Annotated in this window: 57 protein-coding genes (2 of these 57 cut by a window edge); 37 read left to right on the top strand and 20 right to left on the bottom strand. The window is 32.2% G+C overall.

Annotated features, from left to right (window positions below; all coding sequences use genetic code 11):
• The 15 genes from asnB to AC1EUU_RS05450 form a co-directional block, all read left to right on the top strand.
• Window positions 1-1,760, top strand: partial view of an asparagine synthase (glutamine-hydrolyzing) gene (gene asnB, locus AC1EUU_RS05520; RefSeq protein ID WP_480200383.1) — the 3' portion only. It extends 253 nt beyond the left edge of the window; 1,760 of the gene's 2,013 nt are visible here — the last part of the coding sequence; its start codon lies beyond the left edge, outside the window; the stop codon is at window positions 1,758-1,760.
• Window positions 1,761-1,831: 71 nt separating this feature from the next.
• Window positions 1,832-2,947, top strand: a complete 1,116-nt coding sequence (locus tag AC1EUU_RS05515) for a glycosyltransferase (RefSeq protein WP_480200382.1) — start codon at window positions 1,832-1,834, stop codon at window positions 2,945-2,947.
• 8 nt (window positions 2,948-2,955) lie between these two features.
• Window positions 2,956-4,194: a hypothetical protein gene (locus AC1EUU_RS05510; RefSeq protein WP_480200381.1), complete on the top strand. Its 1,239-nt coding sequence runs from the start codon at window positions 2,956-2,958 to the stop codon at window positions 4,192-4,194.
• Complete coding sequence (locus AC1EUU_RS05505; RefSeq protein ID WP_480200380.1) at window positions 4,191-5,315, top strand: polysaccharide (de)acetylase; 1,125 nt, start codon at window positions 4,191-4,193, stop codon at window positions 5,313-5,315. The genes AC1EUU_RS05510 and AC1EUU_RS05505 overlap by 4 nt, the downstream gene beginning before the upstream one ends.
• On the top strand, window positions 5,312-6,340 hold the full coding sequence (locus tag AC1EUU_RS05500; RefSeq protein ID WP_480200379.1) for an ATP-grasp domain-containing protein: 1,029 nt from the start codon (window positions 5,312-5,314) through the stop codon (window positions 6,338-6,340). Before AC1EUU_RS05505 ends, AC1EUU_RS05500 begins: the two co-directional genes overlap by 4 nt.
• Window positions 6,333-7,409, top strand: a complete 1,077-nt coding sequence (locus tag AC1EUU_RS05495; protein ID WP_480200378.1) for a glycosyltransferase family 4 protein — start codon at window positions 6,333-6,335, stop codon at window positions 7,407-7,409. The genes AC1EUU_RS05500 and AC1EUU_RS05495 overlap by 8 nt, the downstream gene beginning before the upstream one ends.
• A complete protein-coding gene (locus AC1EUU_RS05490) occupies window positions 7,406-8,542 on the top strand; it encodes a glycosyltransferase (protein ID WP_480200377.1) in 1,137 nt (378 codons plus the stop codon). The genes AC1EUU_RS05495 and AC1EUU_RS05490 overlap by 4 nt, the downstream gene beginning before the upstream one ends.
• Window positions 8,523-9,689 carry a glycosyltransferase family 4 protein gene (locus AC1EUU_RS05485; protein WP_480200376.1) on the top strand — a complete coding sequence of 389 codons (1,167 nt, stop codon included), beginning with the start codon at window positions 8,523-8,525 and terminating at the stop codon, window positions 9,687-9,689. Before AC1EUU_RS05490 ends, AC1EUU_RS05485 begins: the two co-directional genes overlap by 20 nt.
• Window positions 9,686-10,825 (top strand): polysaccharide (de)acetylase, encoded by a 1,140-nt coding sequence (locus AC1EUU_RS05480; RefSeq protein WP_480200375.1) that lies wholly within the window; start codon window positions 9,686-9,688, stop codon window positions 10,823-10,825. Before AC1EUU_RS05485 ends, AC1EUU_RS05480 begins: the two co-directional genes overlap by 4 nt.
• Window positions 10,818-11,423 carry a sugar transferase gene (locus AC1EUU_RS05475; protein WP_480200374.1) on the top strand — a complete coding sequence of 202 codons (606 nt, stop codon included), beginning with the start codon at window positions 10,818-10,820 and terminating at the stop codon, window positions 11,421-11,423. The genes AC1EUU_RS05480 and AC1EUU_RS05475 overlap by 8 nt, the downstream gene beginning before the upstream one ends.
• A 71-nt stretch (window positions 11,424-11,494) precedes the next feature.
• Window positions 11,495-12,436 carry a sugar-transfer associated ATP-grasp domain-containing protein gene (locus AC1EUU_RS05470; RefSeq protein ID WP_480200373.1) on the top strand — a complete coding sequence of 314 codons (942 nt, stop codon included), beginning with the start codon at window positions 11,495-11,497 and terminating at the stop codon, window positions 12,434-12,436.
• Between the two features lie 6 nt (window positions 12,437-12,442).
• Window positions 12,443-13,501 carry an ATP-grasp domain-containing protein gene (locus AC1EUU_RS05465; RefSeq protein WP_480200372.1) on the top strand — a complete coding sequence of 353 codons (1,059 nt, stop codon included), beginning with the start codon at window positions 12,443-12,445 and terminating at the stop codon, window positions 13,499-13,501.
• A gap of 3 nt (window positions 13,502-13,504) precedes the next feature.
• Window positions 13,505-14,584, top strand: a complete 1,080-nt coding sequence (gene wecB, locus AC1EUU_RS05460) for a non-hydrolyzing UDP-N-acetylglucosamine 2-epimerase (protein ID WP_480200371.1) — start codon at window positions 13,505-13,507, stop codon at window positions 14,582-14,584.
• Window positions 14,585-14,599: 15 nt separating this feature from the next.
• Window positions 14,600-15,715, top strand: a complete 1,116-nt coding sequence (locus tag AC1EUU_RS05455; RefSeq protein ID WP_480200370.1) for a DegT/DnrJ/EryC1/StrS family aminotransferase — start codon at window positions 14,600-14,602, stop codon at window positions 15,713-15,715.
• Between the two features lie 71 nt (window positions 15,716-15,786).
• On the top strand, window positions 15,787-17,676 hold the full coding sequence (locus AC1EUU_RS05450) for a polysaccharide biosynthesis protein (RefSeq protein WP_480200369.1): 1,890 nt from the start codon (window positions 15,787-15,789) through the stop codon (window positions 17,674-17,676).
• Here the strand turns inward: AC1EUU_RS05450 and AC1EUU_RS05445 are convergent.
• From AC1EUU_RS05445 to AC1EUU_RS05425, 5 genes are all read right to left on the bottom strand, one after another.
• Window positions 17,673-18,845, bottom strand: a complete 1,173-nt coding sequence (locus tag AC1EUU_RS05445) for a lipoprotein N-acyltransferase Lnb domain-containing protein (RefSeq protein ID WP_480200368.1) — start codon at window positions 18,843-18,845, stop codon at window positions 17,673-17,675. The two genes, AC1EUU_RS05450 and AC1EUU_RS05445, sit on opposite strands and share 4 nt — an antisense overlap.
• Window positions 18,846-19,964 carry a putative type IX sorting system protein PorV2 gene (locus tag AC1EUU_RS05440; protein WP_480200367.1) on the bottom strand — a complete coding sequence of 373 codons (1,119 nt, stop codon included), beginning with the start codon at window positions 19,962-19,964 and terminating at the stop codon, window positions 18,846-18,848.
• Window positions 19,965-20,053: 89 nt separating this feature from the next.
• Window positions 20,054-21,016 (bottom strand): YheT family hydrolase, encoded by a 963-nt coding sequence (locus AC1EUU_RS05435; RefSeq protein WP_480200366.1) that lies wholly within the window; start codon window positions 21,014-21,016, stop codon window positions 20,054-20,056.
• Window positions 21,016-21,756 (bottom strand): 5'-methylthioadenosine/adenosylhomocysteine nucleosidase, encoded by a 741-nt coding sequence (locus tag AC1EUU_RS05430; protein ID WP_480200365.1) that lies wholly within the window; start codon window positions 21,754-21,756, stop codon window positions 21,016-21,018. The genes AC1EUU_RS05435 and AC1EUU_RS05430 overlap by 1 nt, the downstream gene beginning before the upstream one ends.
• Window positions 21,757-21,846: 90 nt before the next feature.
• Entirely contained in the window at window positions 21,847-22,506 is a 660-nt protein-coding gene (locus tag AC1EUU_RS05425; RefSeq protein WP_480200364.1) for an ABC transporter ATP-binding protein, read from the bottom strand.
• Window positions 22,507-22,633: 127 nt separating this feature from the next.
• On the opposite strand from AC1EUU_RS05425, the gene sucC reads away from it, so the two are divergent.
• Together sucC and AC1EUU_RS05415 are read left to right on the top strand one after the other, a co-directional pair.
• Entirely contained in the window at window positions 22,634-23,827 is a 1,194-nt protein-coding gene (sucC, locus tag AC1EUU_RS05420; protein WP_480200363.1) for an ADP-forming succinate--CoA ligase subunit beta, read from the top strand.
• Between the two features lie 101 nt (window positions 23,828-23,928).
• The gene (locus tag AC1EUU_RS05415) at window positions 23,929-24,642 is read left to right on the top strand and encodes a DUF3667 domain-containing protein (RefSeq protein WP_480200362.1); all 714 of its coding nucleotides are present in this window, start codon (window positions 23,929-23,931) and stop codon (window positions 24,640-24,642) included.
• A gap of 42 nt (window positions 24,643-24,684) precedes the next feature.
• Here the strand turns inward: AC1EUU_RS05415 and AC1EUU_RS05410 are convergent, their stop codons facing one another.
• The 3 genes from AC1EUU_RS05410 to AC1EUU_RS05400 all read right to left on the bottom strand — a co-directional run bounded on the left by AC1EUU_RS05410 (window position 24,685) and on the right by AC1EUU_RS05400 (window position 29,497).
• Window positions 24,685-27,183: a M14 family zinc carboxypeptidase gene (locus AC1EUU_RS05410; protein ID WP_480200361.1), complete on the bottom strand. Its 2,499-nt coding sequence runs from the start codon at window positions 27,181-27,183 to the stop codon at window positions 24,685-24,687.
• Between the two features lie 92 nt (window positions 27,184-27,275).
• A complete protein-coding gene (locus AC1EUU_RS05405; protein WP_480200360.1) occupies window positions 27,276-27,638 on the bottom strand; it encodes a PUR family DNA/RNA-binding protein in 363 nt (120 codons plus the stop codon).
• Between the two features lie 92 nt (window positions 27,639-27,730).
• A complete protein-coding gene (locus tag AC1EUU_RS05400) occupies window positions 27,731-29,497 on the bottom strand; it encodes an ABC transporter ATP-binding protein (protein WP_480200359.1) in 1,767 nt (588 codons plus the stop codon).
• A 154-nt stretch (window positions 29,498-29,651) separates the two neighbouring features.
• On the opposite strand from AC1EUU_RS05400, the gene AC1EUU_RS05395 reads away from it, so the two are divergent.
• The 9 genes from AC1EUU_RS05395 (at window position 29,652) to AC1EUU_RS05355 (ending at window position 37,227) form a co-directional block, all read left to right on the top strand.
• Complete coding sequence (locus AC1EUU_RS05395; protein ID WP_480200358.1) at window positions 29,652-30,746, top strand: Glu/Leu/Phe/Val family dehydrogenase; 1,095 nt, start codon at window positions 29,652-29,654, stop codon at window positions 30,744-30,746.
• Window positions 30,747-30,783: 37 nt separating this feature from the next.
• Complete coding sequence (gene nusB, locus AC1EUU_RS05390; protein WP_480200357.1) at window positions 30,784-31,722, top strand: transcription antitermination factor NusB; 939 nt, start codon at window positions 30,784-30,786, stop codon at window positions 31,720-31,722.
• A gap of 48 nt (window positions 31,723-31,770) precedes the next feature.
• Window positions 31,771-32,238 (top strand): DUF1573 domain-containing protein, encoded by a 468-nt coding sequence (locus AC1EUU_RS05385; protein ID WP_480200356.1) that lies wholly within the window; start codon window positions 31,771-31,773, stop codon window positions 32,236-32,238.
• Between the two features lie 2 nt (window positions 32,239-32,240).
• Window positions 32,241-32,564 (top strand): preprotein translocase subunit YajC, encoded by a 324-nt coding sequence (gene yajC, locus AC1EUU_RS05380; RefSeq protein WP_480200355.1) that lies wholly within the window; start codon window positions 32,241-32,243, stop codon window positions 32,562-32,564.
• A gap of 92 nt (window positions 32,565-32,656) precedes the next feature.
• Window positions 32,657-33,610 carry a CdaR family protein gene (locus tag AC1EUU_RS05375; RefSeq protein ID WP_480200354.1) on the top strand — a complete coding sequence of 318 codons (954 nt, stop codon included), beginning with the start codon at window positions 32,657-32,659 and terminating at the stop codon, window positions 33,608-33,610.
• Complete coding sequence (gene coaE, locus AC1EUU_RS05370; RefSeq protein WP_480200353.1) at window positions 33,607-34,188, top strand: dephospho-CoA kinase; 582 nt, start codon at window positions 33,607-33,609, stop codon at window positions 34,186-34,188. The genes AC1EUU_RS05375 and coaE overlap by 4 nt, the downstream gene beginning before the upstream one ends.
• A 110-nt stretch (window positions 34,189-34,298) precedes the next feature.
• A complete protein-coding gene (locus tag AC1EUU_RS05365; protein ID WP_480200352.1) occupies window positions 34,299-35,864 on the top strand; it encodes a sensor histidine kinase in 1,566 nt (521 codons plus the stop codon).
• A gap of 18 nt (window positions 35,865-35,882) precedes the next feature.
• Window positions 35,883-36,578 (top strand): response regulator transcription factor, encoded by a 696-nt coding sequence (locus AC1EUU_RS05360; RefSeq protein WP_480200351.1) that lies wholly within the window; start codon window positions 35,883-35,885, stop codon window positions 36,576-36,578.
• Between the two features lie 28 nt (window positions 36,579-36,606).
• Window positions 36,607-37,227: an L-threonylcarbamoyladenylate synthase gene (locus AC1EUU_RS05355; RefSeq protein ID WP_480200350.1), complete on the top strand. Its 621-nt coding sequence runs from the start codon at window positions 36,607-36,609 to the stop codon at window positions 37,225-37,227.
• Here AC1EUU_RS05355 and AC1EUU_RS05350 read toward each other — a convergent pair.
• Together AC1EUU_RS05350 and AC1EUU_RS05345 are read right to left on the bottom strand one after the other, a co-directional pair.
• Window positions 37,222-37,845 carry a hypothetical protein gene (locus AC1EUU_RS05350; RefSeq protein ID WP_480200349.1) on the bottom strand — a complete coding sequence of 208 codons (624 nt, stop codon included), beginning with the start codon at window positions 37,843-37,845 and terminating at the stop codon, window positions 37,222-37,224. The two genes, AC1EUU_RS05355 and AC1EUU_RS05350, sit on opposite strands and share 6 nt — an antisense overlap.
• Before the next feature lie 5 nt (window positions 37,846-37,850).
• A complete protein-coding gene (locus AC1EUU_RS05345) occupies window positions 37,851-38,345 on the bottom strand; it encodes an RNA polymerase sigma factor (RefSeq protein ID WP_480200348.1) in 495 nt (164 codons plus the stop codon).
• Between the two features lie 121 nt (window positions 38,346-38,466).
• On the opposite strand from AC1EUU_RS05345, the gene AC1EUU_RS05340 reads away from it, so the two are divergent.
• From AC1EUU_RS05340 to AC1EUU_RS05315, 6 genes are read left to right on the top strand one after another with little or no spacing between them, the layout of a single operon-like run.
• The gene (locus tag AC1EUU_RS05340; protein ID WP_480200347.1) at window positions 38,467-39,366 is read left to right on the top strand and encodes a MerR family transcriptional regulator; all 900 of its coding nucleotides are present in this window, start codon (window positions 38,467-38,469) and stop codon (window positions 39,364-39,366) included.
• A 54-nt stretch (window positions 39,367-39,420) separates the two neighbouring features.
• Window positions 39,421-40,905: a phytoene desaturase family protein gene (locus tag AC1EUU_RS05335; RefSeq protein WP_480200346.1), complete on the top strand. Its 1,485-nt coding sequence runs from the start codon at window positions 39,421-39,423 to the stop codon at window positions 40,903-40,905.
• Entirely contained in the window at window positions 40,889-41,731 is an 843-nt protein-coding gene (locus AC1EUU_RS05330) for a phytoene/squalene synthase family protein (protein WP_480200345.1), read from the top strand. The genes AC1EUU_RS05335 and AC1EUU_RS05330 overlap by 17 nt, the downstream gene beginning before the upstream one ends.
• A 10-nt stretch (window positions 41,732-41,741) precedes the next feature.
• Window positions 41,742-42,182, top strand: a complete 441-nt coding sequence (locus tag AC1EUU_RS05325; protein ID WP_480200344.1) for a sterol desaturase family protein — start codon at window positions 41,742-41,744, stop codon at window positions 42,180-42,182.
• A complete protein-coding gene (locus tag AC1EUU_RS05320) occupies window positions 42,183-42,878 on the top strand; it encodes a lycopene cyclase domain-containing protein (protein ID WP_480200343.1) in 696 nt (231 codons plus the stop codon).
• Window positions 42,865-43,329: an SRPBCC family protein gene (locus tag AC1EUU_RS05315; protein ID WP_480200342.1), complete on the top strand. Its 465-nt coding sequence runs from the start codon at window positions 42,865-42,867 to the stop codon at window positions 43,327-43,329. Before AC1EUU_RS05320 ends, AC1EUU_RS05315 begins: the two co-directional genes overlap by 14 nt.
• A gap of 39 nt (window positions 43,330-43,368) precedes the next feature.
• Here the strand turns inward: AC1EUU_RS05315 and AC1EUU_RS05310 are convergent, their stop codons facing one another.
• Entirely contained in the window at window positions 43,369-43,713 is a 345-nt protein-coding gene (locus AC1EUU_RS05310) for a hypothetical protein (RefSeq protein ID WP_480200341.1), read from the bottom strand.
• A gap of 98 nt (window positions 43,714-43,811) precedes the next feature.
• Entirely contained in the window at window positions 43,812-44,483 is a 672-nt protein-coding gene (locus AC1EUU_RS05305) for a NeuD/PglB/VioB family sugar acetyltransferase (RefSeq protein ID WP_480200340.1), read from the bottom strand.
• Window positions 44,484-44,646: 163 nt separating this feature from the next.
• Here AC1EUU_RS05305 and AC1EUU_RS05300 point away from each other — a divergent pair, with 163 nt between their 5' ends.
• Window positions 44,647-46,164, top strand: coding sequence for a M20/M25/M40 family metallo-hydrolase (locus AC1EUU_RS05300; RefSeq protein ID WP_480200339.1), 1,518 nt, complete (start codon window positions 44,647-44,649; stop codon window positions 46,162-46,164).
• 20 nt (window positions 46,165-46,184) lie between these two features.
• Here AC1EUU_RS05300 and AC1EUU_RS05295 read toward each other — a convergent pair whose 3' ends face one another.
• Complete coding sequence (locus AC1EUU_RS05295; RefSeq protein WP_480200338.1) at window positions 46,185-46,868, bottom strand: acetyltransferase; 684 nt, start codon at window positions 46,866-46,868, stop codon at window positions 46,185-46,187.
• A 227-nt stretch (window positions 46,869-47,095) separates the two neighbouring features.
• Complete coding sequence (locus AC1EUU_RS05290) at window positions 47,096-48,286, bottom strand: NAD-dependent epimerase/dehydratase family protein (RefSeq protein WP_480200337.1); 1,191 nt, start codon at window positions 48,284-48,286, stop codon at window positions 47,096-47,098.
• Between the two features lie 209 nt (window positions 48,287-48,495).
• Between AC1EUU_RS05290 and AC1EUU_RS05285 the strand changes: the two genes are divergently transcribed.
• A complete protein-coding gene (locus AC1EUU_RS05285) occupies window positions 48,496-50,649 on the top strand; it encodes a TonB-dependent receptor (RefSeq protein ID WP_480200336.1) in 2,154 nt (717 codons plus the stop codon).
• A gap of 5 nt (window positions 50,650-50,654) precedes the next feature.
• Here the strand turns inward: AC1EUU_RS05285 and AC1EUU_RS05280 are convergent, their stop codons facing one another.
• From AC1EUU_RS05280 to AC1EUU_RS05255, 6 genes are all read right to left on the bottom strand, one after another.
• Window positions 50,655-51,254 (bottom strand): MarR family winged helix-turn-helix transcriptional regulator, encoded by a 600-nt coding sequence (locus AC1EUU_RS05280; RefSeq protein ID WP_480200335.1) that lies wholly within the window; start codon window positions 51,252-51,254, stop codon window positions 50,655-50,657.
• Window positions 51,255-51,308: 54 nt separating this feature from the next.
• Window positions 51,309-51,572: a DUF2024 family protein gene (locus AC1EUU_RS05275; protein WP_480200334.1), complete on the bottom strand. Its 264-nt coding sequence runs from the start codon at window positions 51,570-51,572 to the stop codon at window positions 51,309-51,311.
• Window positions 51,573-51,619: 47 nt separating this feature from the next.
• Window positions 51,620-51,853, bottom strand: coding sequence for a thioredoxin family protein (locus tag AC1EUU_RS05270; RefSeq protein WP_480200333.1), 234 nt, complete (start codon window positions 51,851-51,853; stop codon window positions 51,620-51,622).
• Between the two features lie 340 nt (window positions 51,854-52,193).
• Complete coding sequence (locus tag AC1EUU_RS05265; RefSeq protein WP_480200332.1) at window positions 52,194-52,739, bottom strand: hypothetical protein; 546 nt, start codon at window positions 52,737-52,739, stop codon at window positions 52,194-52,196.
• 150 nt (window positions 52,740-52,889) lie between these two features.
• The gene (locus tag AC1EUU_RS05260) at window positions 52,890-54,467 is read right to left on the bottom strand and encodes a hypothetical protein (protein WP_480200331.1); all 1,578 of its coding nucleotides are present in this window, start codon (window positions 54,465-54,467) and stop codon (window positions 52,890-52,892) included.
• Window positions 54,468-54,579: 112 nt separating this feature from the next.
• Window positions 54,580-54,861 (bottom strand): DUF2188 domain-containing protein, encoded by a 282-nt coding sequence (locus tag AC1EUU_RS05255; protein WP_480200330.1) that lies wholly within the window; start codon window positions 54,859-54,861, stop codon window positions 54,580-54,582.
• Between the two features lie 138 nt (window positions 54,862-54,999).
• Between AC1EUU_RS05255 and AC1EUU_RS05250 the strand changes: the two genes are divergently transcribed.
• The 3 genes from AC1EUU_RS05250 to AC1EUU_RS05240 all read left to right on the top strand — a co-directional run.
• The gene (locus AC1EUU_RS05250) at window positions 55,000-56,178 is read left to right on the top strand and encodes a vWA domain-containing protein (protein ID WP_480200329.1); all 1,179 of its coding nucleotides are present in this window, start codon (window positions 55,000-55,002) and stop codon (window positions 56,176-56,178) included.
• A gap of 168 nt (window positions 56,179-56,346) precedes the next feature.
• Window positions 56,347-56,532, top strand: coding sequence for a hypothetical protein (locus AC1EUU_RS05245; RefSeq protein ID WP_480200328.1), 186 nt, complete (start codon window positions 56,347-56,349; stop codon window positions 56,530-56,532).
• 157 nt (window positions 56,533-56,689) lie between these two features.
• Window positions 56,690-57,671: the 5' portion of a DUF2141 domain-containing protein gene (locus tag AC1EUU_RS05240; protein WP_480200327.1), read on the top strand. 11 nt of this gene lie beyond the right edge of the window; only the first 982 of its 993 coding nucleotides appear in the window; it begins with the start codon at window positions 56,690-56,692; its stop codon lies off the right edge, out of view.

Genomic DNA, 57,671 nt, shown 5'->3' with positions numbered 1-57,671 from the left:
GGTTATCTATCCTAGACCTTTCTCCCGCTGGACATATGCCGATGTGTGACAAGACGGAAGAATTGTGGATTACATATAACGGAGAAGTTTATAATTATATTGAAATTCGTGAAGAGCTAAAAAAATTAGGCCATAATTTTTTTACTACTACCGATACCGAAGTTATCCTTGCTGCTTATAAAGAATGGGGAGTACGATGCCTAAATCGTTTTATGGGCATGTTTGCTTTTGCAATTTTAGACGGAAAAAAGAATGAACTATTTTTGGCGCGCGACCGCTTTGGGATAAAGCCACTATATTATTGGACTTCAAAGTCTGGAGATTTTTATTTTGGTAGTGAAATAAAACAATTTACCGTTGCCAAAGATTGGAATCCAACACTTAACCATCAAAGAGCATTTGATTATATCTATAATTCAAAGACCGATCATACTAATGAAACCATGTTTAAGAATGTGTATCAGTTGAGTCCTGGGCATGCAATATTAATGAGTATAAATATTGGACCAACAGAGGAGACGAACAAAATAAATTCTTTTAAATGGTATAACCCTAAAATTGAAAAATTTAAGGGCACTTTTAATGAGGCTAAACGTATTTTTAAAACTAAGTTTTTTGAATCCGTTGAAATGCATTTAAGGGCAGATGTAAAAGTTGGGTGTACTTTAAGTGGTGGACTTGATTCTTCCTCTATTACTTGTGTTGTAAACGAATTGCTTGATCAACAAGGGATGACCAAAATTCAAAATACTTTTTCTGCAATTGATGGTGACTCAAAATATTCTGAAAAGAAATGGATTGATGAAGTACTTAAGCAAAGAAAAATAAAATCACATTTCATAACCCCGAGCCCTGAAGAAGTACTTTTTGATATTGATAATATTATTTTCCAGATGGATGAACCGATAGGTTCATTGAGCCCTTACTTAGCTTTTTTGGTTGATAGAAATGCAAGAGAAAATGGAATAACCGTTCTATTAAACGGACAGGGAGCGGATGAATATTTAGGAGGATATGGAGCTTTTAGAAAACTACAAAAACAGAAGGCTTTAGATTCGCTTAATATTTATAACGTTAAAAAAGAATTTACTTGTTCAACTAAGAAGGCCGCAAGTTTGGTAATAAGATCTTCATTAAGAATACTATATTCTTCTCTATTTCCTAAAAAATATAGAAAGTCATTCAATAATCCCTTAGATTCCAAAAGATGGTTTTTTTGCCTTGATTACAAAGTCTTATTGGTTAATACTAACAATGGAATTTTAAAAAAGATTCCATCTAAAATAAAGAGTTATAAAACTATTTCTAAAAGTCAGTTGACCAAGTCTCCATTGCCAATGTTTTTAAGATGGGAAGATAGAAATTCAATGGCTCATTCTTTAGAGGCTAGGGTTCCTTTTCTTGATCACCGTGTAGTTGAATTTTGCCATGGTTTGCCAGTTGAGTATATTGATATTCCAAATAAAACAAAGCGGATATTGTTAGAAGCAATGCTTGATATAATACCGGAGAAAATTTATGAACGTAAAGATAAAATGGGGTATGTTGCTCCAGAAGAAAGATGGGTTAAAGAAGAATATACAGAGAGGTTTAGAGAATTATTGAAACAGAGTATTAATTATTCAAAAGGAATTATAAAAAATGATGCTTTGGTATATTATGATGAAATTGTTTCTGGAAAAGAAAAGTTTAATTATTCTTACTGGAGATTAATTATGTTTGGACATTGGATGAAAGTATTTGAAGTTAGTATTGATTAATTATAATAAAATATTATTATCATATTTAACTAGGTATCTTTGTCACTAACACATAAATGATTCATGTAAATATGAATGAAAAGAAAAAAATACTTATTGTTTCACGCTCTTTTTACCCTCAAAACTCCCCAAGATCTTTTCGAACTACCGAGTTAGCTAAAGAATTGGTAAGACAAGGACATTTAGTTACGGTGTTGACGCCAAAAATAAGAGATCATGATGAATTTGAATCTGAATATGGGGTTATAATAAAAAACTTGGGAAATCCAGAATGGAAATCAATTGAGTTGAAAGGTTCAGGTATTAACTTGTATTTGAGAAGAATTATTAAACGATTTTCAAGTTTGTTATTTGAGTATCCCAACATCGAACTTTTAAGTTTGGTTAAAAATAAACTTAGGCAGGAACACAAATACGATGCTCTAATATCTATTGCAGTGCCTTACCCAATCCATTGGGGTGTTGCAAGAGTGTGGTCTAAAAATTGTAATAATAATCTGGCAAAAAAATGGATTGCCGATTGTGGAGACCCTTATATGGGACAGGAAAATGATACTTTTAATAAACCTTTTTATTTCAAGTATATTGAGAAATGGTTTATGCGTAAAGCTGATTACATTACGGTACCGACCAATGGCTCGATTAATGGATACTACCCTGAATTTCACTCTAAAATAAAAGTTATCCCGCAAGGATTTCGTTTTGAAGATGTGCAAATAAGAGACATAAAAAAGGATAAAAGGCCCTTTCCAATCTTTGGTTATGCTGGTATGTTTATTCCAGGTAGAAGAGATCCTAGTGAATTCTTAGATTATTTGTGTTCTATAGAAAGAAAGTTTGAATTTCATATATACACTAAGACTACTAGTTTAGTAGAGCCATTTATCAAAAAATCTAAGGGAAGAATTCGAATTAAACCTTTTCTCCCAAGAAACCAACTACTTTATGAATTAAGTAAAATGAGTTTTATGGTTAATTTTGAGAATGTAGGAGATAAACAAACTCCAAGTAAGTTAATAGATTATGTAATCATTGAAAAACCAATTTTGTCCATTAGAACAGGTGATTTAAGCAGGGATATTATTAATGAATTCTTAGACGCTAATTATAAAAATGCTAAAATAATTGAAAATCCAGAACAATATAGAATTGAAAATGTTTGCAAAAAATTTATAAATCTAATTTAATCTTATCTATGTCAGATGTTTTTATAAGATGGATTATGTTTTTTATAAATCCATTTATAGCAATGATTTTATCGTTTCAAGAATACACAAAGCCATATGCTAAAAATATGTTTTGGGCATTTTGTATTTTTTATGGTTTAACTTTTACCATCGGGAGGGAATCTCAAGGAAGTGATATTAATAGGTATGTTTATGAACTAAGCCAATTGCATAGCCAACCTAACTTAACAATTAACGGTGCCATTGATTATTTTAAGAATTCTGGCGAGATTGATGTTTTGAGAATTCTTATATCTTATACAGTTTCACGTTTTACCGAGAGTCAAGCTATATTGACTATGGTATATGCCTTGATTTTTGGTTATTTCTTTTCTAGAAATATCTGGTATGTTTTTAGTTTATTAAAGAATAGGCTTAATCTACTGACCAAAATGCTTATGCTAACATTGATTTTGGTAATGCCTATTTGGCAAATTGGAGGTTTTAGAATGTGGACAGCTTTTCACATATTTATTTATGGATTACTACCATTTATTTTTGAGCGAAAAAAAAATAAATTAATTTTTGTTTTTCTTTCATTTTGGGTTCATTTTTCATATATAATTCCAATTGGTGTTTTTATAATTTATGCTATTTTGGGTAATAGAGTGAGACTGTTTTTTGCATTTTTTATTTTATCATTTTTAATATCTGAAATAAATATTGGAGCGGTTAATGATACCATTGATGGTTTTTTACCTCCCGTATTGGCTGATAGAACTTCAAGTTATTTGCTGGATTCTGAGATAGATAAATATAGAGAAGGGTTATTAAACAATACTTCAAATTGGTACGTCGTATGGAAAACTAAAGCCCTGAGCTGGGGATTAATAGGTCTATTGACTTATTTGTTCTTTTATGCTCAAAAGAAAATAATGTTAAACTTTGAGCTTAAAAGGTTACTTTCGATTACATTATTAATGTATACTTTGGCGAATATTTTAATGCATATTCCTTCTGGAATTAGATTTTTGAATATTGCATTTTTCTTAGCACTAACACTGGCAATATTTTATTTGGATAGATTTAACTCAGATTATAATTTTAAACAATTAACTAAATATCTTGCTCCAGTATTTTTACTTTTTATAATAGTGTCTATTAGAAGAGGTTTTTATTCAACAAGCATAACATCCATACTTGGAAACCCAATTATGGCAATAATTAGTATTGGAAACAATATGTCACTTAACGATTTAATTAAATGAGTTTAACTGATAAAATTAGATTAAACATCAATAATATTCCCGGTTGGAGAACCGATAGAAAAATTGTCGTTTTGGAAAGTGATGATTGGGGGAGTATCCGTATGCCTTCGAGGGACATATTTGGAAAATTAAATGAGCAAGGCTACATACCTACGAATGATTATTATAATAGATTTGATTCTTTAGCTAGCGCTGAAGATTTGTCCAATTTATTCGAAACACTTATATCTGTAAAAGATAAAAATAAAAATTCGGCCGTTCTAACGGCAAATACCATAGTGGCTAATCCAGATTTTAAAAAGGTTAAAGATTGTCATTATCAAGAGTACCATTATGAAGTTTTTACAGATACTTTAAAAAAATACCCCAAGCATTCAAATTCTTTTAATATTTGGAAGCAGGGAATGCTCGCGGAGGTTTTTCACCCCCAATTTCATGGGAGAGATCATGTAAATACAAGTGCTTGGTTGAACAAATTAGCATCTAACGACTCGATTACTATGGTTGCCTTTAATAATGGATTACTGGGGTTAAGAGAAAACACTAAAGTTAAAAATAGAGATTATTATTTTATGAGGGCATTAGATTTTAGAAATACCGTCGATTTGGAAACCAAATTAAATGGAATACAAAATGGAGCAGATATATTTAATGATATTTTTGGGTATAGATCAAAATCTTTTATAGCTCCATCTTATGTGTGGAATGATGACGTAGAGAATATTTTAGAAAAGAAAGGAGTAAAATATATTCAAGGTATCCGATTACAAAAAAAGCCTATTCTAAAAAAGAATGAATTAGTAAATAAGATACATTTTTTAGGAAACAAGAATAAAATTGGCCAAACTTACCTTATCAGAAATGTTTTTTTTGAACCTTCACTTACCAAAGATAAAAATCAAATAATTGAGAAAACTTTGAATAGAATAAAAATTGCTTTTAAATGGAAAAAGCCTGCTATTATTGGATCTCATAGAATTAATTATATTGGTTTTATTAACGAAAAGAATAGGGATTATAATTTAGTTTTACTTAAAACTTTATTAACAAATATCGTTAATAATTGGCCAGATGTTGAATTTATGACGTCGGATGAACTAGGTGATTTAATTGAAAAATGAAAATAGCAATACATAATAGTAAAAATGGTTTTCACCGAAGGTGGGTAACCTATTGCGAGAGAAATAATATCGGATATAAAATTGTAAATTGCTATGATAACGATATTATACAGCAATTAAAAGAATTTGACGCTTTTCTTTGGCATCATAGCCATTCGAAGTCTGAAGATATTTTATTCGCAAAGGAATTATTATTTTCTTTAGAAAAATTAGGACTCGCTGTATTTCCAAACTTTTATACGGGTTGGCATTTTGATGATAAAGTCGGACAAAAATATTTATTAGAAGCTGTTAATGCCCCGTTGGTTAAATCATACGTGTTTTATTCTAAAACTGATGCATTGAATTGGGTTGAGAAAACTTCTTTTCCAAAGGTATTTAAATTAAGAAAGGGAGCAGGTTCTGCCAATGTAAAATTGATAAAAACGAAACATCAGGCCGTTAAGCATATAAAAAAGGCCTTTGCCAGAGGGTTCAGGCTCTATAAACCCTTAACAAACCTAAAAGAAAGGTGGAGAAAATACAAGTTAGGTTTGACCGATCTTAAAGATGTTTTTAGAGGTATAGTGCGCTTTTATGTAGAGCCTGAGTTTTCAAAAACCATTGGTTATGAGAGAGGATATGTATACTTCCAAGATTTTGTACCTAATAATACCTATGATATTAGAATAATAGTAATTGGTAAAAAAGCTTTTGCGTTAAAACGTATGGTAAGAAAAGGAGACTTTAGAGCCTCAGGTGGAGGGGAATTAAGATTTGAAAAGAAAGAATTTGATCAACGATGCATTGAAATATCTTTTCAGGTATCTCAAAAATTAAATACGCAGTGCTTGGCTTATGATTTTGTATTTGATGAAGGTAATAACCCGCTAATTGTAGAAATTAGTTATGGTTTTGCAGTTGAGGCTTATGACTTATGCCCTGGTTATTGGGATGAGAATTTAAATTGGTATGAAGGAGCTTTTACTCCCCAGAATTGGATGATTGAAGATTTAATATTAGCTATAAAAAATAATAATGAATAGAATTTTAATTGTAATTCATTCGTTAAAAGTTGGTGGCATGGAAAGAGTTGCCTCAGTTTTAGCTAATCAATTGGCTACAAAAAAAGATTATGAAATACACATTATTTTATATGGAATTGAAAGGGATATTTTTTACTCTTTGGACTCCAATATAGCTGTTCATAGACCTAGTTTTAAGTTTAATAATAAACTTCGTATAATTTCAACATTAAAAACACTTTATTTTTTAAGAAAAAAAATAAAAAATTTGGAACCAGATACAGTTTTAAGTTTTGGAGAGTATTGGAATAATTTAGTTCTGTTGGCCACTTTAAACTTAAAAGTACCTGTTTATATAGCTGATCGCAGTACACCTTTTAAAGATTTAGGTAAAACTCAAAACATTTTAAGAAAATATTTGTACCCGAGGGCTAATGGTTTAATTGTTCAAACTGAAAAAGCTGCTAGAATTTATAAAAAAAAAATTAGAAATTTAGATATTAGTGTAATCGAGAATCCAGTTCAGGAAGCAAAACCTCTTCAAAATGTTAAGAGAGAAAATATAATCTTAACCGTTGGAAGATTAATTGAGACAAAACATTTTGATAGATTGATTAAAATTTTCTCAAAATTATATGAATACAATTGGAAACTAGTGATTGTTGGAGGAAACTCGAAGAAACAAAATGTAAAAGAAAAATTAGAGAAAATTATAGAGGATTTAAAATTAGAGAATCAAGTAATCTTAACCGGTAATCAAAAGGATGTAATGAATTATTACGCGAAAAGCAAAATATTTGCTTTTACCTCTAGTTCTGAGGGTTTTCCAAATGTAATTGTTGAAGCAATGTCAGCAGGACTACCAGTAGTTGCTTATGATTGCGTTGCAGGTCCTTCAGAAATAATTACCAATAAAGAAGATGGTTTTATTATACCATTATTTAATGACTCTTTATTTTATGAAAAACTTAAATTCTTGATAAATAACAATAAAAAGAGGCAAAACATGGGGTTAAGGGCTATTGAAAACAGTAAAAAATATAATTCCAATGTTATTTCAGAGAAATTTTTAAAAGTAATTACAAATTGAGAATTTTAATTAATACGGCTTCCACTTTTAAAGGAGGAGGGCTTCAGGTTGCTAAGTCATTTATAGAGGAGTGTAAAAAGTTTGACACTAACCAATATTACGTGGTGTTAAGCGTTACACTTAATAAAATGGTTGTTGAAGACGAATTCCCAGAGAATTTTTCTTTTTATATAGCTCCTTTTAGACCAGCTACTGCGGTATTCAAGTTAAAATCGCATAACAATTTTTTTAAAAAAATTGAGAAAGAATGGAAACCAGATATTGTATTCACAACCTCAGGCCCTTCATATTGGAAACCTAAAGTTCCTCATTTGATGGGTTATAATATCCCACATTATATATACCCAGAATCCCCCTACTTTAATACAATACCTTATAAAAGAAAATTGTGGTGGACAGGAATGAAAATCTATGCTAAGTATGTGTTTAAAAGGGATGCTGATGCTTTAGTTGTACAAACAGAAGACGTAAATCATAGAGTTAAGAAATTTTTAAATAAGTCAAAGGTATATACAGTTCATAATACGATAAATACTCATTTTCTAAAAATTAAAAAGTCTCAAAAGAGGCTTCAAGAAAGAAAACCCGGTGAATTTAGATTCTTAACACTTTCAGCATGGTATCCACATAAAAATTTACGTATTATTCCTAAAATAATAGAAAAATTAAATAAAGACAATTTAAAGATTAAGTTTATCGTTACCTTACCTAAGGAGGATTTCTCTTTACTTACTCAAGAGATTAATAATGCGAATCTTATTAATGTTGGTCCAGTTAAAATAGAAGATGCACCATCATTATATTCTGAATGTGATGCTATGTTTCTACCTACTTTATTAGAATGTTTTTCTGCTTCATATGTTGAAGCGATGAAAATGAAAAAACCAATTGTTACTAGTAATTTTGGGTTTGCTCATACCGTTTGTAAAGAAGCTGCTATATACTTTGATCCTATGAACGCTTCTGATATAGCGAATAAAATTATTGAATTGGTAGATTCAGATAAACTTCAGAAAAATTTAATAAAAAAAGGCACTGATAGATTAAGTATTTTTGGTTCTGCTGAGAATAGAGCAAAACAATATCTTGACATTTGTAAAACTTTGATTGACAATGATGAACTTGGAGTCTAAAGAGAATAATCGAAAAGTTGTGGTAGTCAATCAGGCTGTTAACTATTTAACTATAGGAATTTGCAACGAATTTGCCAATAAGTTTTCTGAAGTGTCACTTGTTACAGGAAGTGTTCATAGCCAGGGAGAAGATCTTAATGAAAAAATAAAGGTAACATATATAAATAAATGGAAGGAAGAGCATGGGGTAACAAAACTCCTAATATATATAAGAGCTCTTTTCAAAATTTATTTTTTGTTAAGAACCAAATACAGAAAACATGAAGTCTTTTTTGTGTCGGTGCCTCCTATGGCTTATTTACTTAATTTATTAGTTCCTAATAGATTTAGCATGTTAATATGGGACGTATATCCTGATGTTTTTAAGATTACAGGAATGGCAGAAACGCATCCAGTCTACAAATTATGGGGCAAATTAAATAAATATTCTTTTAGAAAGGCTCATAAACTTTTTACAATTGGAGACGAAATGGCCAATTTATTGTCTAAATATGTAGATAAACAAAAAATAATTGTGCAACCAATCTGGTCTATATTTCAGGAAAATATTAAGATTTCCAAAGAAAATAATCCTTTTGTGAAAAATCATAATTTGCAAAACAAGTTTGTAATACAATATTCTGGAAATATCGGTTTAACTCACAAAGTAGAAGTGATGATTACTCTTGCTGAAAAAATGGCTGATGATGATGATATACTATTTCAGATTATTGGAAGAGGTCCACGTAAGAAAAAATTACAAAGAATGGTTGAAGAAAAACAGTTGGAAAACTGTTACTTTTTACCTTTTCAATCAGATGATTTGTTTCCATATTCGTTATCTGCTGCTGATGTAGGAATAGTAATTTTAGATGAAAAAACTTCAAAAGGAAGCGTTCCGAGTAAAACATATAATTTAATGAGCTTTGGCATACCTTCTTTATATATAGCTGCGGCAGACTCCGAATTAAATAGTTATGCTCAAAAATATCTTAACGCTAAATGCTTTACAGAAAAAGAGTTAGATAAAGCAACTGAATACATTCTAAAATTATACAACGATAAAAAATATTATAAACTTTTATCTGAAAATAGTAGTAAAGCATCGATGAATTTTAAAAGAAACAATGCATCTAAAATGATTAAATCTTATAATGACCTTGGATGAAGCAAGATATACTAAATCATATAAAAAACATATATGGTTGGAGGACCAAACGTAAGATTATAGTTATTTCTGTAGATGACTATGGTAATGTTCGTTTAGATAGTAAAAAAGCAAGGGAAAATATGGATAAAATGGGTGTTAAGGCTGTTGGTCCGACCTTCGATAACTTTGACACTTTAGAAAACACTGAAGATTTGAATATGCTATTTGACGTATTAACATCGGTGAAAGATAGAAATAACAAACCCGCCATTTTTACTCCGTTTTCACTTCCATGTAATATTGATTTTGAAGCCATGAAACAAAATGGTTATTCTAAATATGTTTATGAATTACTACCTGTTACTTTTGAAAAATTGGCATTAAAGCACCCAAATGCATATTCAGGCACCTGGAAGTTGTGGAAGGAAGGAATTGAACAAGGATTAATGAAACCGCAATTTCATGGTAGAGAGCATTTTAATCTCAAGGTTTTCGAAGAGAGTTTAAAATCGAAAAATAGAGAAGTTATAATTGCTCTTCAAAATAGATCATTTACAGGATTTTTAGACACAGGGTACTCAACAATAAAACGGTCGGCTGCATTTTCTTTTTCAAAACTGGAAGAAAATAAACAGTTTAAATATATTATTGAAGATGGATTGAATCAATTCGAAAATGTTTTTGGTTATAAATCAACTCATTTCAACCCGCCGGGAGGAAGAGAACATTCAATCATACATAAATACCTATATAATTGTGGAATAAAATATTTAGATACACCTTTAATAAAACATGAACATCGAGGGGAAGGAAAATATGTTAGAGTTTATAATTACACAGGTAAGAAAAACACCTTGGGTATGGTATATCAAGTACGTAATGTAGTTTTTGAGCCAATTAATAAGAGAAGTTTTAATTGGGTAAATTATGCTTTAAGGCAAATAGAAACTGCTTTTTTCTGGAACAAACCGGCCATTATAAGTTCGCATAGAGTAAATTTTTGCGGACACATAGACCCTAAAAATAGAAAAAAAGGGATTGATGCATTACAAGAGTTGCTCAAAAAAATAGTTGCTAGATGGCCAGATGTAGAATTTATGTCTTCAGATGAATTGGGTGATTTGATAGTACAAAGTAAAACAAAATATGTATAGAAACTTTATCAAAAGGATTGTCGATTTTCTAGTAAGCCTAACATTGCTAGTAGCTTTATTACCCGCTCTTGTTCTGATTATAGCTATTCTTTTAGTTCAGAATCAAGGCTCACCATTTTTTTTTCAAGCAAGGCCAGGTAAAGACGAAAAAGAAATAAAAGTGATTAAGTTCAAGTCTATGACCGATGCCAAGGATGAAAATGGAAATCTACTTCCCGACAAGGAAAGAATTACTAAATTTGGGGCTTTTATTCGCAACACATCTTTAGATGAGCTACCACAGTTGGTAAATGTTTTAAAAGGAGATATGAGTTTGATTGGACCGAGACCTTTATTGTTTAAGTATATACCTTTATTTAATAAAGATCAAAAAAGGAGACATAAAGTGAAGCCTGGAATAACCGGATGGGCTCAGGTAAATGGAAGAAATAGTATTTCGTGGACAAAAAAGTTTGAATATGACATCTATTATATTGATAACATCTCATTTTTACTTGATGTAAAAATATTATGGTTAACCCTTTTAAAAGTGATTAAAAAAGAAGGAGTTAATCAATCAGATAATAGACCTATGCAACCTTTTAATGGTAGTAATTAATTATGTTAAAAAGATTTCTATACTTGGTATATTATTTCAAAGAATTAGATTGGGTCAAACTCAATAAATTCATGAAATTTGTTAATCAGAAAGAAGGAATTTCGAAATTGGTTTTATGGAAGAGAAGCATTTCGGATTCTATACGATATAATACATCTATTTTAGAATATTTTTATTTTAAGTATTATAAAGCTACTAAAGAGGAAAAATTATCATATGCGGGCACGGGTTATATGTATGAATATCAAAAAATAATGAACCCTCAAGAGAGTAGGTATTTATTAGAGGATAAATTGATTTTCTTAGAAAAGTACGCACCATATGTAAAACATAGCTATTTTACAATTCTTGATTTAGATAATAAAAAGAAGATTGATTCTGTTATTAATAACAAATCTGGTAAAATCGTATTAAAAGATTCTAAAGGGCAATGTGGTAACGGTGTCGAAGTAAAAAAAGTTAGTGATTTTACACTTGATTCATTATTAAAAAGGTTAAAAGAAACCGGTAATGATTTTGTAGAAGAATATATAGAGCAACATAATGATTTAAATAGGTTATCTCCATCGGGGCTCAATACAATAAGAATCATAACTCAAATAAATAAAAAAGATCAAGTTGAAATTTTAGGAGCTAGACTAAGAATTACTATAAATTCGTCAATTGATAATTTAGCTGCTGGTAATATGGCTGCACCAATAAATTTAGAAACAGGTATTGTTGATGGAGAAGCCGTTTTTAGTGATATTACTAAAAAACCTTTAGTAAAGCATCCGATAACGAACCGAAAAATTATTGATTTTCAGATTCCTTATTGGAAAGAATCTTTACAAATGGTGGAAGAAGCGGCGTTACTGCATCCAGAAAACAAATCCATTGGCTGGGATGTTGCCATAACTAATTATGGCCCTGAATTACTGGAAGGAAATCATGATTGGTGTAAACTTTTATGGCAGTTACCAGCTCAAAAGGGGCTTAAGCCTGTTTTAGAAAAACATATGAAAGAACTTTAGAGAAAAATGAAAGTATTAGTTACCGGAGTGGGAGGCCCAACCCCCAGAAGCTTTGTAAAAGCGATTAAAAACTATAGTAATTTGAAAGATATTGAATTTATAGGTACTGATATTAATTCACTTTCTATCGGATTATATCAAAAGAATCTTTTTAAGTATTCGTATCTTATTCCAAAAGCTTCGGATGCTAATTACTGGGATGCCATAGAAGAGATTATTAAAAAGCATGAAATTGAAGTAGCAGTAGTTCTACCAGAATTAGAAGTTTTGGAATGGAGTAAAAGAAAAGAACAAAGTAAATTACCTTGTAAGGTATTGTTACCAGATCATAATCTGGCTCAATTTTTAGTTGATAAAGCTAAGATGACAAGCATACTTTCAGAGATTAATATTGTTCCAAAATCAATTTCATTTTCAAGAAAAGAAGAAAAATTAAGGGAGATTGGGGATGCTTTAGGTTATCCGTATTGGGTAAGAAGCACGAGTGGATCTAGTGGGCTTGGATCGCTGCAAATACATGATATAAATTCTTTAAAGAATTGGATTCAAATAAACCCAAATGTTAAACAATTTTTGGCTAGTGAATACTTACCTGGTAGAAACCTTGCCTGTAAGTTATTGTATTACGAAGGTAAGTTGTTAAGAGCGGCAGTAGCTGAACGCGTTAATTATATTATGGCTAAAGTAGCGCCGTCTGGAATTACCGGTAATACTTCTTTTGGAAGATTATTGAATGAATCAAATATTGTAGATGAAGCTAGTAAAGCCATGAATTTAATGTTCAAGCATACGGGTGCTCAGAAACACGGTTTTTTTACAGTTGATTTTAAAGAAGATTTGCATGGTAAACCACTTATTACTGAAGTTAATGTTCGCCATGTAGCTTTTACGCAATGTTTCGCTGCTGGAGGAGCAAATTTTCCAGCTGACACGTTAAAACTGTTATTAGAAAATGAAAATCTCGATAATGATTTCAAAGTTTATGAATTTGAAAAAGATTTAATTTTTTTAAGAGATGTAGATGAGTTACCCATGATTTTGAAAGAAAACGAACTATTTACTTAGGTTATGAAACTAGATATTATTGCAGGGGCAAGACCAAATTTTATGAAAATTGCACCAATTATCGATGAGCTCGAAAAAGTAAAAGATAGAATTCAATATAGATTAATACATACTGGTCAGCACTATGATAAAAAAATGTCTGGTAATTTTTTTGAACAGTTAGGTATCCCAGAGCCTCACGTTAATCTTGGAGTAGGTTCGGCCACTCAAGCGGTTCAAACTGGACGGATAATGAAACGATATGAGTCACTGCTCTTGGAGGAACCCGCCGATTGGTGCTTGGTAGTTGGCGATGTAACCTCAACTATGGCATGTAGTATAGCAGCTAAAAAATTAAATATGGGGGTAATTCATGTAGAAGGAGGAATCCGTTCTAATGATTTGACCATGCCAGAAGAAATTAATCGTATGGTTACTGATTCGATTACGGATATTTTTTATACAACAAGTGAAGTAGCCAATGAGAATCTAAAAAAGCTCGGACATACTGAAGACAAAATAAAGTATGTGGGTAATACAATGATTGACACTTTATTAAAGAATATTTCAAGATTCAAAAAACCTAAGGCGTATCAATTTCTTGGTCTAGAGCCTAAAAAATACTTTGTAATGACACTTCATAGACCGGCTAATGTTGATGAAGAGAAAAAACTTAAATATTTGGTTGATGAGATTGTAAAAGGGGCGCGTAAAATGCCGATAGTATTCCCAGTGCATCCTCGAACAGTAAAAATTTTGGAAAATGTTGGTATTGAAGCTTCCAACTTGCATGTGATTGAACCACTGGGTTATTTAGAATTTAACTTTTTAGTGAAAAATTCTTTTGCTGTAATAACCGATTCTGGAGGAATTACAGAAGAAACTACCGTAATGAAAATACCATGTTTGACATTAAGAGATAATACTGAACGTCCAGAAACGGTTACAGTTGGAACGAATGAACTTGTTGGGACTGCGCCTGAAAACATTGCCCCCTATATGGAAAAATTGCATGGCGGTAAATGGAAAACTGGAGGAATCCCTAATTTATGGGATGGGAATACTTCTAAAAGAATTGTTGAACATTTACTTACTTTAATATAGGTTATAAGGAAGCTTATGAAAGAAAAAATTTGGTTGTCATCCCCGCATTTAACTGGAGAGGAACAGAAATATATTAAAGAAGCGTTTGATGCCAATTGGGTTGCCCCTCTTGGTCCAAATGTAAACGGGTTTGAACAAGAGATTTGTGAATATACAAATTCTAAAGCTTGTGCAGTTTTAAGTTCGGGCACGGCGGCAATACATTTGGCTTTGATTTTATTAGGGGTTAAAGAAAATGATGAGGTAATATGTTCTTCATTTACTTTTTCCGCCTCAGCCAATCCAATAAGATATCAAGGCGCTATTCCTGTTTTTGTAGATTCGGAGGAAGATACCTGGAATATGTCTCCTGAACTATTGGAGGGAGCAATTAAAGATAGAATAGAGAAAGGCAAGAAACCAAAAGCTATCATTTTAGTGCATTTGTATGGAATGCCTTCGAAAATGCAAGAAATATTTGCAATATCTGAAAGGTACGGGATTCCAATCATAGAAGATGCAGCTGAAGCTATTGGTTCAACCTATAACGGGAAGGCTATGGGAACAATTGGTGAGCTAGGAATTTTTTCATTTAATGGAAATAAAATCATTACAACTTCAGGTGGTGGAGCGCTAATAGCTAATGATCCTGAATATTGTAAGAAAGCCACCTTTTTAGCTACACAAGCCAGAGATAGTGCGCCTCATTACCAGCATTCACATATTGGATATAATTATAGAATGTCAAATATTGTTGCAGGAATTGGAAGAGGACAGTTAGAAGTTTTAAATGAAAGAGTGAGAGCTAGGAGGAAAAATTTTGAGTTCTATAAAAAAGAATTGTCAAGCATTGATGAAATTTCTTTTATTGATGAGCCAACTGGTTTTTTTTCAAATAGATGGTTAACAACAGTTATAACCGATAGTTTGGAAACAAGAGAAAGAATTAGGTTAGTGTTAGAAAAAGAAAATATAGAATCTCGTCCATTATGGAAACCAATGCACTTGCAACCAATCTTTGAAGGTTATCCTAAATATACAAACGGGGTTTCTGAAGATTTATTTGAAAAAGGCCTATGCTTACCGAGCGGGTCTAACTTAACTGATATTCAAAAAGAAAGAATTGTAAAAACAATTAAATTTGCGTTTTAAACGTTTTGATTTATATAATGTCTAATTAATAGATAATTACGACATTTGTATAAAATTAATGAAAAAGATCTATGCTTAATAGGCTCTTCAGAAAAGGAATTGATAGAAATGTATCTCGATGGGTAGTATTACTTATAGATATTTTTCTAGTTGTTCAAGCTTTTATTGGTGCTTATCTTATCAACTTTAATTTCAACCTAAACTTTCAACAATTTGGTTTCTTTGCTCAAATCGTTTTAATAACAATTTTAGCCACCATTAGTTTTTTACTTGTAGGGTCTTATAAGGGTACTGTAAGACAAACAGGTATGAAAGATGCCTTAAATGTTTTTTATGGTGTTAGTATCTTATTTGGTATATTACTACTAATAACTTCTTTGGATAGAGAATATAATTTCACAAACAGATTTGCCGTTCCTTTTCGTGTAATAGTTGTTCATTATTTACTCAATATTATAGTACTTATAGCAAGTAGATTTATTTTTAAGCGATTTGTACAACGAGTGCTGATGGCTTATAAACCACCAGTCAATACACTTATTTATGGTGCAGGTGATTCTGGTCTGTTGACCTATGCTACGCTAAGCAATGATTTAAATAACAATAATAACGTTATTGGATTTATTGATGATGATAAAAATAAAATCGGCAAAAAATACAATAGGGTAAAAGTTTTTCCTCCGAAAAATGTTACCAAAGGATTTATTGAAAATAAAAATGTAAAAGAAGTTATAGTCTCTATTCAGAATATTAATTCTTACAATTTAATGAAAATTGTAGATTCATTAATAGAACTTCCGGTAAAGGTAAAAATTGTTCCTTCTGTTGATAAATGGATAAATGGAGACTTAAGTATTGGACAAATTACTGAGGTTAAAATTGAAGATCTTTTAGATAGATCTCCGATAAAAATAAGTAACCCTATACTTCAAAAAGAACTTAATAACAAAACAATTCTAATTACTGGAGCCGCCGGATCAATCGGTAGTGAAATAGCCAGACAAATTAGCAATTATAATTATAAGCATTTAGTGATTTTAGATCAGGCGGAATCCGATTTATATAACGTTCAGCAAACATTTTTACGTAACAAAATCAAGAATTATTCTACGATTATAGCAGATATTCGTAATAAAGAACGGCTGAATGAAATTTTTAGCTCATTTGATTTTGATATTGTTTTCCATGCAGCCGCTTATAAACATGTCCCATTAATGGAAGATAATCCGTATGAAGCAGTTAAAGTGAATGTGTTTGGATCGAAAGTTTTAATGGATTTAGCGGTTAAGTATAAGGTGAAGAAGTTCGTAATGGTTTCTACAGATAAAGCAGTAAATCCTACGAATGTAATGGGTGCTACGAAACGTGTAGCAGAAATTTATGCCAGTTGTTTAAATAAAGAAAGTAAAACCAAGTTTGTTACTACGCGATTTGGTAATGTACTTGGTTCAAATGGTTCTGTAATACCACTATTTAAGAAACAAATTAAGGAAGGCGGACCTTTAACAGTTACACATAAAGAAATCACTAGGTATTTCATGACAATTCCTGAAGCGTGCCAATTAGTTCTTGAAGCTGGAGTAATGGGAAAAGGAGGGGAGATTTTTGTATTTGACATGGGAGAATCCGTTAAGATATTCGATATAGCGAAAAAAATGATCAACCTCTCAGGATTGCGTTATCCGGAAGATATTGATATTGAAATTGTAGGATTACGTCCAGGTGAGAAGTTATATGAAGAATTACTTACGAATAAAGAAAATACTATTCCAACTTACAATAGTAAAATAATGATTGCTAAGGTGGAAAACGTGGACTACCTTTTATCTAAGAAAAAAATCGTTGACCTTGCCAAATTGGATGAAAAGGATAAAGTAGACATTGTTATGAAATTAAAAGGTATTGTGCCTGAATATATCTCAAACAATTCAGAATTTGAAGAACTGGATAAAGTAGTTTAGCCTTTTATTTTTTTCATTAAAAATAGATACCTCACCGAAAGCATCATCAAAATAGGTGCTACAACCATATTAAATTCCTGTATTTTTAATATCCAAATCACTACTGTTGCAATTAATAATAGCAAAACGGCGAGTAAATAGTTTTTTAGCCAAGGTTTAAGCTCTTTTTTTAGAAGTAAAAAGGCAACGAAAACATTAGGCGCAAAAGCCCATAAAATGTTATAATTTTTGACTGTTGCAGTATGATCGGTGGCAAACCATAGCAGTAGCATAAAAATTCCTAAAACTCCTGTAATAAAGAACAGAAAAAAATCTAACCATTTACTTCTTTTAGCCTTCTTTAAATCTTTAAAGGTTGTGTATACTATCAACAATGCTATTAAGGCAAATAAAACTATAGGCCCATAAATAAAGGAAAGTTCTTTAGGCTTGGGTTTAAAAAGAATATTATTCTTCTTCACTAGCGGTTTCAGCTCGCCTTCGTTTTCAATCTTAGCGATGCTAAATGCCTTATAAATGTATTCGGGTAGAAAAATATATTCTTCAGATTTTGCTTTTCTATCGATAACAGAACCTAAAGCAAGATCGATTCCTAACTCACCCCAAGGCTGCGCTTCGGTATGTTTATGAATAAGACCACGCAAAGTATAATCGTACTGGTCTGCAAAACTATAATCAAAAGTTACCTTATCCTTTAAAACATTTTCAGAAACGTCGCGAAGTTTAGTTGCGCAGTTATCATAAAAAAAATCATACAAATAGCCTCTGTTTTCTGGCTTAGCATTATTTTGAAGATAATTAAAAAAGTCTTGTTTCTCTCTTAAAGTTAAGTTCAGAACTTGTTCCTTTACAGATCTATTTTGATTAACATAATATCTCAAAAAATTATGAAATCTATTAATTCCCAGTATGTATAATAACTTTCCTTCTGCAAAATTTCCGTAAAAATTAGGAGCATTAAAATCGTAAGTACCGTAGTTATAGGCAATGTCAATTCCTAATGACCTATCCTTTACTCTAATGGCACTATGCCCAAAAGAGTCAACCAAATTCTCCCCTGATCCAACTGTAATCATACTAATTTCAGCATTTTCAGATAAGGTTGCTTGTTGTGAAATTGATAAATTTCCAAGAGTTAAGAATAATACTAAAAAGAGAAGTTTCTTCATTTATCTAAAATAGCTAAAATCAACTTTAATGGAGAAGATATTTGAATATAATGTACCACTTGCACCTCCAATATTGGCAAGTGCATAATCAACCTGAATACCTTTATATTTAAAGCCTACACCAAAATTAGGTTCTATGGTCAATGACTCACTGCCGTTAAAACTTGTCTCATTTTGAAAATTATTAATCCCTCCACGTAAATAAACAATATCTAAATAATCAGCTTGAAATCCAAAAGAGGGAGTAATACTTGCAAAAGAAGACGATATTAAATCATTAGTTTCGGTGAATCGAATATTTAAATCAAGTTCTGTTAGTAAACCAAAATCACGAGCTATTTTAAATTTTCTTGCTACCCCTAATTGCATTTTTGGTTTTGTAATCTCAAGTTTTTCTGGAGTAACTGTTGGTATTACCTGATCATCATTTGTAGGATCTCCATCATTTAATAAATCATTGTTGAAATCATCATAAATGGCAATGATCTTGTCAAGTTCATCATTATCAAAAGACCACGCATTAAAAGTAGTTGTTATATCTCGAATCATTAACCCAAATTGCCAATTCTTAGATGAATATTGCAATCCGGCATCGATGCCAAAACCAATAGACGAAGCAAAATCACCTATGCGCCGTCTTACAACTTTTGCATTAGCACCGATATTGAAATTTTTTGACCATAAATTGATTTTACGAGCGTAGGCTATGTTTACGGCCCAATCGGCCGCCGAGAATAAGCTTATTCTATTATAATCAATAGTACCATCAACTATGAGATTGGTTGTATTTAAAATATCGTCGACTCCAAATCTAATTACGGAAGCTGCAATGGTGCTTTGATTGTCTATGGGTTTTGCAAAAGCCACATAATCATATTTTGCAATACCCTGAAAATATTCGGCATGCATTAAAGCGCCTTGATAATCTGTAATACCTACTAATCCGGCTGGATTCCAGTAAATTGCATTTACATCATTTGTAGCGGCTGCTACCGCCTTACCCATTCCGAAAGCCGAGGCATCTACTCCAATATTTAAGAATTCATTGGAGAATCCACGAATTGTTTGTCCTTGAACATAGATTGTTGATATTAATAAGATATACAGTAATTTTTTCAAAAAAATCAATTTATGCAAATATCACATATTCTATCTAAAATAACAGTGAATAGCATGAGATATTGCTTATATCATTATTATTTAGAGCATCATTTACTATCTTGAATAAATGATAAAATTCGTTGCTCACACCAGGGTAATTTACTTGTGTTAAAGTAGGTCATAAAACCTACATGACCACCATACTTAGGAGTTTCTAGGTGAAAATAAGAATGATCTCTCGCTTCTTTAATTGGATAGCTTTCTGAGGTGAAAAAAGGATCATCTAATGCATTTATTAGAAGCGACTTAGTTTTTATCGTTGGAATAAATTGCTTACAACTCGCTTTGTGCCAGTAATCTTCGGCGTTTTTAAATCCGTTAGCTGGAGCGGTATAGAAATCATCTAATTCTTTAAAAGTCTTAATTTTTTGAATGTAATCACGGCTTAAAAAACTGTTTGGAAATTGTATCGACTTTTGCAGTGCTTTTTCTTTTAAAGTTTTTAGAAAAACATTTAGATATAACTTGTTGGAAACAGCAGTCATTTTAGCAGCGGTTGACTCTAAATCACATGGAGTAGAAATAGCAATTCCGGTATTAATATGTGGTCTATCTTTTTCTCCTAAATATTTTAAGGTTAAGTTTCCTCCAAGGCTATAACCAACCATATGAAATTCATCATATGCACAATGCTGTTGTATGTAATTGAAAACCTCTTCAATGTCTTCAGTTTTTCCACTATGATAAGAACTAAACAATCTATTCGATTCACCACTACACCCCCTAAGATTCATAGAAACAGCATCATACCCATTTTTATTTAATTCATTGGTTAGCGATATCATGTAAGAAGAATTAGAACTTCCTTCTAATCCATGGATTAATAAAACCATTTTTTTTGATCCGATTGTAGAAAAATCTAAATCAATAAAATCTCCGTCATCTAATTCAACACGTCTTCTATTATATTGCAATTCTGGATGACAGAATACAGCACGATACATGGTGTTTACATGTCCGTTTTTAAATATAAACGAAGGGTCATATGTTGAATTTTCAATATAAGGCATTAGTTATAATATCTTTTTAAAATCTCCAAGGCATATTTCCCTGCGATTTTTTCAGAAAACTTTTGAAAATCGATGTGTGCATTATCATTTGCATTATCTGAAATAATACGAATAATAGAAAAAGGAATTTGGTATTCATAGCAAACCTGAGCAACCGCGGCTCCTTCCATTTCAACACATACAACCGATTGCAAATTCGAATTTATAAAATTTATTTGAGATTTGCTAGTGATAAATTGATCGCCGCTGGCAATATCACCTATTCTTACTTTAGGATTCTTTATACCGAAAATGGTTGCTTCTTTTTTTGAAATTTTTGAATTAAAATTATATAGAAATTCATTTGAGGCATTCAGTAATTTTTGATTTTTTTTAGAATCTGCTTCAAAATATGTCTTATTAAGCAGTGGAACCTCGAATAATTTAAATAGCGGAGAGGCGTCAACATCATGTTGAAACAACTTTTCACCGATTACTATATCGCCAATGTTTAAATCATTCGAAATAGCACCTGAAACACCACTGAAAATTAATTCATTTAATTCGTAGTCATTAATTAGCTGTGTGGCGGTAGTTGCCGCTGCCACTTTACCCCAGCGCGAAAAAACAAGTATAGTCTCTTTACCAAATAAGGTTCCTATGAAATAACGTCTTTTCCCTTTAATAACAGTTTCAACATTCTCTAGATGATCAATCAATAATTGAAGCTCTTCTCGCATGGCGCTCATTATAGCTATCATATCATGTACATTTTGAAGTTAGCATTGTAATTCTATTAATAATAAATACAAATACTTTATTGCTTGATATTTTAGGGTTAAGAAATTACCCTATACTATTTTTCCATCAATCATTTCCAATTTTCGATCTGCCATGTTTGCCAATTCTTTATTATGTGTAACAATAACAAATGTTTGATTGAATTTATCTCTTAGTTGAAAGAACAATTCATGTAGATTTTTTGCTGAAGTTGAATCTAAATTACCGCTTGGTTCATCAGCAAAAATTACTTTCGGTTGATTAATTAGTGCTCTTGCAACCGCAACACGTTGTTGTTCTCCACCTGATAATTCATTAGGCTTATGGCTGATACGATCTTCTAAACCCAAAAAGCTTAATAGTTTTTTAGCTTCTTGCTCTACGTCAGTTTTGTTTCTATTAGCTATAAAAGCTGGGATACATACATTTTCTAATGCTGTAAACTCTGGTAATAGTTGATGAAATTGAAAAATAAACCCAATATTCTGATTTCTAAATCGTGATAAGTCTTTGTCTTTTAGTTGTAAAACATTTTGATTATTCAATTGTAAAATGGTGTCATTCGTAAGATGTGGCTTATCTAAAGTGCCCAAAATTTGAAGTAATGTAGTTTTCCCGGCTCCGGAAGGGCCAACAATTGCCACAATTTCACCTTGCTTAATATGAAGATTTACTCCTTTTAGAACTTGTAAATCACTAAAAGACTTTGTAATGTTTTTTGCCTGAATCATCACCTATAAATAAATGCGGCGTGAAATTACTAAAACCAATTGATTTTGTAGAAAGTTTATTGGTAAAATCCAAGTCAATTTAGAAATGGTTTGTTATTTTTGTGGCGGTTATAATCAAACTTACAACATGAATTTACACGAATATCAAGGTAAAGAAATATTAAGCAGCTTTGGCGTAAGAACACAAAGAGGCATTGTTGCTCATAATCATAAAGAGGCAGTTGGTGCAGCTAAACAATTGACTACCGAAACAGGTACAAGTTGGTGGGTTGTAAAAGCTCAGATTCATGCTGGTGGGCGTGGAAAAGGAGGAGGAGTAAAACTGGCTAAAAGTTTAGCAGAGGTTGAATCTATCTCTGAAAATATTATCGGGATGATGTTAAAGACACCTCAAACGCCACCTGAAGGCAAGAAAGTACATCAGGTTTTGGTGGCTGAAGATGTTTATTATCCAGGTGCTAATGAGCCAGAAGAATACTATATGTCAGTATTGTTGAATAGAGCGACAGGTAAGAATATGATCATGTATTCTACGGAAGGTGGAATGGATATTGAAGCTGTTGCAGAAGAAACTCCTCATTTAATTTTTACTGAAGAGATTGATCCCTCAACAGGATTATTGCCTTTTCAAGCTCGTAAAATTGCGTTTAACTTAGGGCTTTCTGGTGGTGCGTTGAAAGAAATGGTAAAATTTGTTTCTTCGTTATATACTGCATTTGTGAAATCTGATTCATCGTTATTTGAGATTAATCCTGTTTTAAAAACTTCTGATGATAAAATCATGGCAGTTGATGCCAAAGTAACTTTAGATGATAATGCATTATTTCGTCATAAAGACTATGCAGAAATGCGTGATTTACGTGAGGAAAACCCAATTGAAGTTGAAGCAAAAGCTGCTGGACTAAACTATGTTGACCTCGACGGTAATGTTGGTTGTATGGTTAATGGTGCAGGATTGGCAATGGGTACTATGGATTTAATTAAAGAATCTGGTGGTGAGCCTGCTAATTTCTTAGATGTAGGTGGTACTGCTGATGCAAAACGTGTAGAAACAGCATTTAAAATAATTTTAAAAGATCCCAATGTGAAAGCAATACTAGTAAATATTTTTGGTGGTATTGTGCGTTGTGATAGAGTAGCACAAGGTATTGTTGATGCTTATAAAAACATGGGCGATGCTATTAAAGTGCCAATTATAGCGCGTTTACAAGGTACAAATGCTAAAGAAGCTAAAGAGTTGATCGATAATAGTGGAATGAAGATTATTTCTGCTACAGAGTTTCAGGAAGCCGCAGATAAAGTACAAGAAGTACTGTCCTAAGTTTTCTTTAATAGTAGAAACTAATTATAAATAACAAGAGCTGCTAAATGCAGCTCTTTTCTTTTGTTTGATTTTATTATTTTTACCGTAAACCGTTATTAATGGAAAATCACCTACCCGAATTGTCAGAAAATCACCTACCCAGACTTACCGTTAAGGAAATAGGGAATGAAACGCTAAAATTTTTCAATTTAGAGAAAGGACTTTTATTCACCTATCTATCTATGCTAAAGCACCCTTTAGAAACGATAACAACTTACTTGAACGTTGATAGAAGAAAATTCTCAAACCCTTTACAGTATATTTTATTCGGAGTTGCTTTATATACATTTATTTTAACTGTGCATCCTAGCTTTCAAGCTTTTATTGAAAATGTGTACAACTCAGAAAATGTTGCAAAGATTCAAGAAAAAGCAGCTTTCTTTGAAGCTTTTAAAAAAGCTCAGGCTGCATTTTTCTCGTACCAGAATGTCTTCTATATGATTGTAATTCCATTGATAAGCTTGATAACTTTTTGGATTTTTAGAAGACTATATAATTATGCCGAGAATTTGGCAATACATGCTTTTGTTTTTGGCACTTCAATGTGGACTAGTGTAATTTTAGGTACTTTAACATTGTTTTTTGAAAACTCATTAATCATGTTTCCAATATTACCATTAATATCTTATGCCTTGATTACGTACTTATTCAAAAGCATATATCAAATAAGCTGGTTCAAAGGTTTTGGTCTTATGCTATTGGTTTTTGGAACAATGATGGCGTGCTCAACTTTTTTTCAACTTGTTTTGGCCTTTTATTTTATGCTTACTTAAATTACTAGATCTTAATTTATCTTTTTTTTAATCAAACGAGTCTTACATAAATCTTCCAAAGAAAATAGCATTCATCATTAGCTTGTTTGTGCCATACCAAAAAGCTCTAAAATTGGTGTTATCTGTAAATACAATTACTTTTCCTTTACCCATATTGGCTTTTTTAAATGGTAAGGACCCCGATAGTTGTTTTAGATTTTCTTTGGAGACATAGCCACTTAATAAAGGGTTTTTGGTATACTGCAAAGCGGGTTTATAGGTACCTATACTATCTGGTTTTACAAAAACTGTTGTATTTCTAAATAAAGCTAATTTATTAGAATCATATCCAAAATTTACGGGATGACTTCTGTCAATGGCCGCTTCGAAAATGGCGCCACCAATAACCTGTGCCCCTCGAAAGTTAGATCGTTGTTCGAAAGCCACATTTTTAGTTTTGGACTTTGATTTTTTAAAATCTAATTTAATAAACTTGTTAGTATTTAACCAACGAAGGCTATTTCGATATCCTATTAGAGTACCTCCATTTTGTACATAAGACTTTAGTTTTTCTTTAACTTTCTCTAAGCTAGAACCCGAAGTGTTTGGTAAAATGATGGTATTGTAATTACTCAGGTTTGCATTCTGTATATTTCTTGTATCTAGCTTAGTAATAGGTATATTGTATCGAGTGTCTAACAAATGCCAAATCTCTCCGGCATCATATGAATTGATTCCATCACCAATTATAACAGCAATTTTTGGCTTTTTTAGAGCTTTAAAATTATTACTTCCAAGATCAATTCCTTTGGTTAATCCTGTTTCAACCCCATCAATATTAACTCCGGTTTCTTCGGCAAGATTCGTTAATAAGGTATATATGGTTTCAGACGATTTTCTTTGATTTTGAACAGGAACTAAAATAGTACCGTAATCATAATTTTTCCCATTTAATGTAAATGGTTTCATGGCCACTTTGGCACGAAGTCCTCTTTTGAGGATTTCATAGGTTAATTTGGGTGTGTAATATTCATGCCATTCGAAAAGATAGGCGTAGTCACTTTTGGCAGAGACGTTTCCTTTTGGAAAGGACAGATCATTAATTTCATTACCTAAACTTGATGCACTTGAAGCATAATTGTAATCTAAATCAAAGGCCAGCGGCAACGTCCATGCAGATACATCATAGAATAAACTATCTTTAAACGTTGTTCTTTTTTCGAACATTGCTTTAATCATCCTTGAATTTGCTTGATTCATAGGGATAATATAGCTATGGTCATTTTTAGAGTTTTTATAGAACTTAATATTTTGACGCTTTAGCATCTCAGCAAAATGGAAGGTTTTAGTACGATCTTTTTTATCACCAAATACAATTGCCTTATTTCTAGATTTTGTAACTTCTCTTTGAGCATTCTTATAAAAATCTCGTTGGTAATTCAATAATTTTTCTCGCATGTTTTTTCCGGCTCGAAGCGTTGACAATCCTGTTGTAAATTGATTTCTAATTGTAAAAGGAAATGATAATAACCCGTTATCACTATTTTGTAAATGTCCTCTAGAACTTGCTTGCTCAAATAGAATACCGATAGCACCGTTTATATCTGGAAAGGTAGAGCCCTTTCCATAATAGAAGTCATCATAACTTTCTTCAGAGTAATATAAAGAACCAATTTTATCTAAAGCAGCGGCATGATAAGTTCCTATTTCTTTAGTGAGTTGCTGATTCATTTCAGGAGTAAGTGGATGTGTGCGTGATGGAATACCAGGTTGAAAGAAAAAGGTGGCATTTGTGCCCATTTCATGATGATCGGTTAAAACATTAGGTTTCCATTGATGAAAACTTTTAATTCTAGCCTGAGACTCTGGCAATTGAGATACTAGCCAATCACGATTCATATCGAACCAATAATGATTTGTTCTTCCGCGTGGCCATGCCTCATTATATTCACGATCTCTTCCATCTGATATTAAATTTTGATTTTTATGAGTATTAACCCATGAGGCAAATCGATTTAATCCGTCAGGATTATAAGAAGGGTCAAATAAAATAATGGTATTGTCGAGCAAGTCATTAATGTAATTTCCTTGAGCAGCAGCAAGGTAATAAGCAAGTAATAATGATGCATTTGCGCCACTTGGCTCATTACCGTGTATAGAAAAACCTTGATATACTACTAAAGGTATTTCTGATGTATTTAACGTGGTAGAAACGCCGGCATCAGATAATTTTAAATGGTCGGTGCGTATTTGCTCTAAATTTTGATGATTTTTTGGTGAGGTAATTGTGAGTAATAAGAGAGGTCTATCTTCATAAGTGGTTCCTCTGTTCTCAATGGTAATTCTGTCTGAAGCACCAGCGAGTACTTTCATGTATTCTACTAGTTTATCATGAGATACGTGCCATTTACCAACCTGAAAGCCTAAAACGCTTTCTGGGGTAGGGATGTTTTGATTGTAGCTAATGTCTTGAGGTAGATAGTAGGAAAGCTCTATTTTTTCTTGAGAAAAACCAATAAAGTAAAAAGCGATTAGGGCAAGGGCGGAGATTTTTTTAAGCATTATTTTATGATTTGTGGAGTAAATATAAAAAAACCGTTCAATTTGCACTGAACGGTTTTTTAAATTACTATAAATAGTGAGTTAGTTACATTTTAAATATCATCAAAATCTACATCTGTGAAATTATCTGTAGATGTTTGCTCTACAGGAACTTCTTTTTGATAATCTTTTTGGTGGCGTTCAGAAATTACTTCTTCACCTTTTTCAGAAACAATAAAATCAGTTGCTTTTTCTAGCATTTCTTTAAACTCAGAAAAATCTTCCTTGTATAAATAAATTTTATGTTTTTTGTAATGGAATGATCCATCATCATGCGTAAACTTTTTACTCTCGGTAACAGTTAAATAATAGTCACCTGCTTTAGTTGATCGTACATCAAAAAAATAGGTTCGTCTACCGGCTCTCAACACTTGCGAAAAGATTTCTTCTTGTTCTACAAATTCTTTATCACTCATAATAATCTTTACTTAATGGATAGTAATCTTTTAAAAACAGTGAACAAATCTAAAAAAATAAATTACTAGAACAAGAAATAATTAATATTTCTTTAGTTGACCTCCGTTGATTGTTCTGTAAGTTGCTGGTTGTAAAGCTCTTGATAATACCCTTCTTGATTAGACAAAGTTTCATGTGTTCCTTGCTGAATTATTTTTCCCTCATCCAATACCAAAATAAGATCAGCATTTTTAGCTGAAGATACTCTATGGCTTACAATAATTGTAGTTTTATTTTTACTAATGCGTGCAAGGTTGTTAAGAATAATCTCTTCTGTTTCAGTATCTACAGCAGATAAGCAGTCATCAAAAATTAAAATTTTCGGATCACCAATAATCGCTCTAGCTATTGAAATACGCTGTTTTTGCCCCCCAGATAAGGTAACACCGCGTTCACCTACAAATGTCTCGTATTTGTCTTTAAACTCACTAATATTATGGTGTATGTGCGCATTTTTTGCTGCTTCTATAATTTCTTCATTTGTTGCGTTAACATCACCAAATTTAATATTGTTTTTTATGGTGTCAGAAAATAAAAAAGCTTCTTGAGGAACAAAGCCAATACTTCCTCTTAAGTCATTTAAGTTGATGTCTTGTATTTCTTGTTTATCAATTAAAATTTTGCCAGCACCTACATCATACAATCTTGAAATAAGGTTAATGATAGTAGATTTACCAGATCCTGTTTTTCCTAAAATAGCTAGCGTTTCCCCATTCTTGAGCGAAAAACTAATATCCTTTAAGGCAACAATCTCTGTATCAGTGTAAGTAAATGATACATTTTTGAATTCAATATTTCCTTTTACATCTGACGAGCTTACTGCGGTGTTTTTTATATCGGGTTTTACTTCTAAAAATTCATTAATTCGTTTCTGAGAAGCTTCAGCTTGTTGTACAATAGACGTTACCCATCCTACTACTGCTACCGGCCAGGTAAGCATATTTACATACATTATAAATTCTGCGATAACTCCAATACTGGCTATTTCACCATTAATGTATCGCATACCACCAACATAAATTACAATTACATTGCTTAACCCAATTAATAAGATCATTAGCGGGAAGAATAGTGCCTGGATTTTATATAAAGAAATGTTTTTCTCTTTACTCTCAATGGCCAAAGTATTAAATGAATTAAAAGTAGGTTTTTCGATACCATATGCTTTTACAACATTAATCCCTGAAAATACCTCTTGGGCATTCGTTGTTAATTTGGAAAGATATTCTTGGACTATTCTACTACGTTGATTAATTATGCGACTAATAATGTAAATTGAAACAGAGAGTATTGGCAATGGAAGTAAGGTATACATGGTAAGTGTAGCATCAATAGTAATCATGTTCGCAATTACAATTACAAACAACGTGATCATATTAATACTATACATTATCGCTGGTCCAAAATACATACGAACTTTACCAACATCTTCGCTAATTCTATTCATTAAATCACCAGTGCGGTTTTTCTTATAAAATTTTTGAGATAAGCGTTCGTATTGCTGAAAAATTTCATTCTTAAGATCAAACTCAATCCATCGAGACATTACAATGATGGTTTGACGCATTAAAAAAGTAAAAAAACCAGAAAGTATTACTGCTCCAACGATAAGTAGAATGTTTATGAGTAACTCATCTTTAACAACAGACAATTCGGTTACAACACCTTTTTGATATTCTTCAACAATTGTTAAAGATTTATTTACAAGTCGAGGTGTAAATAATGAAAAAATACGCGCAATTATAGTGGTAATGAGCCCTATGATTAGTCGGTACTTATATTTTATGAAAAATTTATTTAGATATTTTAAAGCTTTCAAGACGGTTCAGAATTCTAGTCGCGATATTAAAGAAATAAAAATAGTATTAAAATTAATACTAGTTAAAGAAGTCTTAAATTATTTTTTATGATAAAAATTATGCGTCAAAATGCTAAAAAATTAACTTACATTTGCAGCGATTTTTTAAGCATATATGACAACGGAAATTGTAGAAAGAAAAGATTTGAAAAAATTGAGTCCGGTCTTTGGAAACGCTTCATTTGATAACCATGAGCAAGTCGTTTTTTGCAATGATAGTGCTACTGGCTTAAAAGCTATTATTGGCATTCACAGTACAGTATTGGGTCCAGCTTTGGGAGGTACACGTATGTGGAATTATAATAGTGAGGCTGAAGCTTTACAAGACGTATTGAGACTATCTCGCGGAATGACATATAAGGCTGCAATAACAGGGTTAAACCTTGGAGGTGGTAAGGCCGTAATTATTGGAGATGCAAAGATTCATAAAAATGATGCTTTGATGCGTCGTTTTGGCGAATTTGTTCATTCATTAAGTGGAAGATATCTTACTGCGGAAGATGTGGGGATGGAAACCCGGGATATGGATATTATTAAAGAAGTTACACCTTATGTAACAGGTATTTCTGAGGAAAATGGGGGTGCTGGTAACCCATCACCAGTAACTGCTTACGGTGTTTTTATGGGTTTAAAAGCCGCAGTGAACCACAAATATGGCTCTGATGACCTTAATGGTAAAAAAGTACTTGTGCAAGGTATTGGACACGTAGGCGAAACGTTAGTTGATTATCTAACCAAAGATGGCGCTGAAGTGGTTATTAATGATATTAGCGAAGATAGATTGTTACAAGTAAGCAAGAAATATGGCGCTAAGATTCATAAAGATATAACCAGTGTTTATGGTTTAGATGTTGATATCTATGCACCTTGTGCATTGGGAGCAACTATAAATGACGCTACTATTAATACTTTAAAAGCTAAGGTCATCGCAGGTGCTGCCAACAATCAATTGGCGAATGAAAAAAAGCATGGGAAAGAATTAAAAGAAAAAGGAATAATATATGCTCCCGATTTTTTAATTAATGCTGGCGGAATTATTAATGTATATGCAGAACTAGAAGGATATGGAAAAAAAGAGATCTTTAGAAAGACAGAAAATATTTATAATACAACTCTAGAAATATTAAAACTATCTGAAAAAGAAAATATTACTTCGCATCAAGCTGCATTTAATATTGCACAAAATAGAATTGATTCAAAAAAGAACTAAATTTACCACAGCTAGCAAAACCACGATCTTTTAACTAATGCTCAACAGAAGACATATTCGTATAAAAGTAATGCAATCAGTATATGCACTACTTCAGTCAAAGAACGACGATCTTGTTAAAGAAGAAAAATTTTTAAACTTAAGTATTCAAAAAATTGAAGACCTCTATGTGTTAATGTTAGGCTTGCTTATTGAAGTTCGGGAGCTGGCAGACGAACATTTAGAAATTGGTAAGAAAAAATATCTTGCTACTTCAGAAGATAAAAACCCAAATCGAAAATTTGTAAAGAACCAGATTTTAGTGCAATTAATGAATAGCACATTTATTGCCGATTATTTAACCGATCATAAACTAAATAACTGGAAAGATCATAACGAATATATAAATGTAATTTGGGAAGAAATTAGAAAGAGTGATCTTTACAAAAACTATATAAACTCTCAAGAATTATCTTTTAGTGATGATAAAGAGTTTATTATAGCTATTTATAAGGAGATTATTGCGCCGAATGAGAAATTATTTGATTATTTAGAAAGTGAAAACATTAGTTGGGTTGATGATTTTCCTCTGGTAAATACGTTTATTACTAAGAAATTAAATAATTTAGGTAAAGGAAAGAGTTTAATTAAAACACCTTTGTTTAAGGATGAAGATGACCGACAATTTGTTTCAGATCTTTTAAAGAAAACAGCATTGCATCATACAGAGTTCACAGAAGACATTGATGAGAAAACTCCTAATTGGGATACCGATCGCATTGCAGAAATAGATTTAATCTTAATGAAAATGGCATTGACAGAATTTGTATATTTTCCGTCGATCCCTACGAAAGTAACGATCAATGAATACATTGAAATTGCCAAAGATTACTCTACTTCTAAAAGTAGCTTTTTTATTAATGGAGTTTTAGATAAGTTATCTAAAGAATATTCGGTTTCGGGTAAAATAAAAAAAATAGGGCGAGGATTGTTGTAAAATTATATAATTTTATCCTCGAGAATTTAATAATTTAAAATTTAATAAATGATGAGAATAGTAATAGTGGTTTTAGCAATGCTTATGTTTTCATTTACTTCATGTAAAGAAAATATAGCTGCGAAAATTAAGAAAGAGAATCTGGAAGTAGCAAAAGAGCGCGATTATAGAATGGGTGATGGGGCCGCGGTTATCACTTTTGATAAAAAAGAGCATGATTTTGGAGTAATTAACGAAGGCGATGTAGTAGAAACAATATTTACGTTTAAAAATACTGGAAAGACAGAATTGATAATAACAAATGCAACTGCTCCTTGTGGCTGTACAGTACCTAGCTGGCCAAAAGAGCCAATCGCTATTGGTGGAACGGGCGAAATTTTAGTGAAATTTAATTCTAATGGAAAGCCTAACAAACAAAGTAAAACGGTTACTTTAACTACAAATACTGCTGGCGGAAAAGAACAAGTAGTAATTAAGGCGGAAGTAACACCTAGAGCAAAAAAAGCGAATTCTTAACTATGACAACATTATCAATTTTTTTACAAGCTTCTGGTAGTGATTGGGGAAACTTTATCATGATTCCATTAATGTTTTTGGTCATTTACTTATTTATGATACGTCCTCAAGTGCGTCGTCAGAAAAATGAGAAAAAGTTTCAGGCTGCAATTAAAAAAGGAGCTAGAGTAATAACTACTAGCGGTATTCATGGTAAGATCGTTGACTTAAACGATACTGATAATACTTGCACTATAGAAACGGGTGCCGGAAAGATTAAATTCGAACGCTCAGCAATTTCTATGGAATTAAGTAAGAAGTATTCTAAAGAACCATCTAAAAAGTAATTTAAAGGAGCTTTAAATATCAAGTGGGTTTTGCTAGTAAAACCCACTTTTTTTATATCTTTAGTTTTTGAAATACAGGCCTATCTTCTTACATGAATTCGAAACAAAAAAAACTTAAGAACAATAAAAAATTACGCATTTTTATTATATTCTTATCAGTATCTTTATTGTTTTGGATGCTCATAAAACTTTCAAGGGAGTATACTGGTACTGCAATTGTTAAGCTCGAATATATAGATTTACCCAACAATAAATTATTTCAAGCAGATCCAATTAATGAGGTAGAAGTTACTTTGAGAGCTATTGGTTTTAAGCTATTTAAGCATAAAATAGCATCGAAAAAGATTCAAGTTAGCCTATCAAACATTAAACGTAAAAAAGGAACCATTTACTATTATAGGTCATCGCAAATTGTTGATGCTATTTCTAATGAATTTTCCAAAGCAGATATATTATCTCTTAAACCTGATACTTTATATTTTAATCTTGGAAGAAGCACCAGAAAGAAATTAAAGGTAATGCCAAACGTTAAGATAGCATATCAAAGCGGTTTTAACCTTTCTGGAAATTTGCAAATAGAGCCGAGTGAGATTACAATCTCTGGGCCTAAGGCCCAGATAGATTCGATTTTAACGATTAATACCAAGCTTTTAGAATTGAATAACGTTCATGAGTCAATAGATAAAGAATTAAGCTTAGAAATAGATGATAAATTTTCTAAAGTCAATTATTCAGCGAATAAGGTTAACATCAAAGGTGTTGTTGAAAAATTTACAGAGCGAACAATTACCTCAAAATTTAAGATTATCAACGCCCCGAAAGCATATAAGATTACGACATTTCCTAAAGAAGTTGAGCTGATATTTCAAGTAGGCTTATCAGATTTCAATAAAATCAACGAAAGTGATTTTAATGTGGTTTGCGATTATAGCGATTCTGATCAAAATGAAATTGATTATTTAATTCCTAAACTCGTTGGTAAACCTGGAATGATTAAAGATGTGAAAATAGTACCGAGTAAAATAGAATTTTTACTAGAAAAATGAAATTAGTAGGGTTAACTGGAGGTATAGGTAGTGGTAAAACTACAGTAGCAAAATTATTTTTAGAGTTAGGAGTACCTGTTTATGTGGCAGATGAGCATGGTAAGCGATTAATGAATACTTCTAAATCTATTAGGCGAAAATTAATAGCTGAATTTGGAGAAGCATCTTATATTAATGGTAAATTGAACCGTGCTTACTTAGCAAATATCGTTTTTAATGATAAGGCTAAGCTTGCTATTATTAACAGTATTGTGCATCCATCAGTCTCAAATAGTTTTAAACGTTGGACTAAAAAGCAGAATAGTAATTACATACTTCAAGAAAATGCATTACTCTTTGAAACAAGATCATATAAAAAATTTGACTTTATTATTACGGTTACCGCGCCAATAGAAACACGTATACAACGTGTTATGAAGAGAGATTTAGTAACAAAAAAGCAAGTAATGGCACGAATTAAGAATCAATTATCTGATGATGAAAAAATTAGTAAATCTAATTTTATTATTCAAAATCTGGATCTTGAAAAAACAAAAGCTCAAGTATTAAAAATTCATAAAGAACTGTTGAGATTTTAAATTTTAGAACAACTGTTAAATCTTAAAAAAGTGTTAAAAAAACAATGGTTTAGTTAATGTTAGTTAAAGAATTTAACTAGCTATAAAGAAAAATTAAATTTGTTCAAAAGATGAGCAAACGCATATTTATACTCTTAATTGTATTGATGAGTACTGCCTTGGTTGGTATTATCGCTGTTCAGATTTATTGGATTAAAAGTTCTGTTGAAATACGTGAAGAGCAGTTTTCTAATAATGTGTTATTAGCATTGGCTAGAGTGTCTGAAAATATTCAAGAAAGAGAGATTGATGATTATTTCGAAAAATATTCTGATATTGATAGTGCAAGTAGAATTTCTGAAAGTAAACAAAAGGAATTCTTTTATAGCAAGATAGATACTACTAGAAATGAGGTTTTTACATTTAGGCAGAGTATATTAGAAACTAATTCTAAGAATTCGTCGGCACTATTTGAAACAGACTCTATCGATTTTAAAACTTTTTTTGGTGAGCAAGAAAAGCAGGTTTCGAAAATTCTCTTTAATGAAACCGAAGACCTTGTGGAGCTTTCTCCCGAAGAAAGAATCTATAAAGTTGGAAAGAGAGATGATTATGAGAGGGTCTATTTTAGGAATGTTTTTAAAGAGATCGCTCCAAGAACTCCAATTTATGACCGTGTTTCAAAAAAAGAAATATTTTTTAATCTCGAAAGTGAATTACGAAAAAGAGGAGTTGATACAGATTTTGAATTTGGTGTATATGAGGAAGAATTAGCCACTAAAGTAAAATCTGAAAGGTTTAAAAAAGAAAAGAATAAAAGTTACGGCGTTCCTTTATTTATTGATAACGAAGGTGATAGTGATTATAAACTCTATGTAAGTTTCCCGGAAAAGGAAAAATTCATATTAGCGTCAATTGCGAATATTTTAACCTTGTCTGCGGTGTTCATTTTAATTATTATTTTGGCATTTGCGAGTGCTTTATACCAATTGATACGTCAAAAGCAAATTTCAGAAATTAAAACTGATTTTATTAATAATATGACGCATGAGTTTAAAACTCCAATAGCTACAATTAATTTGGCGCTTGATGCCATTAAGAATCCTAAGATAATTGATGACAAAGAGAAGGTGTTGCGATATGCAGGAATGATTCGCGAAGAGAATAAACGCATGCATGGTCAGGTTGAAAATGTGCTAAGAATATCTCGTTTAGAAAAAAATCAGCTAGATCTTAGTATGAATGTTGTAGATTTGAATGAAATAGTTGATGACGCGGTTACACATGTTGACTTAATTGTTAAAGATAAAGGAGGATATGTTAAGAAGCATTTTGAGGCATCGATAACCGAAATAATGGCAAGCAAGTTTCACCTCACAAACGTGGTGGTTAACATGTTAGACAATGCTATAAAATATACCGAAGATTCTCCTAAAATTGACATTTACACTGAGAATGTAGGTAATCATGTAATGTTAAAAATCAAAGATCAAGGCATTGGTATGAGTAAAAATGTACAAAAACAGGTTTTTGATAAATTTTATAGAGAACAAAAAGGAAATATACACGATGTTAAAGGGCATGGCCTAGGTTTGTCTTACGTGAAAAAAATTGTAGAACACCATCACGGCAGTGTTTTTGTGGAAAGTGAAAAAGGTAAAGGAAGTATTTTTACAGTTAAAATACCATTGATTTAATATATATATATAGTTAATATGGCTAATAAAAAAATATTGTTAGTAGAAGACGATCCTAATTTCGGAACGGTTCTAAAAGATTATTTAACCTTAAATGATTATTCTGTCTCTCATGCGAAAGACGGTCTTGAGGGTTTAATTATGTTTAAAAACGACGATTTCGATATCTGCATTTTAGATGTGATGATGCCTCGTAAAGATGGTTTTTCATTGGCAAAAGATATTAGATCTACCAATGCTGATGTGCCTATTATCTTTTTAACGGCAAAAACCATGAAAGAAGATGTTTTAAAAGGGTATGAAGTAGGTGCAGATGATTATCTAAATAAGCCCTTTGATTCTGAAGTATTGTTGTACAAGATTAAAGCAATCTTACAACGAAAAGAAGTTGATTCGAATACTGAAGAAGAACAACATGAATTTCAAATAGGTAAATTTCACTTAAATTCTAAGCTCAGACATTTATCTTATGATGGTGGTGAAACTAGAAAGCTGTCTCCTAAAGAAAATAAACTATTGAAAATGCTGGCTATTCACATTAATGATTTAATGCCTAGAGAGTTAGCGTTAACAAAAATTTGGAGAGACGACAATTACTTTACTTCACGTAGTATGGATGTCTATATAGCAAAATTGCGAAAGTATCTTAAGCAAGATCCAACGGTAGAAATTATCAATATACACGGAGAAGGCTTTAGATTAATTGTAAGCTAGCATTTAATTTTTTGTGTATATTGGCATCGTGGCTGAGTACATAAAAATATATAACGAAAATCCTAATCCAAAAGAGGTTGATAGGGTAGTGGCTGTTCTTCGAAAGGGAGGTTTAATTATTTACCCTACTGATACAGTCTATGGTTTAGGATGTGACATCACTAATACAAGAGCGCTAGAAAAAATTGCTCGTATTAAGAATATCAAACTTGCCAAAGCTAACTTCTCATTTATTTGTAATGATCTAAGTCATTTATCTGATTATGTTAGGCAAATTGATACACCTACCTATAAGATCTTAAAGAGAGCACTTCCGGGAGCTTATACTTTCATCCTTCCTGGAAATAATAATTTACCTAAAGCTTTTAAAAATAAAAAAACAGTAGGTATTCGTGTTCCCGATAATAATATTGCTCGCGAAATAGTGCAAGCCTTGGGTAATCCAATTATATCAACGTCTATTTACGACGAAGATGATGTTATCGAATATACTACAGATCCTGAATTAATCTTTGAGAAGTGGAAAGACCGTGTAGATGTTGTTGTAGATGGCGGATATGGAGATAATCAGGCTTCAACCGTAATTGATCTTTCACAAGACGAAGTTGAAATCGTTCGTGAGGGGAAAGGAAGTTTGGCGATACTATAACTCCTTTCCGTTATTTACCAATTCTTTATAATTCTTTTTGAGCTTATTGAGTAAAATACCATAGACTAATTGGTAGAATAACCAAAATACTCCCACAACAACCAAAGTGATTACAATTCCAATTACTAACAAACTACCGCTTCCAACATCTTCGGGTAAATTACTTAAGAAGTTGCTAGAATTAAAGGTGGTATATAAAACCAATCCAACAGCAATAGGTATCATGGCTAAATTAAACCAAATATAGTGCTTAACCGTTCTTCGGGTTTTAATAATATTTTGTATCAATCCTTTGGTAGTAGAATCAGCTGAAATCGATTTGTAATTTTTATAAAATCTATAGATAAAATAAAGGACCACTAAATATACTATGGCATAAAAGCCGATAATGTATGGAGATGCGCCAACTTCATGGTAGGGTTGCATTCTTTCGTCGTAATCTACAAAGAGATATACCAAATTAGGTAATGTAATTTCTAAGATGCTTATTATAAGTATCCACTTTACGATTGACGAAGACTTTTTATGGATAAGACTAGATAATTCATTGAATGAATATTTAGGTAAATTCTCGTCTTGTTTTTTCCAGTCTTTTTTTAATAAATCTAATTGATCCATAGCCATTACGGATTTAATATTTTCTGTAATTTCGTTTTAACTCTATTCATCTTCACTCTGGCATTTACCTCTGTAATCCCCATAGTTTCAGAAATTTCCTTATAGTTTTTATCTTCTAAGTATAAAAACACTAGTGCCTTTTCAATATCTGATAGTTTCTTTATCGCTTTATACATTAGTCGTAACTGCTCTTCTTCGGTTTCATCATATTCTCTAGCTTCAATTTTAAATAAAACTGAATCAAAATCTTGTGTTTGAATAGACCGTTTTGATTTTCTATATAAAGTAATCGCTGTATTTAAAGCGACACGATACATCCAAGTACTAAACTTCGAGTCTCCTCTAAATTTAGGGTAAGCGCGCCATAACTGAATGGTGATTTCTTGAAATAGATCATTGTGAGCATCCTGATTGTTCGTATAAAGCTTACATACTTTATGAATGATATTTTGATGCTTCTCTAGATCGCTAACAAATTTATGTTCGAGCTCTTTGGTCACTTTTGGTTAATTTGAATATAAGTAGATGAAAATGACTTTTTGTTACAACCAATTTGATAAAAGTAGTTAGAATTAAACAATTCAAAAATTAAATGTATATTTGTTTAATATCTTTTTAGTTATGTTAAACAACATAAAGACAAAATTTTCGATTAAAGACCTCGAAAATTTCACTGGCATTAAAGCACATACAATTAGAATTTGGGAAAAAAGATATAATCTTCTAGAACCCGATAGAACAGACACCAATATACGCTTTTATAATACCAATAACTTCGTCAAACTATTAAACATAAATCTATTATATAGTAATGGTTTTAAAATTTCTAAGATAGCCGAAATGTCTGAGAGTACCATTGAGTTAAAGGTTAAAGAAATAGCTTCTAATAAGGCCGTGGAAGAATCTGCACTTAATGAATTAAAATTGGCCATGGTGCATTTCGATGCCATGCGATTTAATGAAACTTACAATAAATTATTAGCTAGTAAATCTTTTCGTGAAGTGTTCACCGATGTATTTATTCCTTTTTTAGAATATATTGGTGTATTATGGCAAACTAAATCTATAAAACCAGCACATGAACACTTTATTTCAAACTTAATTATTCAAAAAATCCAGGTGAATATAGAAAAGAGTCAACCAATGAACTTTGATAAAGAAGGTAAAGTTTTTGTACTCTTTTTACCTATGGATGAAATTCATGAATTAGGATTACTTTACTTGCATTATGAGTTATGTTTACGCCAACATCATTCGATTTATCTTGGGCCCAATATCGATATAGAACATTTAAAAGACTTAACCTCACTGCATGATGAGATTAACTTTATTTCATACTTTACCGTTCAGCCAAATAATAATGAAATTAACGATTACCTAACTGAGTTAAATACAAAACTTTTAACAAATTCAAACCAGTTTTGGGTGTTAGGGCGTAAGGTTATGAATCTTCAATTAAACGGCTCTTTTCGAAATATAAAAGCTTTTAAATCAGTAAATGACTTGTTAAATATTCTATAATTTTTTTTGTCAATTTTTATTTTGTTTAATATTTTTATATATTTGTTAAACAAAATGAATACTATCATTGTCATCGGATCTGGTTTTTCTTCTTTAGCAGCTTCTTGCTATTTGGCTAAAGCGGGTTATGATGTGACCATTCTAGAAAAAAATGATACGTTAGGAGGAAGGGCAAGAATCTTTGAACGAGAAGGGTTTAAATTTGATATGGGACCTACCTGGTATTGGATGCCAGATGTATTTGAAAGTTTTTTTGCAGATTTTGAAAAATTCCCACAAGAGTATTATCAGTTAGAAAAACTGAGTCCGGCATATAAAGTATACTTTGATAAGGATGATAGCTTGGAAATAGCTGATAATTTTAAAGCTATTTGTGATGTTTTTGAAGTTATTGAACCTGGTAGCTCAAAATATCTTCAAGATTTTATTAAATCTGCTAAATTCAATTATGAGGTAGCAATTAAAGATTTGGTGTATTTACCTGGCGAATCAATTACTGAATTAATTACTCCTGTTACAATTAAGAGAGCGCATCAATTTTTTAGAAGTGTTAGTGATACGGTGCGCTCAAAAATTAAAAACCCAAAACTAAGACAAATTTTAGAGTTCCCGGTATTATTCCTTGGAGCCAAACCTACGAATACTCCTTCTTTTTATAGTTTTATGAATTATGCCGATTTCGGATTAGGCACTTGGCATCCAAAAGGAGGGATGTATGAAGTTGTAAAAGCGATGGTTACCTTGGCCATAAGCCTAGGAGTAAAAATAGAAACTAATGCGCCGGTATCTAAAATTGAGGTTCAAAATGATAAGGTGATAGGTGTTTGGATTGCTGAAAAGTTTTTAGAATGCGATATGGTATTAAGTGGAGCTGATTACCATCATACCGAAACCTTATTAGAAAAACCTTATAGACAATATTCTAATAAATATTGGGAGAATAGAACCTTCGCTCCCTCTTCACTATTGTTTTATATTGGTTTTGATAAAAAAATAAAAAATGTAAGACATCATACATTGTTTTTTGATGCTTCGTTTGATACACACGCTAAACATATTTATGATCATCCATCTTGGCCAGACAAGCCATTATTTTATGCCAGCTTTCCAAGTATAACCGATCCAACTTTTGCTCCAGATAATATGGAGGCAGGAGTTTTTTTAATACCATTGGCACCGGGTATTGAAGATACAAAAGCCATTCGTGAGCGCTATTTTAAACAAATTATTGAGCGGTTTGAAGATCTAACGCAACAATCTGTTCGGAACAATATCATTTTCAGTGAATCTTACTGTGTTAAAGATTTTATCAAAGATTATAATTCTTATAAGGGCAATGCCTACGGTTTGGCAAATACATTAACACAAACAGCTTTCTTAAGACCCAAAATTAAAAGTAAAAACGTTAAAAATTTATTCTTTACGGGACAGCTTACGGTGCCAGGTCCTGGAGTACCGCCTTCGCTAATTTCAGGTAAAATTGCTGCAAACTCAATTATGAAACACTCAAAAGCTAAGACCTATGAAACAGTTGTTTGATAAAGTTTCTCAAGAGTGTAGTAAATTGATTACACAGAAATACAGCACATCTTTTTCGTTGGCTGTAAAAATGTTAGCGCCATCCATAAGATCAGCAATTTATAACATTTATGGTTTTGTGCGCCTTGCCGATGAGATTGTAGATTCATTTCACGAATATAAAAAGGAAGAGCTCTTACTGAGTTTCGAGCGCAGTTATTACAAAGCACATATAGATGGTATAAGCCTTAATCCAATTCTAAATGCTTTTCAACAAACCGTAAAGCAATATAATATTGATGATGATTTGGTACAGGCCTTTTTAAATAGCATGAAGGCCGATCTTAGAAAGACAGAGTATTTAACTAAAGAAGAATTTGATACTTATATCTATGGTTCGGCAGACGTTGTGGGTTTAATGTGCTTAAAGGTATTTGTTAATGGTGATGAAACGAAATATAACGAGCTTAAAAAACCCGCGATGAGGTTAGGTTCCGCTTTTCAAAAGGTAAATTTTCTACGTGATCTTAAAGATGACTATGAGGTTTTAAATCGCTCTTATTTTCCGAATGTTGATTTAAAGTCATTAAACAACGCAACTAAAAAAGAAATAATTGCCGATATCGAAGAAGACTTCGATTTTGCCTATAAAAATGGTGTTTTAAAACTGCCAATTGATGCAAAATTTGGCGTTTATATGGCGTACAGGTATTATAAAAAGCTCTTAAAGAAGTTAAAAAAGATACCATCTTCTGAAATCATGGAAAAACGAATTCGTATTTCAAACCCGATGAAATTGAACCTGTTAGCCCGTAGCTATGTTAAATATAAATTGAATTTATTGTAAATTTAGTACTATGATGTATGTGTTGATAACCATTGGAGTTTTTGTTTTTATGGAGGGTGTAACATGGTTTACTCATAAATATATAATGCATGGCTTTATGTGGTACTTTCATTCAGATCATCACCAGCCAAAATACCCCAACACTTTTGAACGCAACGATATTTTCTTTGCCATTTTTGCTATACCAAGTATTTTATTATTCTATTTCGGTACGCAAAACGGGATTGATTATCGCTTCTTTATTGGTTTAGGAATTCTATTCTATGGAATTTCATATTTTTTAATACACGATGTTTTAATCCATCAACGCTTTAAATGGTTTAAAAACACAAAAAACAAATACCTAATTGGTCTTAGAAAAGCACATAAAACCCATCATAAGCATTTAAATAAAGAAGATGGTGAGTGTTTTGGTATGTTATTGGTACCATTTAAATACTTTAAAGTATAAATGTCATTATACCTATTATTAAATCTGGCAAGTATTAGTGTCCCATTGCTGTATAGTTTTGAAAAAAAGATGCAGTTTATTAAATGGTGGAAAGAAGTATTTCTGGCTATCATTATTACAGCTATCGTCTTTTTAATATGGGATGTGATTTTTACTCAAAATGGCATTTGGGGATTTAATGAAAAGTATCTAATCGGTATAGATATTATTAATTTACCATTAGAAGAATGGCTATTTTTTATTTGCATTCCATATGCGAGCATATTTATACATTATGCTTTTCAATACTTTTTTAAAGGCGTTAAGTTATCAGTCACTATAACAAACGCTATTACTATCCTATTGATTTTAATAAGCGCTGCCTTAGTGATTATGAATACAGATAAGACCTACACGTTTTATAATTATTTAATGCTAATGGCTATTTTGCTATATAGCTTACTTAGCAAAGAAAAAGAATTAAACATTTTTTATATAACTTTCTTAATTATCCTTCTTCCTTTTTTTATTGTAAACGGTATTCTTACTGGAAGCTTTATCGATGAACAAGTGGTATGGTATAATAATAGCGAAAACTTAGGGATTCGCATCAACACAATACCCATTGAAGACATAGGCTATGCATTTAGCATGATTTTTCTAAGTATTATTCTCATTGAAAAATTTAAAAAAGTATTTCGTCATGAAGGTATATAAGCTTGAAACCATACAAGTTATTAATACTTCATTAAGTGAATGCTGGCAATTTTTTTCAAACCCGCAGAACTTAAAAATAATCACCCCAGATTATTTAGGATTTGAGATTATAGAAGAATTAGAAAATAAAATGTATGCCGGACAGATCATTCAATACTATGTTAAACCACTTTTAGGAATCCCGATAAAATGGGTAACCGAAATCACACAAGTAAAAGAATATGCGTTTTTTATTGATGAGCAACGTATGGGCCCTTATAAATTATGGCATCATAAACATTTCTTTAAAGAAGCTAATGGTAAAGTTGAAATGCAAGATGTAGTACATTATGCATTGCCATTAGGATTTTTAGGGCGGGTTGCTCATCAATTATTTATCAAAAAGCAGTTAAGTGCCATTTTTGAATACCGATATAAAAAAGTAAATGAATTATTAAATGCAAAAGCTTGATCCATGCTTAGGTGGTAACGCAGCGCATCATGAGGTATTTTATTTTTTCCTTTTGGAGGTAGGCTTAGGAGGTAAAGACATAACATATTCATAACTTTCATCTAAGGTAGCAGCTAATAGTTCCATGTTGCTGTATAAATGCTCTGGTATGAGCACATAATCTCGCATTACTGCACCATAAGAGCGATACTCAGTAGTATTGTGCTTATCCTTAAATGCTTTTTGAGACTCTTTAGAAAGTCGTATACCAATTTCACAGGCTTTGTTAAATAAAGAGAACATATAACCGTTTGCAGAAGTGTAAGGCATTGTTTTTCCTTTGCGTTCAAATTTGGAATTTGTGGCTATAAGCTGATCGTAGAATTTTAATTTTTCTTCCCACATGATTATGATGATTAGTGATTAAATTTACTATGTTTTTTTTTAATCACTTCATCGATACGTTCTTCAGCAAAGTATAAATCGGTATTTGAGCGTAGAAATTATCCAGATTTCAAGAATCGCTCACCGTATTCTCTATTTCTTATAATTCTTGCAGGATTTCCATAGGCAACAATGTTTTCTGGCAAGTCTTTAAGCACTACTGCTCCGGCACCTACAACGGTATTTTCACCAATGGTAATTCTATCTATTATTGTAACTCCTAAAGTAACGGAACAATAACGTTCTATGACCACTTTTCCACCGGTAATTGAACCTGATGATAATAAAGCAAATTCGCCCATCTTGCTATCATGACCAAGCTGTGCGCCTGTATTTAAAATACAAAAATCTTCAACGGTGCTTTGTGCATTTACAATAACGCCAGCCATCATAAGAATTCCGGTTCCAATTTTAGTATTTCTTCCAATGGTAGCCGAAGGATGAATTGCATTTACAAATTTAAACCTGGGTACTCTAGCAACAATTTCATCTCTAACAAACCTTCTGCTCGAATTGTCTCCTATAGCTATAAAACCAGCATCAATTTTGTATTCTTTAATTAATGAAGTAATATCTTCCTGCCTTCCGATTACCTTATAGCCAAAAGATTCTGAACCAATTTCTGCTAAAGAATCAATAATACCTACAATGGTGTATTCTTCATTAATTTCAAATATATCTATGCACACATTGGCGTGTAGTCCGCCGCCGAAAATCACAATATTTTTCATTGTTCCCCTTATTTACATTTTTATAACGCAATAATACCCCTTTTATGTTATGTGTAATGTAGATTATGTTTATTTTAAGATTATTGTTTTAGAAGATTTCATTAAAAGTGAGGTATTATTTATAACTTGCTTACAATTATTCAGATACTATCCCATTCTTATTATGAGAAAATATATTTTCCTTTTTGTTTTAGCAATTTTTTCACTATCAAGCTTAAAAGCTCAAATAAAGGCTAAAAATCTAGATGAACTATCACTGCAATACGCTAAAGAATCATTTGATGAGCTTGCTGAATTTTTTAGTATACCAAATGATGCAAATTACCCAGAGCAAATTGAACCTAATGTAAAATGGTGTGAAAAGGCTTTTGCAAAACGCGGATTTAAAACAGAACGTTTAATTACAGAAACGGTACCCTTATTGCTCGCAACAAAATTAAATCCAAAAGCAAACAAAACAGTACTTGTATATCTTCAGGTCGATGGGCAACCTGTTGATACAACCAAGTGGTTTCAACCCGATCCATACAAACCAGTTTTAAAAGAGAAAGATGAAAAAGGAGACTGGCAAACCATCCCATGGGAAAAACTAAATGGTGAGGTCAACCCAGATTGGCGCATTTTTTCACGATCAGCTTCAGATGCGCGTGGACCAGATGTGATGTTCTTAAAAGCGATGGATATCTTAAATGACCATAATTACAACCCTAACTTTAATTTAAAAGTGATTATGGATTTTGAAGAAGAATTAGGCTCACCAAGATTACCAAAGGCAGTATTGGCCAATAAAGAAAAGCTATCAGCAGATATGTTGGTTATTTTCGATGGGCCGAGACATTTGTCGAATCAACCAACACTTTCATATGGAGCTCGTGGTATTGCCACTATTTCACTAGAAGTTTTTGGCCCCAGAGTACCACTGCATAGTGGTAATTATGGTAATTATGCACCGAATCCGGCTGTTAAATTATCGCAGCTATTGGCAACCATGTGGCATAAAGATGGGCGTGTAGCTATAAATGGTTGGTATGATGGTATTACAATTTCTAATGACGTCAAAGAAATACTAAAACAAGTACCTGATGACGAAGTACAAATACAAAAAGATTTTGGTATTTCTCATACTGATAATATTGGCTCTAATTTTCAAGAAGCCATACAATATCCTGCTTTAGGAATCTTAGGCTTAGAAGCAGCTTGGGTGGGAAAGGAAACGCGTACTATTATTCCGGCAACGGCCGTGGCTGAATTAAATATACGTTTGGTAAAAGAAACAGAGGGTGAGAAAATGGTAGGCCTCTTAAAGAAGCATATTAAAGATCAGGGCTATTATTTAGTAGATAAAGAACCTACTGAAGAGGAGCGCATGGAACAGAAGAATATTATACGTTTTAATTACGAAGTTTCTTATGGTGCTTTTAGAACTGAGTTTAATACTGAAGTAGGTGCGTGGTTACGCAAGGGCATGCGCAAAGCATTTGGTAAAGATCCGATTCAAATACGAACCATGGGTGGTTCTATACCCATTTCACCTTTTGTTATCACACTTGGTGTTCCGGCAGTTGGGGTTCCAACTGTGAACCCCGATAACAACCAGCACAGCCCCAACGAAAATATAAGATTGGGTAATTATATAGAAGGTATAAAGACAATTACAGCTATTCTATCGGAAAAATTATAATAGAATAGCTATAATTTAGTTTAACCAGATTTTAAAAAGCGTTCTCTGGGCTCTCGGCTTCTTATAGATTTCGCCGGTGAGCCGTATGCAAGCACATTATTAGGTAAATCATTTAAAACTGTTGATCCTGAACCTACAACCGTATTTTCACCAATGGTCAATCGATCAATAATGGTAACGCCTAATGTAATGGCTGCGAAGCGTTTAATAATTACTTTACCACCCGTTATTGATCCAGATGATAATAATGAAAATTCTCCCATTTTACTATCATGACCAAGCTGTGCTCCGGTATTTAAAATACAGAAATCTTCAACTTCACTCTGTGCATTAACAATTACGCCGGCCATCATCAAAATACCAGTTCCAATTTTTGCATTCTTTCCAATAATGGCAGTTTGATGTATTGCATTCACAAAGTTAAAATCAGGCATTCTTGCCACAATTTCATCTCTTACATGCTTTCTGCTATAGTTGTCTCCAATAGCAATAAAACCACCATGTAACTTGTGTTTTTTCGATAAAAGAACAATATCCTCTTGTCTACCTATTATTTCATAGCCAGAAGAATAAGAGCCGATTTCAGCCAAAGAATCTATAATACCTACGATGGTATATTCTTTAGTAGCCTCGAGAATATCAATACAAACATTAGAATGCAAGCCTCCACCAAAAATTACGATATTTTTCTTTTCCTTTCCCATAACAATTTTTTTAAAACTAATTACTCAGATTGCTTTAACTATATGTGGTAGCGCTCAGATTTGATGCTCTATGTATTAGACACCAAAGATTTAAAAAGGTCACTATATTGACCCAATTATGTTTAGGTTAAAGAATTTGAATATGATGTATGTGAATGGAGATTTGCCTTAAAATTGCTGTAGTTTACTAACAACTGGTTTCGTATAAAGTTTAATTAATTCTCCAGTTATTTTTGATAGACTTTCCACTTTTTAATTAGATCTTCTTGACGATTATGCAACTCATTTTTGTCTGATAGGAATTTCGCTTTTCGTTCTTTTGATACGGCGTCAGAGTTCCACCAGTTATAGGTATCAAGTACCGTTTTTTCCAACTTTCTGAATGTTAGTCCGTTCTTTTTAGAGTGCTCATTGTTTACACGTGAAATACCATGGAATTTTTCTGAATCCAGAACCCATGGGGCTTGAAAGCTAAATTCATTTTTTCTTAAGAAATCATGATCATCAATATGCACGAAATCAATTTTTGAATTAAAGGCCTTATGTGCGTTTTGTGCAAATGTAGTTATGTTCATTTCGCTTTCTGGGCCCACACCGTTAAAGGTTCCTGAGGTTTTATTTTCAATTAAACGTATTGTCCAATCTGCAATATCTCGAATATCAATGTATTGTACCGGATCATCTTTTTTACCCGGAATGATAACGCTCCCTTGCTGAGATAGCCTTGTGGGCCAGTACAAAAATCGATTGGTTCTATCACCTGGGCCCATCATAAATGTTGGGCGTACAATTGCTGTTCTTTCATTTCCAAAGATCCGTTTTGCTTCAAGTTCTGAATTCGCTTTCATAACTCCATAATCATACGTGAATTTTTCATCACCTGTAGCGTCTTGAGGAACTTTTAAAACCAACGAATCGCCTTCGTTTACATTTGCCTTGTAGTAAGGATAAAATACACTCACAGAAGAAATATAGACATACATACCAGCATGATCTTTTAAAAGCTCGGCAGTTGCTTTAGTCCATTCAACTTTTCGGCCAGAGTTATCTATCACGGCATCCCATTTTCGTCCTTTTAAGGCTTCTAGATTGTTCTCCCTATCTCCAACTAAATGTTCAGCCTTTGCATAAGCTTCTTGAAGAATTGTTGGTTTTGTTTTACCTCTGGTAAAAGTGGTTATTTTATGCCCTCTTTTTATAGCATAGGCAATTTGATGAGGGCCTAAAAAGCTAGAACCTCCAAGTATTAAAATATTAAGTGGTTTTTTAGAGCTTTTACCGAATGCATATGCCGGATTTGCAAATTCTTGATTAATAGCATATAATGATGGACTACCAATGGATACTAGAGCCGATGCTTTTAAACTCTTTTCAATAAAAGATCTGCGGGAAGTTGAATGAACCTTATTTTTTTTCATGGTTTGATAAATTGTATCAAACTAATTTAATGATTTTTTTAGCAACTTCTTTTTTGTTCATAAATACCTTGACTTAGACTATAAAAAATGCAGATTAAAAGTTTTGCAATTATATACCAACAACTCATCCTTTCATTTTTACACTTCGGTAGTTCTTTTTATGAATCTTTTACTTTTCGGAGAACATTTGCTGCATAAAATCAACGCAAATGAAAACCATATTTACTTTAATCTTTTCAATTTTTATGACACAACTCATGGCACAAAACACCATTTCGGGTATGGTTACCGATAAAAAAGGAGTTCCTATTGTAGGTGCGAATGTCTATTTACAAAATACCTATGACGGTGCTACTACAGATAACGAAGGTAAATTCGCTTTCTTAACGGATGAAAGTGGTGTACAAACGCTGGTTATTTCTTATTTATCATTTAAAACCTACACGCATGTGGCTGATGTTGCACTGCTTAAAGAACTTAAAATTATCCTTAAAGAAGAAGTCAATACCCTTGATGCTGTGGTGCTTTCTGCTGGTTCATTTCAGGCAGGTGATAATACCAAAGTTTCGGTAATGGGGCCCATAGATGTGGTAACTACCGCAGGTGTTGCAGGTGATTTTATAGCAGCGTTGCAGACTTTACCTGGATCGCAAACCGTAGGTGAAGATGGCCGTTTATTTGTTCGTGGAGGTACTGCAGAAGAAACACAAGTATTTATTGATGGACTACAAGTATTTAAACCTTATTCACCTACCGCTAATAATGTACCTACCCGAGGACGCTATTCTCCGTTTTTGTTTGATGGTATTACCTTTAGCACAGGAGGTTATTCGGCTGAATATGGTAATGCCTTATCGAGTGTATTATTATTAAATACGATAGATGAACCTAACCAAAGCGAAACGAATCTTTCCTTTATGACGGTTGGTGGTGGTGTAGGGCATACTAAAAAATGGGAAAAAGATGCCTTAAGTATCAATACCGCGTATATTAATATTGCACCGTATAATGCTTTGGTGCCAGACGATAATAAATGGAATAAATTGCCAGAATCGATTTCAGGAGAAGCAGTGTATAGACATCATACGAAAAATGGACTTTTTAAATTTTATTCCGCTTTTGAATCTTTAAATTTCGATGTTGAGCAACGAGACATCAACTTTGAAGATTTAGTACGCTTTGATCTTAAGAACAACAATTGGTATACGAATTTGTCATACGACGGATTTTTGAGCGATAGAACAAAGCTAACAGCCGGATTAAGCTATACCAATAGTGATACAAAAGTTACCATTATCGATACAGATGTTAGCGCTATCGAAAATGCAGTACATCTTAAAGTCAAGCTAAAGCATAATTTTAGCAATCAGTTTAAATTAAGTTATGGTGCTGAGTTTCAGTCTACCCATTTCAATGAAGATGGTATTGCAAACCAAACCAATCCTTTCAGCTATAGTTTTACCAATAATTTAAGCGCTGCCTTTACAGAAGCCGACATCTATTTTTCCAATGATTTTGCAGCTAAATTGGGTGTAAGAGCTGACCATTCAGCATTGTTCGATGAACTGATGTTCTCACCACGCTTATCGCTAGCCTATAAGTTTAATAAGTATGCACAATTATCATTGGCTTATGGCGATTTTTATCAAATGCCACTTAATGATGAATTAAAGATTACACAAGACTTAGAATTGCAAAAAGCGACGCACTACATTTTAAATTATCAATATAAAAAGAACCGAAGATTATTCAGGGCAGAGGCTTTTTATAAAGACTATAACAACCTATTGCAGTATGATACAGCGTTTGGACGACCCGTTGGCAATTTTAGTAATGATGGCTTTGGTTTTGCAAAAGGATTAGATATTTTCTTTAAAGATTCAAAAACAATAAAGAATCTACAGTATTGGTTTTCTTATTCTTACTTAGATACAAAACGTAAGTTTCAAAATTATCCAGAAGAGGTAATGCCTAGTTTTGCTAGTAAGCATAATGCCTCGTTAGTTGGGAAGTATTGGATCGAAAAATGGCGCTCTCAGGTGGGCACAACCTATACTTTTGCAAGTGGAAGGCCTTATAATAACCTAAATAGCTCAGAATTTATGGATGGCAGAACAAAGAGTTTTAATAACTTGAGCTTTAACTGGGCCTATTTAATTTCACAGCAAAAGATCTTATATTTTTCTGCTACGAATGTTTTAGGTTTTAAGAATGTTTTTGGGTATGATTATGCCACAACGCCTAATAACAACGGAACTTTTGATCGGCAAGCGGTGGTTCCTAGTTCAGATCGTTTCTTTTTTGTAGGGTTTTTCTGGACAATAAGTGAAGATAAGACGAAGAATCAGTTAGATAACTTATAGGAGTATTAACTAGCCGCTTCAAACTCTGGGCAATCAATTCGAATAGCTGTAGGTTTCAGTGAGGTTTCTAATAGCTTACAGTAGCTACCTTCGCTAGTTACTTCATAAAATCTACAGGCATAACAGGTACGCTGTACCGAAAGTATCCCATTTTGATGAAGCTTATAGATTAAGGTGCTAATGGTTTGAAATAAATCTGTTAGATTATTTTCATTGAGCCCTGAAAGCTGATTCGTAATTGGCTGTGCGAAATTTTCGGTTTGGGCTACAGCTTTTTTACCTTTTTCTGAGAGTAAAATGCTATAACTGCGACTATCTTCAGAAGAATGATCTTTTAAAACTAGTTCTTTTTTTACCAAAACCCGTATGGCGTCGCTAATGGTAGGTTTGGTAACGTTAAATTCTTTGGCCAAGTGACTTACACTACATAACTCTGATTTATGGTAGGCTACAAAAATTAAGATTTGTATTTGAATGGGGCTTACGCCTAATTCTTTGGCTTTTTCCCATAGCAATACCTTAAAAGCCTCAGAAATGCGCTCTAATCCGGCAACGATTTTATTACTGAGGTATCGTTCTTGGTTTTTAGGGTTAAAATCACTCATATAAAAGCCCGTCGAGATAAGGCACGACAGGCAAAGTTAGCATTCCTAATTAAATTAAGAATAATTTTCTAATTCTATAATGGCATAACCATGAGTATTGATTTCTTGCACTACTTCACTAGGTGCTTCTTCAATATGGCAAAATTGACATTCTTTGGCGGTAAGCGCCCCTGTTTTAAAAGACTTGGTAGCTAAATAACTTTTACCATAGGCGTGAATGGCTTCAATATCGTTAAACTTACTCGGTACCAAAATATCAAAGTGCATGGTGTTACCATCTTCGCGTTGCACATAGGTATCGTAAACTGAAACTTTCATAAATGATGATTTTAAATTAGGAATCCTAACTATTAATACTAAAAAATTTAACCTTTTACATCGGCCATTGAAGCCCCATAGTTAATATGTAATACATTTCCGTTTGGGGTTACCAAGGCTGGTACCGATTTCACACCTGCGTTTTCTGCAGTTGCTATTTGCGACTTGTCGGTACCTAAATGCACGATGTCTACGTTGTTTGAACCAACAAGAGCTACGATGTCATGCTCGGCACTTACGCATACAGGGCAACCTGCATGATAAAAAATTGATTTACTCATAATATTATTTTTTAAATGATTAGAATACAAATATAGTAAGGAATCCTAACTAAATAAAAACTATCAATGATTTTTTTAATTAGTAAAGAGGATTAATTTAATCTTCAACTTATATTTTATTGAAAATCAGCTTAATACAATTATTTGATTAATTAAACCTTTTGGGGAGTGCTAGATCAACTAATATGAATCGAGAATAATTCTATAGTAAAAAATGTATCATAACGTCAGTTCGAGTGAAATTGTGAAACAATTTTGTATCGAGAACTCTTTAGAATCAGGCCGCTTCTCGATACAGTTTTACACATTACATTCATAAAACCGCTCAAAGTGACATACTCTAATTAGAGTATAGTTTCAATTCTAACTCGGCTAAAGATAATTTGTAAAACTCTGGTATTGCAGTTTGCAGTCGTTTTGCCAAATCAATAATCTCTAAATATTCTTCGACAGATTTTATTTGTGTCCAGGGTTTGATGGATACAGTGTTAAGATTTAATTGTTTCGCCTGCTTATTAAGAATTACCTGTATATTTCTATCTATTGGAAAGTGGGGCGGGGTAGGGATTAATTTTAAGCACCATACATATTTTAAAAAAAGGTTGAGTACTTTTTGGCTTACTCCAATATTAAGTTGCCCACCTTTTAGCAAATTAGCATAGTCTTTAGTATGTTCTGAGAGTTTCGCTATATTTTTTAGATGTTGTTCTTCTGTACAGGGTTTAAAGTATTGCTCCGCAATAAAACTCTCTAGATCTTCTTTAAGCTCATTTTTAAAGCGCTCTTTGAGCGCTTCGTCTGCATCTGGTTTATAGATACCAGCGCGTTGAAAAGCACCAGCTATAGAGAGTTGCCATAATTCATTGATGATAAAGTTACTTTTCATGAGGTTAATTTAGGGTTTTGGCATTTGCTAGATTATGATTCCGTTTAATGAAAGCGCACGAATCATTTTTCGCCACGACTTAAAGATAATTAATAAGATCTAATCTTTGGTAGGTAGCAAATAAAACCTTATTAATTTTAAACAAAGCCATTACTTCCCTAATAATTTATCTGCTTTTTCGATTCCCTTGTCGAGTAATTTGTCTAAAAGATTTCTTTCTTTTTTATTAATTGATTTTTTATCAAAGGGAGAATCATAAATCTTAGCAACAGTTTCATTTATGAATTTAAGCGTTTCAGGATTGTCTTTTTCCCTCTCAATCAAATCTTTGTAGGACATTAAGGATATTGAAAGAACAGACCTATATGAATATTCTTCCACTAGTTTTTTACGAAAATTATATTCTTGAATTAAAAAGCCATCTAATAACGCTAGAGGAACAATGAATAATAATTTGGCTATGAATTTAGCATCGAACGGGTTGCTAGTCATAGGATTTATTGAGAAAAATTCTAAACTTACACCTCTAATAGATACTATTGAAACTATTAAAAATATAGAATTAAATAAAATTATGTATAAGTAATTTCCATTTTTTTTATTCTTTTTAGGTTTCTTTTCTTTATAGAAAAAAAATAAATTTACTAATATAAGTGGTAATGCTAGAATCGAAAAGATCCAAAAATTAAAATTGGTAAAAGAATCAATTTTTATCCCAGATAAATCAATTCCAAATATCAGTAGAAAGGCTATCAATAAAATCAAAATATTTGTAGCAAATATACCAGTTAACCAATATCGAAGTTCTTTTTCAATTTGTCGTTTCCTAGCGTTGAATGCACGATATAACCTTGACGCTGTTGCACCTTCTAGTAGTTTTTTTGCTTCATTTAGATAAGATTTGATCTCATTTCTAATGTCATTATTTTCACTTAGTATTCCATCGACGTGATTTCGATATTCCTCTTCCTTTTCAGTTTTTAGAATAGTAATTTCATCGCCAAATTTCTTCAAAGTGTTTTGTACATTTTGAGAATTGGCATAAGCTGAATCAAGAACATTTTTTTTAGTGTTAATATCGGTTTCAACATCAAGTATTTTTTGGTTTACATCATTTATATCGTCCTTGACTTTTTTTACTTCATTAAAATTTTCCTCAATTACTCCCAAAATATTGGAAGATGAACTTTGGACACTTTGAATATTGTTTATGAGATTGGTTGCCTCATTATTTTTATTTTGTAAATTCTTCAAAATTTCAAGAGAATCATCAATTTCTTTTAGATATTTATTATACCGTCTTTTTTGTTTGGTTAAATTTTGTAGTTCCTTTTCATAATTTTGCCCACCCTGAAGTTTTGAAACTAAATTAGTTTGATCCAGATAATCTTGTAAATTATTAATACTATTAATAGTAGCATTTAATAAATTTCTACCTTGAGGATTGCTTGAATCGAACCCTTGATTTTTATAGTTAATTATGTTTTGATTTATATTATTTATCATAGACCAAACTGCTTTTCGTTTTGTTTCTGGAATTTGATCAAATAATCCTTTTTCAATTGTTTCAACAATAAGAGGTGATATACTTTGAAAATAAGATATCCTTTCTCCAATTTCTGATTCACCATAAACATAATTCGCTGATTTTGATAAAGTATCACTCAAAATCTCAATAAAATTATCATTTTTTAATGTTCTAAGTATATTTGTTGATGTTGCCTTCATAGTTGATTTATAGATTTATAAACACCCATAAAGATCAAAATTTATATATTAGAATGGAACAGGGTTTTTCCTATTTTTGACAGGGTGTTTTCCCCATTTTTTTCAAAAGAGATTAATCATAACTCACCCGATCGCGTATACCTCCTTCTTTTCGATGGATGATCACATCAGCCTTATATTTTCTAGCAATAGTTTTGGCTTTATTAATAGCCGTAGTTTGTTTACGATGCTTTGAGGTAATGCGTTTATTGCCTTCGCGGCGTACGGCCCAACCATCTTCATAAGGTACTACATGCTGATGCCAGGTTCTTTTTTTAGTACCACTACTCTTAAAAAAGACATCCACCAATTGTTCTAAAAGATCTAACCAAAAGTTGGATTTGCTCTTCGGCATTGTTTATAATAATTATTAGGTATCGCCTAAGATATCATTTTTCTAATTGATTTAGGTGTGTTCACTCAATGAAAAGGCACGATTACTCGAATTGACTTTTACAATACTTGGTTCATTTATAGTTTTAAAGAAAAAACCATGTATAGATTATTCCTAATATTTGCTTTTACAACGTTACTAATCAATTGTGAAAATCCTAAAAAAGAAACTCAAGAAATTGCGGTCAATAACCCAAAGGGTGTTGTTATTCGTACCAATTCTATTAAGCCAACTGCTAGTAAAAATGCAGAAATTGTTTTTTGTCTTGATGCAACAGGTAGTATGAGCGGACTCATTGGAACTGCTAAAGAAAAGATATGGGATATCGTTTCAGAAATGGCACAGAATAGCGCTATTGATACATTAAAATTAGGAATGATCTTTTATAGAGATAGAGGAGATCTGTTTATTACAAAAAAAATAGCACTGACCACAGATATTGATGCTGTCTATACCGATCTTTTAGAAATACAGGCTGGTGGAGGAGGAGATGCTCCTGAAAGTGTGAATCAAGCTTTAAATGAAGCTGTGAACGATATGAATTGGTCTAGAACTGCAAGAACTTATCGTAGCATTTTTGTTGTTGGAGACTGCCCTCCACACATGGATTACCAAAACGACGTACTTTATACCACAAGTTGTGAAGAAGCTGCACAAAAAGATATTACAATAAATACCATTAAATTAGGGAATGCTTGTATAGAAGCCGTTGAACATTTTAAGAAAATGGCAAGCTGTACTAACGGAGAATTTCTAAGGTTAGATCAAGATGCAACCGACTATGTGGTAGCAACCCCTTATGACGAAGAAATAAATAAAGTATCTAAAGAAATAGATGACTCTCGATTGTATTACGGAAACCAAGAAGAACAAGAAATTAAAAATGTAAGCAAGTTAAAGGCTTTAGAAGTGTATGATAAAGGGACTTCTACCGCCAACAGTGCCAGAGCATCTTATAAGATTAGTAGACTTGGAGAAAAATCATGGATGGGTTCTAAAGAGATCGCTAAAGATTATAAAAGTGGGAAAATTAAGCTAGAAGAAATCGAAGAAGAAGAATTACCGACGATATTGAAGGGGAAATCTTTAGATGAAAAAGAAATGATAATTGAAGAATTAGTATCCACAAGAGAATCGAATATGATAAAGCTGAAAGATTTAAGTAAAAAAAGAAAAGAATTTATTGAACAAAAAATGAAAGAAAGAGGCTCTAAAGATAGTCTTTCATTCAGTAAAGAAGTGCTTAAAATAATGGACAAGCAGTCAAAACGAAATTAACTTACTAAAAACAACAATTTGGCGATTAAGGGTTTTTCCTAAGCATTTAAGGTGTTTTTCCTGTTGAATTTTGTGAAGCTCATTCTTAAATTTGATGTTGACCTCTTATGTATATAGATTAGCTATATACACGATTTACAGCTTACATAATAATTAAACCTTGTAAATATGTGTCTTACATTAGAAAAAGAAAAAATTATCAATATCTCTACCGAAAATCATCGCATTACCGCCACAAGCTGTAGCAGATATTGTCCGAGAGATTCATGCAATGGCGAATGCCATTTAAACGCCGGCCATAATGGTAGTCATAAATGTGGTACCTGCGGCAATACCTGGTCTTGGTTAGACTAAAAATGAAACACCTCGAAGAGGTGTTTTTTACATAAATACTTCTTGTTTTTAATCTACGTTACAATTCATCCCCAAAAAATAACAGTTCGGTCGTAAAGAGTTTTAAAATCAATGCCTTCTCAAGACTTTTGAGGCATCATTTTAAACCATTTAAATCATGATACGAATCGTAACTACCTTATTATTAATTCTACTGAGCTATCTTACGGAGGCTCAAACCAAATTTGAAAAAGGCATGGAGCAAGCTTTTGTCTTACAACAAGAGCAAAAACTTGAAGAATCAGCCAACCTTTTAGAGCGCATTGCCAGTGCCGAAACCGATAACTGGCTACCTAGCTATCACTTAGCTTTATTGCAAACACGCATGTCTTTTGGCATGAAAGATAAAGATAAACGTGCCAAGCAAATTTCAGCTGCCGAAGAACATATTGCAACGGCAGCTATGATCTCACCAGATAATTCAGAAATACTAGTGGTAAAAGCATTAATTAATGTTGCTAAAGTAGCATCAGACCCAATGACTTACGGCCCAACCTTATCTGCACCAACGACCGAATTGTATAAAAAAGCAATTGCGTTAGATGCTTCAAATCCGCGTGCACATAGTGGCCTAGCAGAATTTGAAATGGGAGGTGCTCGTTTCTTCGGACAAGACCTTACACCGTACTGTAAACGTTTACAAGAATCAATTGCATTATATGATGCCTTTGAACCCGAAGGAAAATTTTATCCGAACTGGGGTAAAGAATGGACATTACGTGTTATTAAGTCGTGCGGAAAAGATAAAAAAGAATCGACTGCCCCCATTACTATTACTGCTACAGTAGAGAATGTATTAAGCGCTGATGGTGATGTGAAATTTGCCCTTTATACTAAAGACGGATTTCTAAATAAACCAATTATGAATGACGTTGCGGTAATTAAAGATGGTAAAGCAACAGTGACATTTAAAAATGTACCTAAAGGTGAATATGCCATTGTTTGCTACCATGATAAAAACGCAAATGGTAAAATGGATTTTGAAACTAATGGAATACCAAATGAAGAATTTGGTACTTCTAACAATGTAATGCGTATGGGGCCACCATTATTTGAGGATGCTAAATTTATAGTTGAAAATAAATCTGTAGATTTAAAGA

This window comes from Maritimimonas sp. 2205BS37-2 (assembly GCF_056591755.1).
This window is presented reverse-complemented; position numbering and strand designations above follow the sequence as displayed.

Excerpts from the sequence above, each read along its gene's own strand:
- AC1EUU_RS05515 (WP_480200382.1), top strand. The coding sequence starts at position 1,832 with ATGAATGAAAAGAAAAAAATACTTATTGTTTCACGCTCTTTTTACCCT.
- AC1EUU_RS05510 (WP_480200381.1), top strand. The coding sequence starts at position 2,956 with ATGTCAGATGTTTTTATAAGATGGATTATGTTTTTTATAAATCCATTT.
- AC1EUU_RS05505 (WP_480200380.1), top strand. The coding sequence starts at position 4,191 with ATGAGTTTAACTGATAAAATTAGATTAAACATCAATAATATTCCCGGT.
- AC1EUU_RS05500 (WP_480200379.1), top strand. The coding sequence starts at position 5,312 with ATGAAAATAGCAATACATAATAGTAAAAATGGTTTTCACCGAAGGTGG.
- AC1EUU_RS05495 (WP_480200378.1), top strand. The coding sequence starts at position 6,333 with ATGAATAGAATTTTAATTGTAATTCATTCGTTAAAAGTTGGTGGCATG.
- AC1EUU_RS05485 (WP_480200376.1), top strand. The coding sequence starts at position 8,523 with ATGATGAACTTGGAGTCTAAAGAGAATAATCGAAAAGTTGTGGTAGTC.
- AC1EUU_RS05480 (WP_480200375.1), top strand. The coding sequence starts at position 9,686 with ATGAAGCAAGATATACTAAATCATATAAAAAACATATATGGTTGGAGG.
- AC1EUU_RS05475 (WP_480200374.1), top strand. The coding sequence starts at position 10,818 with ATGTATAGAAACTTTATCAAAAGGATTGTCGATTTTCTAGTAAGCCTA.
- AC1EUU_RS05470 (WP_480200373.1), top strand. The coding sequence starts at position 11,495 with ATGAAATTTGTTAATCAGAAAGAAGGAATTTCGAAATTGGTTTTATGG.
- AC1EUU_RS05465 (WP_480200372.1), top strand. The coding sequence starts at position 12,443 with ATGAAAGTATTAGTTACCGGAGTGGGAGGCCCAACCCCCAGAAGCTTT.
- wecB (WP_480200371.1), top strand. The coding sequence starts at position 13,505 with ATGAAACTAGATATTATTGCAGGGGCAAGACCAAATTTTATGAAAATT.
- AC1EUU_RS05455 (WP_480200370.1), top strand. The coding sequence starts at position 14,600 with ATGAAAGAAAAAATTTGGTTGTCATCCCCGCATTTAACTGGAGAGGAA.
- AC1EUU_RS05450 (WP_480200369.1), top strand. The coding sequence starts at position 15,787 with ATGCTTAATAGGCTCTTCAGAAAAGGAATTGATAGAAATGTATCTCGA.
- AC1EUU_RS05445 (WP_480200368.1), bottom strand. The coding sequence starts at position 18,845 with ATGAAGAAACTTCTCTTTTTAGTATTATTCTTAACTCTTGGAAATTTA.
- AC1EUU_RS05435 (WP_480200366.1), bottom strand. The coding sequence starts at position 21,016 with ATGCCTTATATTGAAAATTCAACATATGACCCTTCGTTTATATTTAAA.
- AC1EUU_RS05430 (WP_480200365.1), bottom strand. The coding sequence starts at position 21,756 with ATGATAGCTATAATGAGCGCCATGCGAGAAGAGCTTCAATTATTGATT.
- AC1EUU_RS05425 (WP_480200364.1), bottom strand. The coding sequence starts at position 22,506 with ATGATTCAGGCAAAAAACATTACAAAGTCTTTTAGTGATTTACAAGTT.
- sucC (WP_480200363.1), top strand. The coding sequence starts at position 22,634 with ATGAATTTACACGAATATCAAGGTAAAGAAATATTAAGCAGCTTTGGC.
- AC1EUU_RS05415 (WP_480200362.1), top strand. The coding sequence starts at position 23,929 with ATGGAAAATCACCTACCCGAATTGTCAGAAAATCACCTACCCAGACTT.
- AC1EUU_RS05410 (WP_480200361.1), bottom strand. The coding sequence starts at position 27,183 with ATGCTTAAAAAAATCTCCGCCCTTGCCCTAATCGCTTTTTACTTTATT.
- AC1EUU_RS05405 (WP_480200360.1), bottom strand. The coding sequence starts at position 27,638 with ATGAGTGATAAAGAATTTGTAGAACAAGAAGAAATCTTTTCGCAAGTG.
- AC1EUU_RS05395 (WP_480200358.1), top strand. The coding sequence starts at position 29,652 with ATGACAACGGAAATTGTAGAAAGAAAAGATTTGAAAAAATTGAGTCCG.
- nusB (WP_480200357.1), top strand. The coding sequence starts at position 30,784 with ATGCTCAACAGAAGACATATTCGTATAAAAGTAATGCAATCAGTATAT.
- AC1EUU_RS05385 (WP_480200356.1), top strand. The coding sequence starts at position 31,771 with ATGATGAGAATAGTAATAGTGGTTTTAGCAATGCTTATGTTTTCATTT.
- yajC (WP_480200355.1), top strand. The coding sequence starts at position 32,241 with ATGACAACATTATCAATTTTTTTACAAGCTTCTGGTAGTGATTGGGGA.
- AC1EUU_RS05375 (WP_480200354.1), top strand. The coding sequence starts at position 32,657 with ATGAATTCGAAACAAAAAAAACTTAAGAACAATAAAAAATTACGCATT.
- coaE (WP_480200353.1), top strand. The coding sequence starts at position 33,607 with ATGAAATTAGTAGGGTTAACTGGAGGTATAGGTAGTGGTAAAACTACA.
- AC1EUU_RS05365 (WP_480200352.1), top strand. The coding sequence starts at position 34,299 with ATGAGCAAACGCATATTTATACTCTTAATTGTATTGATGAGTACTGCC.
- AC1EUU_RS05360 (WP_480200351.1), top strand. The coding sequence starts at position 35,883 with ATGGCTAATAAAAAAATATTGTTAGTAGAAGACGATCCTAATTTCGGA.
- AC1EUU_RS05350 (WP_480200349.1), bottom strand. The coding sequence starts at position 37,845 with ATGGATCAATTAGATTTATTAAAAAAAGACTGGAAAAAACAAGACGAG.
- AC1EUU_RS05340 (WP_480200347.1), top strand. The coding sequence starts at position 38,467 with ATGTTAAACAACATAAAGACAAAATTTTCGATTAAAGACCTCGAAAAT.
- AC1EUU_RS05335 (WP_480200346.1), top strand. The coding sequence starts at position 39,421 with ATGAATACTATCATTGTCATCGGATCTGGTTTTTCTTCTTTAGCAGCT.
- AC1EUU_RS05330 (WP_480200345.1), top strand. The coding sequence starts at position 40,889 with ATGAAACAGTTGTTTGATAAAGTTTCTCAAGAGTGTAGTAAATTGATT.
- AC1EUU_RS05325 (WP_480200344.1), top strand. The coding sequence starts at position 41,742 with ATGATGTATGTGTTGATAACCATTGGAGTTTTTGTTTTTATGGAGGGT.
- AC1EUU_RS05320 (WP_480200343.1), top strand. The coding sequence starts at position 42,183 with ATGTCATTATACCTATTATTAAATCTGGCAAGTATTAGTGTCCCATTG.
- AC1EUU_RS05315 (WP_480200342.1), top strand. The coding sequence starts at position 42,865 with ATGAAGGTATATAAGCTTGAAACCATACAAGTTATTAATACTTCATTA.
- AC1EUU_RS05310 (WP_480200341.1), bottom strand. The coding sequence starts at position 43,713 with ATGTGGGAAGAAAAATTAAAATTCTACGATCAGCTTATAGCCACAAAT.
- AC1EUU_RS05305 (WP_480200340.1), bottom strand. The coding sequence starts at position 44,483 with ATGAAAAATATTGTGATTTTCGGCGGCGGACTACACGCCAATGTGTGC.
- AC1EUU_RS05300 (WP_480200339.1), top strand. The coding sequence starts at position 44,647 with ATGAGAAAATATATTTTCCTTTTTGTTTTAGCAATTTTTTCACTATCA.
- AC1EUU_RS05295 (WP_480200338.1), bottom strand. The coding sequence starts at position 46,868 with ATGGGAAAGGAAAAGAAAAATATCGTAATTTTTGGTGGAGGCTTGCAT.
- AC1EUU_RS05290 (WP_480200337.1), bottom strand. The coding sequence starts at position 48,286 with ATGAAAAAAAATAAGGTTCATTCAACTTCCCGCAGATCTTTTATTGAA.
- AC1EUU_RS05285 (WP_480200336.1), top strand. The coding sequence starts at position 48,496 with ATGAAAACCATATTTACTTTAATCTTTTCAATTTTTATGACACAACTC.
- AC1EUU_RS05280 (WP_480200335.1), bottom strand. The coding sequence starts at position 51,254 with ATGAGTGATTTTAACCCTAAAAACCAAGAACGATACCTCAGTAATAAA.
- AC1EUU_RS05275 (WP_480200334.1), bottom strand. The coding sequence starts at position 51,572 with ATGAAAGTTTCAGTTTACGATACCTATGTGCAACGCGAAGATGGTAAC.
- AC1EUU_RS05270 (WP_480200333.1), bottom strand. The coding sequence starts at position 51,853 with ATGAGTAAATCAATTTTTTATCATGCAGGTTGCCCTGTATGCGTAAGT.
- AC1EUU_RS05265 (WP_480200332.1), bottom strand. The coding sequence starts at position 52,739 with ATGAAAAGTAACTTTATCATCAATGAATTATGGCAACTCTCTATAGCT.
- AC1EUU_RS05260 (WP_480200331.1), bottom strand. The coding sequence starts at position 54,467 with ATGAAGGCAACATCAACAAATATACTTAGAACATTAAAAAATGATAAT.
- AC1EUU_RS05255 (WP_480200330.1), bottom strand. The coding sequence starts at position 54,861 with ATGCCGAAGAGCAAATCCAACTTTTGGTTAGATCTTTTAGAACAATTG.
- AC1EUU_RS05250 (WP_480200329.1), top strand. The coding sequence starts at position 55,000 with ATGTATAGATTATTCCTAATATTTGCTTTTACAACGTTACTAATCAAT.
- AC1EUU_RS05245 (WP_480200328.1), top strand. The coding sequence starts at position 56,347 with ATGTGTCTTACATTAGAAAAAGAAAAAATTATCAATATCTCTACCGAA.